This window comes from Pantoea sp. 18069, from assembly GCF_902706035.1.
Taxonomy (GTDB): domain Bacteria; phylum Pseudomonadota; class Gammaproteobacteria; order Burkholderiales; family Burkholderiaceae_C; genus Comamonas.
On sequence record NZ_CACSJA010000040.1, the window covers coordinates 1 to 44,656 of the forward strand.

The 44,656-nt window shown below is 67.7% G+C and carries 34 protein-coding genes; 13 read left to right on the forward strand and 21 right to left on the reverse strand.

Annotated features, from left to right (window positions below; genetic code table 11):
- Positions 1 to 1,048 precede the first annotated feature (1,048 nt).
- From plsX to GVL12_RS22155, 3 genes are all read right to left on the reverse strand, one after another.
- A complete protein-coding gene (gene plsX, locus GVL12_RS22145; protein ID WP_159917731.1) occupies positions 1,049 to 2,095 on the reverse strand; it encodes a phosphate acyltransferase PlsX in 1,047 nt (348 codons plus the stop codon).
- Positions 2,096 to 2,207: 112 nt separating this feature from the next.
- Positions 2,208 to 2,390 carry a 50S ribosomal protein L32 gene (gene rpmF / locus GVL12_RS22150; RefSeq protein ID WP_159917732.1) on the reverse strand — a complete coding sequence of 61 codons (183 nt, stop codon included), beginning with the start codon at positions 2,388 to 2,390 and terminating at the stop codon, positions 2,208 to 2,210.
- Between the two features lie 194 nt (positions 2,391 to 2,584).
- The gene (locus tag GVL12_RS22155) at positions 2,585 to 3,136 is read right to left on the reverse strand and encodes a DUF177 domain-containing protein (protein ID WP_159917733.1); all 552 of its coding nucleotides are present in this window, start codon (positions 3,134 to 3,136) and stop codon (positions 2,585 to 2,587) included.
- Between the two features lie 26 nt (positions 3,137 to 3,162).
- On the opposite strand from GVL12_RS22155, the gene GVL12_RS22160 reads away from it, so the two are divergent.
- The 6 genes from GVL12_RS22160 to GVL12_RS22185 all read left to right on the forward strand — a co-directional run bounded on the left by GVL12_RS22160 (position 3,163) and on the right by GVL12_RS22185 (position 9,256).
- The gene (locus GVL12_RS22160) at positions 3,163 to 3,777 is read left to right on the forward strand and encodes a Maf family nucleotide pyrophosphatase (protein WP_159917734.1); all 615 of its coding nucleotides are present in this window, start codon (positions 3,163 to 3,165) and stop codon (positions 3,775 to 3,777) included.
- On the forward strand, positions 3,774 to 4,562 hold the full coding sequence (locus GVL12_RS22165; RefSeq protein WP_159917735.1) for an SAM-dependent methyltransferase: 789 nt from the start codon (positions 3,774 to 3,776) through the stop codon (positions 4,560 to 4,562). The genes GVL12_RS22160 and GVL12_RS22165 overlap by 4 nt, the downstream gene beginning before the upstream one ends.
- A gap of 119 nt (positions 4,563 to 4,681) precedes the next feature.
- Positions 4,682 to 5,440, forward strand: coding sequence for a sterol desaturase family protein (locus GVL12_RS22170; protein WP_159917736.1), 759 nt, complete (start codon positions 4,682 to 4,684; stop codon positions 5,438 to 5,440).
- Positions 5,441 to 5,557: 117 nt separating this feature from the next.
- Entirely contained in the window at positions 5,558 to 6,373 is an 816-nt protein-coding gene (locus GVL12_RS22175) for a fatty acid desaturase (protein ID WP_200844000.1), read from the forward strand.
- A gap of 17 nt (positions 6,374 to 6,390) precedes the next feature.
- A complete protein-coding gene (locus GVL12_RS22180) occupies positions 6,391 to 8,322 on the forward strand; it encodes an iron-containing redox enzyme family protein (RefSeq protein ID WP_159917738.1) in 1,932 nt (643 codons plus the stop codon).
- Positions 8,323 to 8,332: 10 nt separating this feature from the next.
- Complete coding sequence (locus GVL12_RS22185) at positions 8,333 to 9,256, forward strand: hypothetical protein (protein ID WP_159917739.1); 924 nt, start codon at positions 8,333 to 8,335, stop codon at positions 9,254 to 9,256.
- 230 nt (positions 9,257 to 9,486) lie between these two features.
- Here the strand turns inward: GVL12_RS22185 and GVL12_RS22190 are convergent, their stop codons facing one another.
- From GVL12_RS22190 to GVL12_RS22205, 4 genes are read right to left on the reverse strand one after another with little or no spacing between them, the layout of a single operon-like run.
- Positions 9,487 to 10,539 (reverse strand): S49 family peptidase, encoded by a 1,053-nt coding sequence (locus tag GVL12_RS22190; RefSeq protein WP_159917740.1) that lies wholly within the window; start codon positions 10,537 to 10,539, stop codon positions 9,487 to 9,489.
- 1 nt (position 10,540) lies between these two features.
- Complete coding sequence (locus GVL12_RS22195; RefSeq protein WP_159917741.1) at positions 10,541 to 10,906, reverse strand: Rieske 2Fe-2S domain-containing protein; 366 nt, start codon at positions 10,904 to 10,906, stop codon at positions 10,541 to 10,543.
- Positions 10,907 to 10,913: 7 nt separating this feature from the next.
- Entirely contained in the window at positions 10,914 to 11,582 is a 669-nt protein-coding gene (locus GVL12_RS22200) for an HAD family hydrolase (RefSeq protein ID WP_159917742.1), read from the reverse strand.
- 51 nt (positions 11,583 to 11,633) lie between these two features.
- Positions 11,634 to 12,608: an RluA family pseudouridine synthase gene (locus tag GVL12_RS22205; protein ID WP_200844001.1), complete on the reverse strand. Its 975-nt coding sequence runs from the start codon at positions 12,606 to 12,608 to the stop codon at positions 11,634 to 11,636.
- A gap of 620 nt (positions 12,609 to 13,228) precedes the next feature.
- Here GVL12_RS22205 and GVL12_RS22210 point away from each other — a divergent pair.
- The 4 genes from GVL12_RS22210 to queF all read left to right on the forward strand — a co-directional run bounded on the left by GVL12_RS22210 (position 13,229) and on the right by queF (position 19,088).
- On the forward strand, positions 13,229 to 16,366 hold the full coding sequence (locus GVL12_RS22210) for an Rne/Rng family ribonuclease (protein WP_159917744.1): 3,138 nt from the start codon (positions 13,229 to 13,231) through the stop codon (positions 16,364 to 16,366).
- A gap of 76 nt (positions 16,367 to 16,442) precedes the next feature.
- On the forward strand, positions 16,443 to 17,219 hold the full coding sequence (gene yaaA / locus GVL12_RS22215; RefSeq protein ID WP_159917745.1) for a peroxide stress protein YaaA: 777 nt from the start codon (positions 16,443 to 16,445) through the stop codon (positions 17,217 to 17,219).
- A 91-nt stretch (positions 17,220 to 17,310) separates the two neighbouring features.
- Positions 17,311 to 18,153 carry a 2OG-Fe(II) oxygenase gene (locus tag GVL12_RS22220; RefSeq protein WP_200844002.1) on the forward strand — a complete coding sequence of 281 codons (843 nt, stop codon included), beginning with the start codon at positions 17,311 to 17,313 and terminating at the stop codon, positions 18,151 to 18,153.
- An 89-nt stretch (positions 18,154 to 18,242) separates the two neighbouring features.
- Positions 18,243 to 19,088, forward strand: coding sequence for an NADPH-dependent 7-cyano-7-deazaguanine reductase QueF (gene queF / locus GVL12_RS22225; protein WP_159917747.1), 846 nt, complete (start codon positions 18,243 to 18,245; stop codon positions 19,086 to 19,088).
- A 68-nt stretch (positions 19,089 to 19,156) separates the two neighbouring features.
- Here the strand turns inward: queF and GVL12_RS22230 are convergent, their stop codons facing one another.
- The 11 genes from GVL12_RS22230 to GVL12_RS22280 form a co-directional block, all read right to left on the reverse strand.
- Positions 19,157 to 20,716 carry a PAS domain-containing methyl-accepting chemotaxis protein gene (locus GVL12_RS22230; protein WP_159917748.1) on the reverse strand — a complete coding sequence of 520 codons (1,560 nt, stop codon included), beginning with the start codon at positions 20,714 to 20,716 and terminating at the stop codon, positions 19,157 to 19,159.
- Positions 20,717 to 20,839: 123 nt separating this feature from the next.
- The gene (locus GVL12_RS22235; RefSeq protein WP_200844003.1) at positions 20,840 to 22,087 is read right to left on the reverse strand and encodes a DNA polymerase IV; all 1,248 of its coding nucleotides are present in this window, start codon (positions 22,085 to 22,087) and stop codon (positions 20,840 to 20,842) included.
- 213 nt (positions 22,088 to 22,300) lie between these two features.
- Entirely contained in the window at positions 22,301 to 23,224 is a 924-nt protein-coding gene (locus tag GVL12_RS22240; protein ID WP_159917749.1) for a DMT family transporter, read from the reverse strand.
- Positions 23,225 to 23,347: 123 nt separating this feature from the next.
- Positions 23,348 to 24,529, reverse strand: a complete 1,182-nt coding sequence (locus GVL12_RS22245; protein ID WP_159917750.1) for an alpha-hydroxy acid oxidase — start codon at positions 24,527 to 24,529, stop codon at positions 23,348 to 23,350.
- A 322-nt stretch (positions 24,530 to 24,851) separates the two neighbouring features.
- The gene (gene pbpC, locus GVL12_RS22250; RefSeq protein ID WP_159917751.1) at positions 24,852 to 27,080 is read right to left on the reverse strand and encodes a penicillin-binding protein 1C; all 2,229 of its coding nucleotides are present in this window, start codon (positions 27,078 to 27,080) and stop codon (positions 24,852 to 24,854) included.
- A 4-nt stretch (positions 27,081 to 27,084) separates the two neighbouring features.
- Entirely contained in the window at positions 27,085 to 27,948 is an 864-nt protein-coding gene (locus GVL12_RS22255) for an endonuclease/exonuclease/phosphatase family protein (RefSeq protein WP_159917752.1), read from the reverse strand.
- Between the two features lie 70 nt (positions 27,949 to 28,018).
- Positions 28,019 to 28,846 (reverse strand): carbohydrate ABC transporter permease, encoded by an 828-nt coding sequence (locus tag GVL12_RS22260; RefSeq protein WP_159917761.1) that lies wholly within the window; start codon positions 28,844 to 28,846, stop codon positions 28,019 to 28,021.
- Between the two features lie 26 nt (positions 28,847 to 28,872).
- On the reverse strand, positions 28,873 to 29,793 hold the full coding sequence (locus GVL12_RS22265; protein WP_159917753.1) for a carbohydrate ABC transporter permease: 921 nt from the start codon (positions 29,791 to 29,793) through the stop codon (positions 28,873 to 28,875).
- Between the two features lie 4 nt (positions 29,794 to 29,797).
- Positions 29,798 to 31,084, reverse strand: a complete 1,287-nt coding sequence (locus tag GVL12_RS22270) for an ABC transporter substrate-binding protein (protein WP_159917754.1) — start codon at positions 31,082 to 31,084, stop codon at positions 29,798 to 29,800.
- A 71-nt stretch (positions 31,085 to 31,155) separates the two neighbouring features.
- Complete coding sequence (locus GVL12_RS22275) at positions 31,156 to 32,196, reverse strand: ABC transporter ATP-binding protein (protein WP_159917755.1); 1,041 nt, start codon at positions 32,194 to 32,196, stop codon at positions 31,156 to 31,158.
- A gap of 130 nt (positions 32,197 to 32,326) precedes the next feature.
- Positions 32,327 to 38,311, reverse strand: a complete 5,985-nt coding sequence (locus GVL12_RS22280; RefSeq protein WP_159917762.1) for an alpha-2-macroglobulin — start codon at positions 38,309 to 38,311, stop codon at positions 32,327 to 32,329.
- A gap of 172 nt (positions 38,312 to 38,483) precedes the next feature.
- On the opposite strand from GVL12_RS22280, the gene GVL12_RS22285 reads away from it, so the two are divergent.
- The gene (locus GVL12_RS22285; protein ID WP_159917756.1) at positions 38,484 to 39,980 is read left to right on the forward strand and encodes a hypothetical protein; all 1,497 of its coding nucleotides are present in this window, start codon (positions 38,484 to 38,486) and stop codon (positions 39,978 to 39,980) included.
- Between the two features lie 6 nt (positions 39,981 to 39,986).
- On the opposite strand, the gene GVL12_RS22290 is transcribed toward GVL12_RS22285, so the two are convergent.
- A complete protein-coding gene (locus GVL12_RS22290; RefSeq protein WP_159917757.1) occupies positions 39,987 to 40,976 on the reverse strand; it encodes a Bug family tripartite tricarboxylate transporter substrate binding protein in 990 nt (329 codons plus the stop codon).
- Positions 40,977 to 41,045: 69 nt separating this feature from the next.
- On the reverse strand, positions 41,046 to 42,503 hold the full coding sequence (argH, locus tag GVL12_RS22295; protein WP_159917758.1) for an argininosuccinate lyase: 1,458 nt from the start codon (positions 42,501 to 42,503) through the stop codon (positions 41,046 to 41,048).
- A gap of 52 nt (positions 42,504 to 42,555) precedes the next feature.
- Between argH and GVL12_RS22300 the strand changes: the two genes are divergently transcribed.
- Both GVL12_RS22300 and GVL12_RS22305 read left to right on the forward strand, forming a co-directional pair.
- Complete coding sequence (locus GVL12_RS22300) at positions 42,556 to 43,626, forward strand: sensor histidine kinase (RefSeq protein ID WP_159917759.1); 1,071 nt, start codon at positions 42,556 to 42,558, stop codon at positions 43,624 to 43,626.
- The gene (locus GVL12_RS22305; RefSeq protein WP_200844005.1) at positions 43,623 to 44,396 is read left to right on the forward strand and encodes a LytTR family DNA-binding domain-containing protein; all 774 of its coding nucleotides are present in this window, start codon (positions 43,623 to 43,625) and stop codon (positions 44,394 to 44,396) included. The genes GVL12_RS22300 and GVL12_RS22305 overlap by 4 nt, the downstream gene beginning before the upstream one ends.
- Here GVL12_RS22305 and GVL12_RS26740 read toward each other — a convergent pair.
- The coding region (locus tag GVL12_RS26740) for a hypothetical protein (RefSeq protein WP_235033950.1) at positions 44,383 to 44,656 on the reverse strand (274 nt) is incomplete at its 5' end. The genes GVL12_RS22305 and GVL12_RS26740 overlap by 14 nt on opposite strands.

The window sequence follows — 44,656 nt, forward strand, 5'->3', positions numbered from 1 at the left end:
TAGGTCATCTTTTTTTTTTCAAGCAGAAGACGGCATACGGGATAGGAGTCCGTCTCGGGGGCTCGGAGATGTGTATAAGAGACAGGGTAAAGCCCCCGCCCACCCCTTCGAGCAGCAGGTTCTGTCCGGGCAAGATCTGCCCCGAGCGCACGCCATGGTCGAGCGCCAGCGGAATCGACGCCGCCGACGTATTGCCATGCTGGTCGACGGTGACAATGACTTTGTCCATCGACAGCTTGAGCTTCTTGGCCGTGCTCTGCATGATGCGGATGTTCGCCTGGTGCGGAATCAGCCAGTCGATGTCGGCCTCGGTCATGCCGGCCTTGTCGAGCGTCGCGCGCGCAGCCTTGTCCAGCACGCCCACGGCCAGCTTGAACACGGCCTGGCCGTCCATCTTGAGCACCGGGTCACCCAGGATCTTGCCGCCCGAGACGTTGCCGGGCACGCACAGGATGCCGCTGTGCTTGCCGTCGGCATGCAGGTCGCTGGCCAGGATGCCGGGCTGCTCGGACGCCTCGAGCACCACCGCGCCCGCGCCGTCGCCAAACAGCACGCAGGTCGTGCGGTCGTTGAAATCGAGGATGCGGCTGAAGACTTCGGCGCCTATCACCAGCGCGCACTTGGCCGAGCCGGTCTGGATCAGCGCATCGGCCACCGTGAGCGCGTAGACGAAGCCGCTGCACACTGCCTGCACGTCGAAGGCCGGGCAGCCGTTGGCGCCGAGCTTGTGCTGCAGGATGGAGGCGGCCGAAGGAAAGACCATGTCGGGCGTGGAAGTTGCGACGATGATCAGGTCGACTTCCTCGGGCTTGCGGCCTGCGGCCTCGAGCGCCTTGCGGGCAGCCTCCAGGCCCAGGTCGCTGCTGGTGACGTCGGGCTCGGCGAAATGCCGCGCCCGGATGCCGGTGCGCTCGACAATCCACTCGTCCGAAGTTTCAATGCCACGCGTGGCCAGATCGGCCTGCATGTCCTGGTTGGTCACACGCCGCGGAGGCAGATAACTTCCGGTGCCGGTGATGCGGGAATAAATTCTCATCTGTTTTTAAGCTCAAGACGCCGACACTGCCGGAACCGGAGTGGCTGGCACTGCGTCCAGCAAGGGGGCCGCACGGGCAATCCGGGACTGAACGCGGTCGAGCAAGTTATTGCAGGCCGCATCATACGCCCGGGTCAATGCGTACTCGAAAGCAATCGCATCCGCCGATCCATGGCTCTTGAACACCAGGCCGCGCAGGCCCAGCAGCGCGGCGCCGTTGTAGCGGCGGTGGTCCATGCGCTTCATCAGCGCCGACAGCACCGGGTAGGCGACGACGGCCGCGAGCTTGGTCAGGATGTTGCGCTTGAACTCCTGCTTGAGTCCGTTGCTGATCATCGAGGCCACGCCTTCGCTGGTCTTGAGCGCGACGTTGCCCACGAAACCGTCGCAGACCACGATGTCCACCGTGCCCTTGAAGATGTCGTTGCCTTCGACGTTGCCGAAGAAATTGATTTCACCCGCCTGGCCGGCCTTGCGCAGCAGCTCGCCGCTGCGCTTGATGATATCGCTGCCCTTGATGGCTTCCTCGCCGATATTGAGCAGGCCGACCGAGGCCTTGGAGTTCTCTTCCAGCGCCGAGACCAGGGCCGTTCCCATGAAGGCGAATTGCAGCAGATGCTCTGCCGTGCAGTCGACGTTCGCGCCCAGGTCGAGCACCGTGGTCGCGCGGCCCTGGGCGTTGGGCAGTTGCGCGGCAATCGCCGGGCGGTCTATGCCTTCGAGGGTCTTGAGCACATAGCGCGCGATGGCCATCAGCGCACCGGTATTGCCGGCCGAGACGGCAGCCGCGGCGGCGCCGGACTTGACCTGCTCGATGGCTACACGCATGGAAGAGTCTTTTTTGCGCCGCAGCGCGACCTCGACGGGGTCATCCATGCCAACGACTTCGGACGCCGGCACCAGGGTGACACGCTCATGCCGGAAAGCTTCCAGGCTGTCGGGCTTGCCGACCAGCAGCAGATGCGCCGTCGGATGTTTGTCGAGAAACTGACGGCACGCCGCGAGCGTGACGCGGGGGCCGTGATCGCCCCCCATGCAGTCAACAGCCAGTGTGATCATGGGCGACTTGCGGACCTGCGATGAGGTCTCAAAGAAAAAATCATGCGTTCAAAAACACAAAGGCCCGCGCTACTTTTTTTGTAGCCGCGGGCCCTGTGGGAGCGGTCGAAGATCAGGCTTCAGACTTGTTCTTCAGCACCTGACGGCCGCGGTAGACACCGGTGGGGCTGATGTGGTGACGCAGGTGGGTTTCACCGGTCGTCGGCTCGACAGCGATGCCGGGCACGTTCAGAGCATTGTGCGAACGGTGCATGCCGCGCTTGGAGGGAGATTTTTTGTTTTGCTGAACAGCCATGATGGCTCCTGAGTCTTGAAGGGGTTGGTAAAAAACGCGATCAGCCCATTGAAGACACGAGGGGATTCGCGAGAAGCCTAAGAGTATAACGCAAACCACATGGAATGGGTAATACCCCTGAGCGGCTTCGCCGCGGGCCGGCCCTTGGCCTGCTGCCCCCCTGTGTCGTGCACGGGCTGGTACGTGTGTCTGGATTACGGTTTCGACTTGGAAATGCGCAGGCCCGAAAGCGCCGCAAAAGGATTGGGCTTTTCGCTGTTGGCCTGCTCGAAATCCTCATCGCTCGAAGCCAGCGGAACGGCTTCGGGACAGACATCATGCAACGGAACCACGGGCAGCTCCATCAGCAGCTCGTCCTCGAGCAGCTCGAGCAGCTGGAATTCCTTGCTCAATGCGAGCAGATCCTCTTCGCTTTCATCGTCGAGCGCTTCGGCCGTGGCTTCATCGGCGACGAAGCGGAAAGACCGCTCCACGTCGAGGGCGATAGGGGCCAGCGTGAGGCAGCGCTGGCAGATCATCGGCAGGTCCATCTCGCCTTGCAGATGCAGCCACACCTGGGGCTCGGCGCCGGTTTCGGCGCGCAGCTCGCCCTGGGCAGCCCAGCGTACATAAACACCATCGTGCGGGCCCTGGGCTTCGAGCGCCAGGCGGTTGAATTGCGAGAGCGGGTCCTGGCCTTCGATGTGCGCCTGCGCTTGCGCAAACGCCTTGACATCGAGTCGCTGCGGGGAAAATTCCTTGGTCATGGCGGCCAGTGTAAGAGAATCGGCCCATGCTTGAATCCCCTGCCACTCCGAACCCCTTGCGCCAGCGTCCCTTGATTCTGGGCTCGACCTCGCGCTACCGCCGCGAGCTGCTCTCCCGCCTGGGCCTGCCGTTCGAGACCGCCTCGCCCGAAGTCGACGAAACGCCGGCCCCGGGCGAAGCCCCGCGCGCGCTTGCGCTGCGACTGGCGCTGGCCAAGGCCCGCGCCGTGGCCGCGCTGCACCCCGAAGCCATCGTGATCGGCTCCGACCAGGTCGCCGACCTCGCGGGCCAGCCACTGGGCAAGCCGCTGACCCACGAGCGCGCCGTGCGCCAGCTCCAGGCCATGCGCGGCCAGACGGTGCTGTTCGAAACTGCCGTGAGCGTGGTCTGCGAGGCCAGCGGCTTCGCGCAGACCAAACTCGCCACCGTGGAAGTGCAGTTCCGCGACCTGAGCGACGACGAGATCGAGCGCTACCTGCGCGCCGAACAGCCCTACGACTGCGCGGGCAGCGCCAAAAGCGAAGGCCTGGGAATCAGCCTGCTCACGCACATTCTCAACGACGACCCGACGGCGCTGATCGGCCTGCCGCTGATACGCACCACCGAGCTGCTGCGCGCCGCAGGAGTGCAACTGCCATGAGCGCCTCCTCCCCCACCGCCCGCGGCACGCTGTACCTCGTTCCCGCCCCGCTGGACTTCGGCTGCGACAGCCAGGCCCCGCTGACCGACGTGCTGCCCGAAGCCACGCTGCGCCGCGCCGCCGGCCTCACGCACTGGATCTGCGAGAACGCTAAGAGCACGCGCGGCTATCTGAACCGCATCGCCCCGCTCTTCCCGCTCGCGGCGACGATACAGGCGCAGTCCATCGTCGAGCTGCCGCGCGAAGCGCACAAGAAAGGCGACCATGGCGACAAGGGCAGCGCGGTGTTCGACGCCAAGCAGCTGCTCGCGCCCGCGCTGCAGGGCCACGACATCGGCCTGGTCAGCGAGGCCGGCATGCCGGCCATCGCCGACCCGGGCAGCTCCATCGTGCGCGCCGCCCATGACCTGGGCCTGGCGGTGGCTCCGCTGGTCGGCCCGGTGTCGCTGCTGCTGACGCTGGCCGCGAGCGGCCTCAACGGACAGAACTTCGCTTTCGTCGGCTACCTGCCCCAGGACAGCGCCGCGCGCAGCCAGCGCATACGCGAACTCGAAGCACTGGCGCTGCGCCAGGGCCAGACCCAGCTGTTCATCGAAACGCCCTACCGCAACCCCGCACTGTGGCAGGCGCTGCTGCAGACGCTGCAGCCCAACAGCCGCCTGGCGCTGGCCGCGGGCCTGACGCTGGCCACGGCACGCATAGAAAGCCGGCTGGTGCGCGACTGGAAACAGCTGCCCGTGCCGGCCGACAACCGCACGCCCGTGGTGTTCGCGCTGGGGCGCTGAAGCGCGCGCCGCCAAGCCATACCGCTACCATTGCGCGCGGCCGCAAGGCGTTTACGCCAGGCCACCGGGCTTTTGCGCCGGCTCGCGCCCGGCCCACCCCCCCTGTTGATGGAGACTTCATGGACACCGGCACCTGGTTCATCCAACGCAATGCCTGGCAGGTCATGGCCCTGGGACTGGTGTTTTTCGGCGGCCTGTATTGCCTGGGCGGCTGGGGCATGTCGGCGCTGACACGCACGCTGGCCCGGCTTGGCATCGGCCGGCCGCTCGATACCCGCGCGCTCAAGCCGGACCAGTTGCGGCGCGAATGGCGCCAGTCGTTTCACTCGGTGCTGGTGTTCGGCCTGGGAATGATCGTGCCCTGGGGCTTTTTGCAGCTGGGCTGGGCGCATCTCACGCCCAGCGCCAGCGCCGGGCGCATTGCGCTCGAGATCGTTGCGCTGCTAATCTGGAACGACGTGCACTTCTGGATCAACCACCGCCTGCTGCATACCCGGGCGCTGGTGCGCTTTCATGGCGACCACCACCGCTCCGTGGTCACCACGCCCTGGTCGACCTACAGCTTTCACCCGGTCGAAGCCATGATGCTGGGCAACATCATCCTGCTGCCCATGCTGGTGCATGATTTCTCCTTCTGGTCGCTGGCCAGCGTGCCGGTGCTGAGCCTGCTGCTCAACGTGATCGGCCACGCCAACTACGATTTCTTTCCGCGCGTGGGCGACAGCCACCCGCTGGCCGCGAGCCGGCGCCACCACCTGCACCATGCGCGCCCGGCCGGCAACTACGGCTTTGCGCTGGCGTTCATGGACCGGATCATGCGCACCCAGGTCAAGACTGCGCCTGCCCCGGCATCTCAGGCCTCTCACCGCGCGCACTGAATGCGGTCACGCGCAAGCCACCCCCGGCTCCCCCGCCTGCGCCACTGGCGTGACTGGCAATCGGTCGCCTACCTGCTCGGGCTGCCCCTTGTCGTCTGCTGGCAATGGACACATGGTTTGCATTGGCTGCTTTACGGCATCACCTTGTTCCTGACGCTGGGCACGGGCGTGATTCACCACAACCACACGCACCAGCGCATGTGGCATGGCCGCTGGGCCAACCGCTGCACCGACTACGGGCTCACACTGCTGCAAGGCCACCCGACCTTCGTGTTCTGGCCCGCGCATGTGGCCAACCACCACCGCTTTCGCCACGGGCCGCGCGACATCGCGCGCACCTACCGGCCGGAATTTGGCGGCGACACCAACCACCTCTGGGGCTATGTGCTCCATCCGCTGCAGGCCGCCTGGGTGCTCTACCCGCTGTTCCTGCGCTGGCTGGGCCGGCTGCGCCTACACTCGCCCGGCGCGTTTCGCTACTGCCTGGGCCAGTACGCGCTGTGGCTGGGCAGCTGGGCGTTCTTTCTCGCGCTCGACTGGCAAAAAGCGCTGATCTTCATCATCGTGCCGCAACTGCACGGCCTGCACTGGCTGCTGGCCACCAACTACCTGCAGCATGCGCATGCCGATGGCCGGCCATTGACCCGCGCGCAGCGCATGATGCCCGGCACGCCGCTGAACTACGCGCGCAATTTCGAAGGCTGGGTCAACCCGCTGCTGTTCAATATCGGCCTGCACACGGCCCACCATGAGCATCCCCAGGCCCACTGGTCGCAGCTGACCCGGCTGCATGCCGACCACTACCGCGCGCGCGTCGATCCCGCCCTCAATGAAGCCGGCCTGCTGCGCTATATGGGGCGCGTGTTCGTGCTGGGCCTGGTCTGGCCCGCGGCCAGAACCCGCCCGCAGATGCCTGCCAACGCCATCCAATAATCAACAACCAAGAATCCATGCCTGTTGCCTATTCCAACGTCTATCTCCAATCCGCGGGAATGTTCCTGCCCGGCGCGCCCGTGGACAACGCCGGCATGGATGCGTTTGTCGCGCCGCTCAACCGCATCTCCGAGCGCCTCAAGCGCCGCATCCTGGCCGAGAACGGCATCCTGAGCCGCCATTACGCAATCGACGGCAAGGGCACGACCGTGTTCAGCAATGCACAGATGGCCGCGCGCGCGATCGAGGCGACGCTGTCCGAGGCCGGGCAATCGCTGGCCGATATCGGCTTTCTCTCGAGCGGCTCCTCGGGCGGCGATGCGCTGATGCCGGGCTTTGCCAGCATGATCCAGGGCGAGATGGCCGCGCCGCCGATGGAAACCCTGTCGGTGCACGGCGTGTGCGCGGCGAGCGTGGGCGCGCTGCAGGCCGCGGCGATGGCCGTCGAGAGCGGCGCGCACCGCCTCGCGCTGTCGGTGGCCAGCGAAATGCCTTCGCGCCTGTTCAAGCGCTCGCGCTTCGCGGCCCAGGGCTACGACACGGATTTCGACGCCCACTTTCTGCGCTGGATGCTGTCGGACGGCGCGGGCGCGGTGCTGCTCGGCGGCCCCAAGGCCCTGGCGCAGATCAACGGCCTGCGCCTGCAGCTCAAGTGGACCCATTTGCGCAGCTTCGCGGGCGACTACCCGGTGTGCATGCAGCTGGGCCTCACGGCCGACCGCGGCAGGAGCCACCTCGACTTTGCGGCCTGGGGCGATGCCGAAGCCGCCGGCGCGCTGTCGCTGCGCCAGGACATCCGCCTGCTGCCGCACCTGTTCGACGTCTGCATCCACGAATACGCCGACCTGGCGCACAAGGGCTGGGTGCCCGCGCGCGGCATAGACCACTTCCTGTGCCACTACTCGTCCGAGCGTTTCATTCCCGTCGTCGATGACCTGCTGGCCAAGGCCCGGCTGTCGATTCCCCGCGAGCGCTGGTGGAGCAACCTGGCCTGGCGCGGCAATACCGGCGCGGCGTCGATCTTCATCATGCTGTCGGAGTTCCTGCAAAAGCAGGGATCGCGCCTGAAGGCCGGCGACACCGTGCTGTGCTTCATCCCGGAATCCGGGCGCTTCACCGCAGGCTATATGCTGTGGGAAGCCGTGCCGGATACGCCCGCCCCCGCTGCTGCGGCCTATCCACGCCCGCCCGGGCAGGCCAGCGACCCCATCGCCAATGACGCCCTGCCCGATGTCAGCACCATTGCGCCGCCGCACGACCCGGCCGCCGCGCCCAGGACGCTCGCACCGCTGCTGACCGAGCTGGCCGGCATCTGGCAGGACTACCGATCCAGCGTCTGGCGCACGCCGCTGCTGCAGCGCATACGCACGCGCCAGCTGCAGACGGCCGACTACGTGCGCTGGATGAGCCAGTGGATTCCCCAGGTGCGCGAAGGCAGCCTGTGGATGCGCGCCGGCGCGGCATCGCTGAGCGGCGACTACGCGGCGCTCGCCTCGCTGATCGATCTGCACGCCGGTGAAGAGCAAAACGACTTCAAGATACTGCACAGCGACTATCTCAAGGCCGGCGGCACGCAGACCGACATCGCCCAGTTGCGCCGCAACCCCGGCGGCGAGGCGCTCAATGCCTATCTGCACAGCCTGGCGGCGACACCCAACCCGATAGGGCTGCTGGGCGCGATCTACATCATCGAAGGCACGGGCCAGCGCATCGTGCCCAGCCTGCTGCCGCTGCTGCGCGCGGCGCTCAATCTCCCGCCCGATGCGTTGCGCTTTCTCGAATACCACGGCGCCAATGACGAACACCACCTCGAGCGCTGGCTGATGGCCGTGCAGATGACCCTGGAGCTCGACACCACAGGCACGGCCCAGCAGGCCATATTGCAGTGCGCGCGCCATACGGCGGCAATGTATCTGATGCAGTTCCAGCACGTCCTGCCCGAACAATAAGGAAGCGCTGATGAAGAACGAATACACCGATCACCATTGGGACGAACGCGACCCCAGCCCCTGGCTGGCGCTCTACCTGGACCAGAGCACGCCCCTGCCCGACGACGTCAAGGCCGCCTGGCTGCGCGACTGCAGCAGCAGCTCGCGCCAGTTCTTCCTGCCGCTGGTGCGGCCGCTGGCGCGCCTGTCGATGATCCTGATCCAGCTGCTCAAGATCTTCCTGCCCAAGCGCTGGTCGCACTCCATGCTGCTGCACCGGCTGCTGGCCTTCAGCATGAACCGCTTTGTCTCGCCCGAAGCCAACTGGCTGATCATGCGGCACTTCCACCTGGGCTCGCAGGTGCTGGCCTTTGTCGCCGCGAACGCGCCCGTGCCGGTCAGCACCTCGCCGCTCACACCGAAGGTGATCGACGACGTCAGGGACGAGCTGTTCCTGCGCCATGACCTGAACCTGTTCAACTTCGTGATCCGCCTGAACAAGGCCTTGCGCGCGGAAAACAAGGAACTGCTGCCCGTGCCCGAGCCGGACTTCTCGATGCTGCACGCGCCCGATCTGCACCTTGCGGACATGCCGCGCGGCAAGCTCAATCTGCTGGACCTGCAAAGCGCGATTGAAATCTACACGCCGGTCTATCAGCTGCTGCTGACCGACAACGACTTCTGGCGCGCGAGCAACTCGCTGCAGCTCGACGAGACCGTGGCCATCTACTGCGCCAGGATCCTGGCCTCGCCCGAGCACCTGGTGCTGCTCAACAACAAGCACCCGCTGGTGCCCATGACCACGCTGTACGCGGCCTACCGGCTGGTGCTGCACGGGCTGTCGTCGGAAATGCTGCATTCGCTGCTGATGCGCATGGCGCGCGGCGAGATTCCCATCCCCGCGCGCGAGTTGGCCAAGATGCACGAGGCGGCGGAGGTGGTTATCGGGGAGTAACGCGTGAGACGTCCCATGCCTTGAGGGCCGGACGTTCATGCTTCGACGCGGCCGGCCAGGCAGGCTCAGCACGAACGGAATCTCGCGCTGTTCACTCCCCTATGAAACTGGCGTGCTCCAGCGCGGGGCACCGAGCAAGGGCCGCCCCGCAGCGAGGGTGCCGTCCCTAGCCGGGCGCCCCCCTCCACCGAAGGTTGAGAGGGGGAAGGCGCGAAGCGCCTCAGGGGGTGCTATCGGATTACCGGCAGCGCCGACCGCAGCGTCTGCACCGCCCCGCCCCCCACGGCCGCGCCGAACTTCTTGGCCAGGCGCTCGGCGACGTTGTCGCGGCGCGTGTAGTCGATCACTTCCTCGACCTTGACGATCTCGCGCGCCACATAGTCGAGGTTGCCGAGCTTGTCGGCCAGGCCCATCTCGACGGCCTGCTGGCCGGTCCAGAACAGGCCGCTGAACGTGTCGGCGCCGATCTTCAGGCGCTCGCCGCGACCGGTCTTCACGGCCGTGATGAACTGCTGGTGGATCTGGTCGAGCATCGACTGGGCGTGCACGCGCTGGGCTTCGGTCTGCGGGCTGAACGGGTCGAGAAAACCCTTGTTCTCGCCGGCCGTCAGCAGCCGGCGCTCGACGCCGAGCTTTTCCATGGTGCCGGTGAAGCCGAAACCGTCCATGAGCACGCCTATGCTGCCGACGATGCTGGCCTTGTCGACAAAGATATCGTCGGCCGCGGCCGCGATGTAATAGGCAGCGGAGGCGCAGGTTTCCTCGACCACGGCATAGACAGGCTTGCCGTGCTTGGCCTTGAGGCGCTGTATCTCGTCGTAGATGATGCCGGCCTGCACCGGGCTGCCGCCCGGGGAGTTGATCAGCAGCACCACGGCGCGCGAGCCCGCGTCCTCGAAAGCGCTGCGCATGGCCGCGACCACGAATTCGGCGCTGGCTTCGGCGCCGGTGGCGATTTCCCCCTTGATGTCGACCACGGCCGTGTGCGGGCCGCTGGTCGACGTGGTCACCGCATCGCGGCCCAGCACGAGCCACGCGAGCAGCAGCGCCACGCCGAGCCAGGCCAGGCGGCCGAACAGCCGCCAGCGGCGCGCGGCGCGCTGCTCGCGGATGGTGGCCATGACCAGGTTTTCAAGCACCTCGCGCTCCCAGCCCGGCGACTGCGCCGCGGAAGAGGCGGGTGCAGGCGCGGCGCTTTCGGGCCGCGCCTGCGCCCACAGGTCGGGTGCTGCGGGAGAGACGGGCTCGGAGCCAGGGGTTCCAGGAGGCAATGGGGTGGTCATGTCAGGACTCGACAGGGTACAGGTCATCGGAAGTATGCCAGTGCACCACACCCCGAGCTTCGCACAATGCTATTTTCACCAGACCGCCACGGCACGGGCCGCCCACGCAGGCACCGGTGTCGGGCGCATAGGCCGCGCCGTGGGTTGCACACAACAGCCATTGACCCGAATCGTCGAATACCTGGTTGGGCTGCCAGTCGAGTTCCATCGGGATATGCGTGCAGCGGTTCAGGTAGGCCTGGGCCCGCCCTTCGAAGCGCACCGCGAACGCGCGCCAGCGCGCTCCCGCATGGACCACGTCGAACGGCACGGCCAGGCCGCCTTCGCGCAAGTCCTCGCTGCGACACAGGAACACCGGCGCGGGCATGGCGGGCTCAGCCGTTGGTCAGCAGCCACTGCTGCAGCCCGGCCACCGATTCGGCCACGTATAGCGGCTCGAATTCGGCAAAGCCGCCGGTTGCATGCGCGCCATAGGACACTCCCACGCGCGCGCAGCCGGCGTTGCGCGCCATCAGCAGGTCGTGCGTGGTGTCGCCTATCATCAGCACGCGCTCGGGCGCGACGCCGAACTCGGCCATCAGCTCCTGCAGCATCAGCGGATGGGGCTTGCCCGCGGTTTCGTCCGCGGTGCGCGAGCCGTCGAACAGGCCCTTGAGCGCGACGCTGGCCAGCACCTCGTTGAGGCCGCGCCGGCTCTTGCCCGTGGCCACCGTGAGCAGATGGCCGCCTTCACGCAGCGCCTCGAGCAGCGGCACGACGCCTTCGAACAGGCTCAGATCGTTCTGGTGCTGCAGGTAGTGGTAGCGGTAGCGGTTGCCCAGCTCGGGGTATTTTTCGGGCGGCACGTCGGGCGCCGCATGGGCCAGCGCCTGCGTCAGCGCCATGCCGATCACATAGGAGGCAGCTTCCTGGGTCGGCACCCGGCCGCCGACGTCGCGCACCGCTTCCTGGATGCTTTTGGTGATCGCTGCCGTGGAGTCGTAGAGCGTGCCGTCCCAGTCGAAGGCAATCAGGTCAAAGCGGCGGGAAGAAACAAAAGACATGGCGGATCCGTCAGAAAACAATCAAGAAAGGCAGCAAGGGGCGGCGGGCGCTCAGGCGACGAAGTCGGCCAGCTCGGCGGGAAGCTCGGCATGCAGCTCCACGCGCTCACCCGAAGCCGGGTGGTTGAACTGCAAGCGCCAGGCATGCAGGAACATGCGCTTGAGGCCCAGCTTGTGCACCCGGCGGTTGAGGTCGAAATCGCCGTACTTGTCGTCACCGACAATGCCATGGCCCTGCGAGGAAAGGTGCACGCGGATCTGGTGCGTGCGCCCGGTCTTGATCGTGACTTCGAGCAGGCTCATCGCGGGCAGGCCCTGCAGGGGCCGCGCGGCAATCTGCGTGCGCACCTTGACCAGCGTCACCGAGCGCATGCCGTCGGGATCGTCGGGCGTGGTCACGCGCACGCGGCGCTCGCCGTCGGGCAGCAGGTATTTGTGCAGCGGCGTGTCTATGACCTTCCTGTTGACCGGCCAGCTGCCCTGCACCAGCGCCAGATAGGTCTTGCCGGTCTCGCGCTCGCGGAACTGGTCCTGCAGGCCGGTGAGCGCCGAGCGCTTCTTCGCGACCAGCAAGATACCCGAGGTTTCCCTATCGAGCCGGTGCACGAGTTCGAGAAACCTGGCCTGGGGACGCGCCTGGCGCAGCTGTTCGATCACGCCGAAGCTCACGCCGCTGCCGCCATGCACGGCGACGCCCGCGGGCTTGTCTATGGCCAGCAGATGGTCGTCCTCGAGCAGTTGCGGAAACTCGCGCGCCGGCGCCGGGTGGGCGGCCTTTTCAGCGACCTTCTCGGAGATGCGCACCGGGGGCAGGCGCACGCTGTCGCCTTCGGCGACGCGCGTATCGGCGCTCGCCCGGCCTTTGTTGATGCGCACTTCGCCACTGCGAATGATGCGGTAGACATGGGTTTTCGGCACGCCCTTGAGGTGCCGGATCAGGAAGTTGTCCAGGCGCTGGCCAGCGGAATCGGCGTCGACTGCGATGAGGCGGGCAGCGGGGGCTGGGATGCCTTGGGCTCGGTCCATCGCCGGTTTGCCCTCTATAATGTGTTTCACCTGCGCGATACTAGTGTAAGTGGTTGATTTGCATGGAGTTTAGTCCACCCAGCCATTTCCCGCTGCGCAGGCAGGTCGATGCCAGCCGGTTTCGCACACGCAGATTGCAGGCCAGATGCCTGTATTGGCCTGTGTCACACCGGGCATTCTGACGAATTGAAACAACGGAATCTCACAGTTGGCAGCTTTCGGCGAACCAAAGCGTTCGCACCTGCCAACGGATCAAAGCGAGCATGTGGATCTTTTATGCATGGATGGTCTTTCTGGGACGGAGGTCTTCACCTCCGCACTCGGCCGTCCGCGCTCTCAAGTCTCCCGCTTCCCCCGCACTGCCACTTTCACGCACCATGGTGAAACTGCGCGCGCATCTACTCGCTCCCATCCACGCGCCTTTGCCCCCTTTGCTGACATAACTCAATGATGGTCAGCAACCCGCGGCATTCCCGGCCATTCCTTTTCGTTTCAAGACGTCAGTCCGGCATCATCGGCTCCGACAGAGCCCGTCTTTGATTGAGAGTCACAGGCGTGCCGCTGCGACAGCGTATGGCTGCCGAACGGCCCGCCTTCATAACGAATAAAGGAAACGCATCATGAAACGGATGCTTATCAACGCTACGCAGGCCGAAGAACGCCGCCTGGCCATCGTCGACGGTCAGAAACTGCTCGACTACGAAATCGAAATCGAAGGTCGCGAACAGCGCAAGGGCAACATCTACAAGGCCGTGGTCACGCGCGTCGAGCCTTCGCTCGAAGCCTGCTTCGTCGACTACGGCGAAGACCGCCACGGCTTCCTGCCGTTCAAGGAAATCTCGCGCCAGTATTTCGCCGACGGCGTGCCCGCCAACCAGGCGCGCATCAATGACGTGATCCGCGAAGGCCAGGAAATGCTGGTCCAGGTCGAGAAGGAAGAACGCGGCAACAAGGGCGCGGCCCTGACGACCTTCGTCTCGCTCGCCGGCCGCTATGTGGTGCTGATGCCCAACAACCCGCGCGGCGGTGGCGTCTCGCGCCGCATCGAAGGCGAAGACCGGGCCGAGCTCAAGGAAGCGATGGACCAGCTCGAGTACCCCAAGGGCATGAGCATCATCGCGCGCACCGCCGGCATAGGCCGCAGCGCGCCCGAACTGCAGTGGGACCTGAACTACCTGCTCAAGCTCTGGAGCGCGATCGACGGCGCGGCCAAGGGCGGCAAGGGCGCTTTCCTGATCTATCAGGAATCGAGCCTGGTGATTCGCGCCATCCGCGACTACTTCAACAACGAGATCGGTGACATCCTCATCGATACCGACGACATCTACGAACAGGCCCAGCAGTTCATGGCGCACGTGATGCCCGAGCACACCGCCCGGGTCAAGCGCTACCGCGACGACGCACCGCTGTTCAGCCGCTTCCAGATCGAGCACCAGATCGAATCGGCCTACTCGCGCACCGTGACCCTGCCCTCGGGCGGCGCCGTGGTGATCGACCACACCGAAGCCCTGGTCTCGGTGGACGTGAACTCGGCGCGCGCCATCAAGGGCGGCGACATCGAGGAAACGGCCACGCGCACCAACCTCGAAGCCGCCGACGAAGTCGCGCGCCAGATGCGACTGCGCGATCTGGGCGGCCTGATCGTGATCGACTTCATCGACATGGAAGAGTCGAAGAACCGCCGCGAAGTCGAGAACCGCCTGCGCGACGCGCTGCGCCAGGACCGCGCCCGCGTGCAGTTCGGCAGCATCAGCAAGTTCGGCCTGATGGAAATGAGCCGCCAGCGGCTCAAGCCCGCGCTGTCAGAAGGCGCGCACATCAACTGCCCGCGCTGCGGCGGTTCGGGCCATATCCGCGACACCGAAAGCTCGGCGCTGCAGATCCTGCGCATCATCCAGGAAGAGTCCATGAAGGACAACACCGCCGCCGTGCACTGCCAGGTGCCGGTGGAAGTGGCGTCGTTCCTGCTCAACGAAAAGCGCACCGAGATCGCCAAGATCGAACTCAAGCAGCGCGTGTCAGTGCTGATGGTGCCCAACAAGTCGCTGGAAACGCCGCACTACAAACTCGAGCGCCTCAAGCACGACGACCCCCGCCTCGAAAACCTCGATGCCAGCTACAAGCTCGCCGACGAAGTCGAAGCCAACACCGCCGTGACGCGCCGCTCGCAGGAGCCGACCAACAAGCAGACGCCGGTGATCAAGGGCGTGCTGCGCGATACGCCCGCGCCCGTGGCCGAGCCCCGTGCGCAAGCCGCACCGCGTGCGGCTGCCGCTGCGCGCCCTGCGCCTGCGGCCCGTCCGACCGCTGCGCCCCGCGCCGCGGCACCGGGCGCCGGCGCGCCGCGCGAGCAAGGCTTCTTCGCCTGGCTCAAGAACCTGTTCGGCTTTGGCGCTGCGCCCGCAGCCCCCGCACCGGTCGCGACAGCGCCCGAAACGCCGGCCGCACGCGAAGCGCGTGAAGCACGCCGCGACGGCCGTCCTGGCGAAAACCGCGGTCGCCGCGGCGAGGGCCGCCCCGGCGAGGGCCGCCCCGGCGAGCGCAACGGCCCGCGTGAAGGTGGGCGCGAAGGCGGTCGTGATGGCAACCGTGAAGGCGGCCGCGACAACGCCGGCGAAGGCCGGGGTCGCCGTGGTGAGCGCGCAGAAGGTCGCGCCGATGGCCGCAACGGCCCAGGCCGTGATGGCGAACGCGCAGAAGGCCGCAACAGCCGCAACCGCGGTGAACGTGGCGGCCGTGACCAGGAAGCACGCCAGCCGCTGGAAGCTTCGGCACACCTGGCCCAGGTCGGCTCTGTTGACAACGAAGTCTCGCTCGAGGCCGATGGCCGCGGCGAGCGCGGCCCCCGCCGCGAACGTGGCGAGCGAGGCGAGCGCCCTGAAGGCAGTGGCCGCCGCGAACGCGGTGAACGTGGCGAGCGCCGTGAACGCGCGCCCCGCCCCGCAGAAGCCCCCGCCGCCGAAGGCCAGTCGCAAGAGCTGAACGCCGCTGCGCAGGAGCAGGCACCGGCCGACGCCGAAGGCGTGCAGGCACCCGCGACGAACGCTGAAGGCGAGCCCCGCCAGCGCCGTTCGCGTGACCGCTACGGCCGTGACCGCCGCGAGCGTGGCGAGCGCCCCGCGCGTGACCCCGCTGCCCAGCCCGCGTTCGACGCCGCCGAGCCCGCCGAAGGCGACGCCCAGGTCTTCGTGCCCGAACAGGCCGAAACCGAGCCCACGCGTCGCAGCTACTTCAGCGCCGCCGCTGCCGAGTCCGCAGCACCTGTGGCCGAAGCACCGGTAGCTCCCGCTCCCGTCGCCGCAGCGCCTGCAGCAGCACCGGTCGCTCCTGCGCCCGTGGCAGCAGCACCTGTCGCCCCGCCGGTCGAGGCACCCGTGGCCGCTGCGGTGGCAACCGCCCCCGTGCTCGCACCAGCGGCCATCGCACCGGTCGCAGCGCCGGTGGCCGCTCCCGTGTCAGCGCCCCAGGCAGCAGCGCCCGTCGCCGCAGCCGCTGGCCTGCCACAGATCGCGAGCTTCATCCTGCCTATCGATACGCTGCATGGCATTGCACGCGAATCGGGCCTGGAATGGGTGAACTCGGACGCCGAGAAGATTGCCGCCGTCCAGGCAGCGATCGCGGCCGAGCCCCAGCCGGTGCACGTGCCGCGCGAGCGCCCCGCGCCCGTGGTGATCGACGAAGGCCCGCTGGTGCTGGTCGAGACCCGTCGTGACCTGCGCGACATGACTTTGCCGTTCGAGCAGTCCAGCAACGCTTGAATGCGCTGAAACCAGGGGCCTTCAGGGCCCCTGGTTGTTTCTGGACCTGTTGTTTCCATTGATTCCGTCACCGTCCATGCTGCTGCTGCTGTCCCCCGCCAAATCCCTTGATTACGAATCCCCGCTGCCTGCGGGCCTGAAACACACGCTGCCGCCATTCATCGCGCAATCGAGCGAACTCATCGATGTGCTGCGGCTGCAGACGCCGCAGTCGCTGGCCGCGCTGATGGGCCTGAGCGACAAGCTCGCCGCATTGAATGTGGCGCGCTATGCGGCCTGGAGCCCCGAGTTCACCGCCGAGAACGCACGCCAGGCGCTGTTTGCGTTCAATGGCGATGTCTACGAAGGCTTGCAGGCGGGCACGCTGTCCAAGCCCGACATCGCCTGGGCCCAGGACCATCTGGCAATGCTCAGCGGCCTGTATGGCGTGCTGCGCCCGCTGGACCGCATGCAGCCCTACCGCCTCGAGATGGGCACGCGCCTGGCCACGCCCGCGGGCAGCAACCTGTATGCGTTCTGGGGCCGGCAGATCGCCGAGCACCTGAACCAGCGCCAGCAGGGCCAGGCCGATCCGGTCGTGGTCAACCTCGCGTCGCAGGAATACTTCAAGTCGGTGGACCGCAAGCACCTGCGCGCGCGCGTCGTCGAATGCGTGTTCGAGGACTTCAAGGCCGGCAAGTACAAGATCATCAGCTTCCACGCCAAGCGCGCGCGCGGCATGATGGCCCGCCACGCAGTGCAGCAGCGCCTCACACGGCCCGCACAGTTGCAAGGTTTTGCGGCCGAAGGCTATGCTTTTGCCGAGACGGCCTCGACCCCCGAACGCCTGGTGTTCCGTCGCAAGGCCGACTGATCGCGCTGCACGGCCCCCGTTTCTTTTTCGCGCAGTTCAAAATAAGCGGTCAGGCCCAGGCCGCTTTCCCCTGATTGCCATGCCCCATTCCATGACTTCCTCCTCGACAGCGCAAGGCCAGGCCGCTGCCAGCGCTTCCCCGCAACTGCGCCAATGGATCACCGAGCAGCGCCGCCTCGGCGTGCTCGACGCCACGCTGCTCACGGCAATGACCGCCGCGGGCTGGAACGAAAGCGTGGCGCGCGCAGCCCTGCAGGTGGCGCCGGTGCGCGCCGCGGCGGCCCTGCCCGAGCCCGACCTCGCGGACGAGCCGGGTACGATCGATGTGGGTGACCGCCAGGTGCGCGTACTGATGAGCATGACCGCGCCGCGCGTGGTGCTGTTCGGCCAGATCCTGTCCGATGCCGAGTGCGAGGCGCTGATCGCCGCCGCGCGGCCCCGGCTGTCGCGCTCGCTGACCGTGGAAACCGCGTCGGGCGGCGAGGAAATCAACGCCGACCGCACCAGCGACGGCATGTTCTTCCAGCGCGGCGAACTGCCGCTGGTGCAGCAGCTCGAAGAGCGCATCGCGCGGCTGCTCAACTGGCCCATCGAAAACGGCGAAGGCCTGCAGGTGCTGCGCTACGGCCGGGGGGCCGAGTACAAGCCGCACCACGACTATTTCGACCCCACCGAGCCGGGCACGGCAAGCATCGTGCGCCGCGGCGGCCAGCGCGTGGGCACGCTGATCATCTACCTCAACGAGCCCATGCAAGGCGGCGCGACCATCTTCCCCGAAGTGCCGCTGCAGGTCGTGCCCCAGCGCGGCCATGCGGTATTTTTCAGCTACGACCGCCCCGATGTCACGACCCGCACGCTGCATGGCGGCGCGCCCGTGATCCTGGGCGAAAAATGGATAGCGACCAAATGGCTGCGCCAGGGCCGGTTTGACTAACCCGGCGGTTCCCGCCGGAGTTTTCGTTTCCCGCCGGTTTCACGCCCCTCTTCAACGGCACAGTCGCCGCACATTACTAGATTTTCCGAATGAACACCCCTGAACACTCGCAGCTGGGCAAGCCCTCTGCGTACATCGACCAGTACGACGCCAGCCTGCTGTTTCCGCTGCCGCGCCAACCCAAGCGCGCCGAGCTGGGCCTGGGCGAGCAACCACCGTTCTTTGGCGCCGACCTCTGGACCGCATTCGAGCTGTCCTGGCTCAACCTGCGCGGCAAGCCCCAGGTCGCGCTCGCGCATGTGACCATTCCCTGCGAAACGCCCAACATCATCGAGAGCAAGTCGTTCAAGCTCTACCTCAACAGCTTCAACAATGCGCGTTTCGCCGATGCCGGCGAAGTCCAGGCGCGGCTGCGTGCAGACCTGAGCGAAGCCGCCTGGCGCGGCAGCGCGCAAGGCGCCACCGTGGGCGTGCAACTGCTGCTGCCCGAAATGTTCGACCGCCAGCAGGTGCATGAATTCGACGGCATCAGCCTGGACCGCCTCGATGTCGAGTGCACGCACTACCAGCCCGCGCCCGAACTGCTGCGCGCCGACGCCAGCCTGCCCGCGGTCACGGAAACACTGACCAGCAACCTGCTCAAGAGCAATTGCCTGGTCACGGGCCAGCCCGACTGGGGCAGCGTGCAGATCCGCTACACGGGCGCCAAGATCGACGAGGAAGGCCTGCTGCAATACATCGTGAGCTTTCGCAACCACAACGAATTCCACGAGCAGTGCGTGGAGCGCATCTTCATGGACATCTGGCGCCGCTGCGCGCCGCTCAAGCTCTCGGTCTATGCGCGCTATACCCGCCGCGGCGGCCTGGACATCAACCCGCTGCGCACCAGCCACCCGCAGGCGCTGCCGGGCAATATCCGCAACGCAAGACAATGAACAAGGCCCCCACGTTCGCCCACTGCGTGTGGCTCTCGCCGGGGGGCGCAGCCCCCCGGTGAAAAGCATCAATCCAGCTTGAACACCGCCACCGACCGCCGCAGCATCTGCGCGCGACTGCCCAGCGAAGCGGCCGATGCGGCCGACTGCTCGACCAGCGCGGCGTTCTGCTGCGTCACCGCATCGAGCTGGGCCACGGCCTCGTTGACCTGGCCTATGCCTATCGACTGCTCGCGCGTGGCGATGCTGATCTGGTGCACCAGGCTGCCCACGCGGTCCACGGCGGTGACCATGCCCTGGATGGTGTCGCCGGCCTGGGCCATGCGCGCATTGCCGTCGTTGATGCCGTCGACGGTGCTGTTGATCAGCATGCCGATTTCCTTGGCCGAGGCCGCGCTGCGCTGCGCGAGCGCGCGCACTTCACCGGCGACCACCGCAAAGCCCCGGCCCTGCTCGCCCGCGCGTGCGGCTTCGACAGCGGCGTTGAGGGCCAGCAGGTTGGTCTGAAACGCAATGCTTTCGATCACGCCTATGATTTCGCGCATGCGCGTGGAGGAGCCGCGGATGCGCTCCATGGCCGCACCGACTTCCTGGATAGCAGCGCCGCCGCGGCTCGCGACCAGCGTGCTCTGTTCGCTTTCACCGGCCATGCGCTGCGCGGTCTCGGCCGTCTGGCTGACGGTGCCCGACAGCTCCTCCATCGACGCCGCGGTCTGCTGCAGGTTGGTGGCCTGCGATTCGGTGCGGTTGGCGAGGTCGGCGCTGCCCTGGGCGATTTCCTGCGAAGTCCGGGCGAAGCTCTGGACATCGTGCAGCACATCGCCGAGCACGGCGCGCAGATTGATCTGGATCTGCTGCATGCGGCGCAGCATGGTGCCCATCGCGCCCGCATAGCGGTTGTCGGGCGCGGTCATGAGATTGCAGCCCGCGAGGTCGGAAGCGAACTGGCCCGCGGCTTCGAGGCCGGCCGCGCAGCGCGAGTGGAAACGCCACAGCACCCAGGCCGAGCCCAAGGCCAGCACCGCCAGCCGCGTGCCCCAGGCCAGCGGCCCCGACCAGCCCAGCAGGTCGGGCAGCAGGGTCAGCGCGGCCACCACGGCCAGCATCAGCGCCATGCGCGCCGTGAGCCCCAGGTCATGCCACAGGCTGGCCATGCTGCGCCAGCCCAGCTGGCGCACTTCACCGCCGCGCAGGCGCAAAGTGGCCTGGCCCGAGGCCTCTTCGGCGCGCATGCGCGCATACAGGGCTTCGGCTTCGCGCACTTCGGCGGCACCGGGTTTGCTGCGCACCGACATATAGCCACGCGGCTTGCCGTTCTCCATGACCGGCGTGACGTTCGCGCTGACCCAGTAGTGGTCGCCGTTCTTGCGGCGGTTCTTGACCAGGCCGGTCCAGGGATAGCCATGGGCGATCGTGCGCCACATGTCCTTGAACGCCGCGGCGGGCATGTCGGGGTGGCGCACCAGATTGTGCGGCTGCCCCATCAGTTCCTCGTAGGAATAACCGCTGACGCGCGCGAATGCCGCGTTGCAATGGGTGATTTCGCCCTTGGTATTGGTTGTCGAGACCAACAGCTCACCGTCTGAAAAATCATGGTTGTTTTGGGTGACGGGCAAATTGACGCGCATGCAGTGAACTCCTCGGTATCGCTTGTCTTTGGGTTTGTCATGCGGGCTGGGCGCGGCCCGCAGGCATGGCCATGGAATGGCCTGGATTGTCATCTTCGCACAGACGATGCAAATTGATACAAGTCAAAAAAGCGGCGCAGTATAGGGATCGGCTACTGGACGCTGACGCGTGCCGGGGCGCGGCCCTTGCGCCAGCAATGCCTGCGCGTCGCCGCTCCTGACCAGCGCGCCCACGCGCACGCCCAGCAGGCGCAGCCGCTGCGCCAGCGGCACGCGCTTGAGGCACTGGCCGGCCGCAAGCCGTATCGCCGCGGCATCGGCCACGGGCAGCTCCAGCGTGATGTCGCGCGTCGCGGTCTTGAAGTCGGCATAGCGCAGCTTGATGCCTATGGTCCGGCCCGAATAGCCTTTGCGCTGCAGGTCGGCCGCCACCTGCTCGCACAGCGCGGTGAAGACCGCGCCCAGTTCCTCGCGGTCTTCGCGCGCATGCAGGTCACGCTCGAACGTGGTTTCGCGGCTCATGCTCACCGGCTCGCTCTCGGTGACCACGGGACGGTCATCGCGCCCCCAGGCCGCTTCGTGCAGCCAGGCGCCATGGGACTTGCCGAAATGCTGCAGCAGCCAGGCGCGCGGGCGCGCCGCGAGGTCGGCAATGGTCTCGATTCCCAGTGCCTGCAGTTTGGCTTCGGACTTGGGGCCTATGCCGTTGATCTTGCGGCAGGCCAGCGGCCAGATCAGTGCCTGCAGGTCATCGGCCTGGACGATAGAAATGCCCTGCGGCTTGTTGAACTCGCTGGCCATCTTGGCGAGCAGCTTGTTGGGCGCAACCCCGATCGAGCAGCTCAGGCCCGTGGCATCGGCAATGGCGCCCTGCATCAGCCTGGCGAGCGAACGCCCGCCCTGGCGCTGGCCGCCGGGCACGTCGGTGAAGTCAATGTAGACCTCGTCCACGCCGCGGTCCTCCATCAGCGGCGCCATCGACAGCACGACTTCCTTGAACAGCCGCGAATAGCGCCGGTACTCGGCAAAATCGACGGGCAGCAGGATGGCCTGCGGGCACAGGCGCGCGGCCTTCATCAGGCCCATCGCCGAGCCTATGCCGAACTGGCGCGCCGCATAGGTCGCGGTGGTGATCACGCCGCGCCCGGTGTAGTCCTTGAGCAGCGGAAATTCCGCGACCGGAATCGCCGACAGCGGCTGGCCCGCATAGCGCTGCAAGAGCGCGTTGTCGGGCGCGCGCCGGCCGCCGCCTATCACCAGCGGCAGGCCCTTGAGCTGCGGGTAGCGCAGCAGTTCGACCGACGCATAGAACGCGTCCATGTCGAGGTGGGCAATGCGGCGCGGCAGCGGCGTTTCGGCGGAATCAGTCACGCCCGCAATTGTGCTTGCAGCGACCAGCCTTTGTCCGCTCCGGCACAGACAGCCCTGCGACAGACTCAGCGACCAATCTGCAAAACCGGCGCCTTCCAGCATGGAGGCAGCGAGGAAGGGCCGCCCCGCACCGAGGCTGCCGTCCCTAGCCGGGCGCCCCCCTCCACCGAAGGATGAGAGGGGGAAGAGGCGAAGCCTCTCAGGGGGTGCTTTCTAATACTCCAGTGTGACCAGCACCAATCCGCAAAGCATCAGCAGCATGCCGATTTTCTCGGGCCAGCTCAGCGGCTCGCGCAGCACGCGGCGCGAGACCAGATAGCTGAACACCACCTCGACCATGCCCAGCGTGCGCACCTGGGCCGCGCCCTGCATCGCATAGGCGCTGAACCAGGCCATGGATGCGGCCGCGCCCATGCTGCCCGCGACCAGCGACACGCGCCAGGCGCGCCACACCGGCGCCATGCCGCCCGGATGGCGCCATGCCACCCAGGCACCGAGCACCAGCGATTGCAGGGTCTGGGCCAGCACCACGCCCCAGGCGCCATTGATCCACGGGGAAGCCTCGTTGAGCGCCAGCGCCGCACCGCGAAAACCGACGGAGGCAATCGCAAAGCAGGCGCCGCAGGCCAGGCCGTAGAGCGCCGAGCGGCTGAACCAGGCCGACAGCGACCAGCGCCGGTCACGCGGCGGCAGCGACAGCGTCAGTACGCCCACCGTGGCGATCACCATCGCCACGACCGCCAGCGTCGTCGGCAGTTCATGCAGAAACACGGCAGCGAACAAGGCCACCTGCAGCACTTCGGTCTTGGACATGGTCACCGCGACCGCGAAGTTGCGCTCCTTCATTGCCAGCAGCAGCATGGCCGTCGCCCCCACCTGGAACAGCGCGCCCAGCGCAATCCAGCCCAGGTAGGCGGCGCTGAAATGCGGCAAGGCGCGCGGCGTCAGCACATAGAGCAGGCCCAGCCAGAGCAGCGCAAACGGCAGGCCGTAGAGAAAGCGCACCAGCGTCGCGGGCAGGGTGCCTATGGCCTGGGTCAGCGAGCGCTGGGCGGTGTTGCGCGCGGTCTGGGCCAGGGCCGCGAACAGCACAATGGGCACCCAGAGCCAGGTGGAATCAATCAGGGAAGAAGACATGCAGCAGGAAACGGGAATGGGAGCGGACGCCCCGTGCCCGCAGCATAGCGCCCCGGGGACGCGCGCGGCAGCGCTTTTGGCGAAGCGCGCCGCAGCGATCAGAGATTGCTGCGCCTGCCCCGTTCAAGCGGCGGGAAAGGGCAGTGGGTAGCTGCCCGGAACCAGGATGGAGCGGTCCACCTGATCGATCTGCGTGCGGCCGCAGAACGCCATGCTGATGTCGAGTTCGCGCTGGATGATTTCAAGCGCGCGCGTCACGCCGGGCTGGCCGTAGGCGCCCAGGCCATAGAGAAAGCTGCGTCCGATCAGCGTGCCCTGCGCGCCGAGCGCGCGCGCCTTGAGCACGTCCTGGCCGCTGCGTATGCCGCCGTCCATCCAGATTTCGATGTTCTTGCCCACGGCGCAGGCGATGGATGGCAGCGCCGCGATCGACGACGGCGCGCCGTCGAGCTGGCGCCCGCCGTGGTTGCTCACGACCAGCGCGTCAGCGCCGCTGTCCACGGCCAGGCGCGCGTCCTCGGCGTCCATGATGCCCTTGAGAATGATCTTGCCGCCCCAGCGCTTCTTGATCCATTCGACGTCGGCCCAGCTCAGCTGCGGGTCGAACTGCTCGGCCGTCCACGACGACAGCGACGACAGGTCGGACACGCCCTTGGCATGGCCGACGATGTTGCCGAAGCTGCGCCGCTTCGTGCCCAGCATGCCCAGGCACCAGCGCGGCTTGGTCGCAAGGTTGAGCAGATTGGTCAGCGTCGGGCGCGGCGGCGTCGACAGGCCGTTCTTGATGTCCTTGTGGCGCTGGCCCAGGATCTGCAGGTCGAGCGTGATCTGCAGCGCCGAGCAGTTCGCGGCCTGGGCGCGCTCGATCAGGTTCTCGACGAAGGAGCGGTCGCGCATCACGTACAGCTGGAACCAGAACGGGTGGCGGTCCGTGGCCTCGGCCACGTCCTCGAGCGAGCAGATGCCCATGGTCGACAACGTGAACGGAATGCCGAACGCCTTGGCCGCGCGCGCGCCGAGGATTTCGCCGTCGGCATGCTGCATGCCCGTGAGCCCCGTGGGCGCGATCGCCACGGGCATGGCGACTTCCTGGCCCAGCATGGTGCTGCGCGTGCTGCGGCCGCTGAGGTTCACGGCCACGCGCTGGCGCAGCTTGATGCGCTGGAAGTCGTCTTCGTTGGCGCGATAGGTGCCCTGGGTGTACGAGCCCGAGTCCGCATAGTCATAGAACATGCGCGGCACACGGCGCTGGGCCACGGCGCGCAGGTCTTCGATGCAGGTGATTTTGGAAAGATCGGATGCCACGGTTTGCCCTTTTTCTATTCAGGCTGCATCGTAATGCGCGGTGGCAGCGCTGTGGGGCTGGGGTGCTGAAAGGATTTGGCGGGGCGTGAAATTTTGTGCAGTGAATACCGCCGCCAACCCGTTTGTGGTGAGGCTCACTGGGCGGGCTCGTCGAGCCATGAACGGCCTGTGCTCGAGCAAGGGTGGCGGCTTTCGTGCTGCGCTTTCATTTATCGTGCAGACGTTCACCCCTCGACAAGTTCAGGGCGAACGGTTTTTCCGTTCGTGGTGAGCTTCGCTAGGCGCGCCCGTCGGACCATGAACGGCCTGTCCTCAAAAGTTCCTATTTCACCCCTGCCCCCCGCACCTCGAACGCCACGGTATCAAGCACCGCCCCCTTGGCATCGCGCAGCTCCATCCTGTGCCGCCCCGGCCAGGGCAGCCAGGCCCAGTGCGCACCGCGCGCGACTTCCTTGCCGTCCAGCCACCAGCGCAGCGCGCGCGCGTCACCGGCCGCAAGCCGCGCCGCGAACTGCAGGCGCTGGCGATCGGGTGGAATATCGGGGTCGAGCGCGACGATGGTGCCGGGCGCGGGGCGCAGGATACGCCCCTGCAGCGACGCCGCCGCGGGGGATGGACCGGCCTGCTCGAGCGCAAACAGCGGCTGCTGCGTGCCCGGCAGAAACCATTCGCTGCGCGCCGCGGCCAGCGGCTCACCCGTCGCCGGGTCGGGGCCGTAGCGCACGGCGGTGCGCAGCAGCGCGGGACGCGCGGCCGTGGCCGCGGGCGGCTGCGGCGCGCGGCTGGGGCGCTGCGCGTGCAACTGGGCCATCAGCTCGGCCCAGATCGGCGCGGCGCCGCTGCTGCCGCTGACGCCATGCATGGCTTCGCCGCCCGCATTGCCGACCCAGACGCCGACGGTGTAATGCTGCGACCAGCCCACGGCCCAGTTGTCGCGCATGTCCTTGCTGGTGCCGGTCTTGACGGCCGTCCAGAAGCGCGTGGCAAGCACGCTGTCGGTGCCGAACGTGGGGGCCCGCGCGTTGCCGTCGGCCAGGATGTCGCCGACGATGAACGCCGCGCGCGCATCGAGCGCGGGCGCGCACGTGGGCGCCGGCGCCGCTTGCTTGGTGTTCTGCAGCTGCGCCGCGGCCACGGGCCGCCAGCAGCCGCCATTGGCCAGCGCGCGGTAGGCGTTGGTCAACTGCAGCAGCGGCACTTCGGCGCTGCCCAGCGCGAGGCTGTAGCCGTAGTAGCTGCCGCTTTCGCGCAGCGGCATGCCCAGAGTGCCCAGCTGGGCGAAGAACGCATCGGGCGAGACCATGGCCAGCGTGCGCACCGCGGGCACGTTGAGCGACGCCGCCAGTGCAGTGCGCACCGACACCCAGCCCTTGAAGCGCCGGTCGTAGTTCTGCGGGATGTAGAGGCCTGCGGCCGTGGGAAGGTGGGCCGACGAATCGTCGATCAGCGACGCCGCCGTGAGCCGCCGTTCGGCCAGCGCCTGCGCATAGAGAAACGGCTTGAGCGTGGAGCCGGGCTGGCGCAGCGCGAGCACGCCGTCGACTTCGCTCGCCTGGCTCAGCGCGCCCGACGAGCCGACCCAGGCCAGCACTTCGCCCGTGGCGTTGTCGAGCACCAGCACCGCACCGTCCTCGACATTGCGGCCCTGGAGTTCACGCAGGTGCTGCTGCAGGCTGCGCATCGCCTGGCGCTGCAGCGGGGCGCTGAGCGTGCTGCGCACGCGCGCGGGCAGCTCCTGGCCCGCAGCAGGCTGCTCGGCCAGCACACGCCGCGCGAAATGCGGCGCCACGCCTTCGGCCGCGGGCCAGCGACGCTGCTGCAGGCTGCTCTCGGTGTAGAGCTGCAAGGCCTCGCAGTCGACGGCCTGCTTTTGCAGCTTTTCGAGCAGGGCGCAGGCGCGCTGCGCGACGCGCTGCGGCGCGGCATTGGGCGCGCGCACCAGCACCGCGGCAACCGCGGCTTCGCGCGCGTCCAGGCCATGGGCGGCCTTGCCGAACAGCGTGCGCGCCAGCGCGTCTATGCCCACCAGTTCGCCGCGAAACGGCACCAGGTTCAGATAGGCCTCGAGGATCTGGTCCTTGCGCCAGCGGCGGTCCAGCACCTGCGCGGCCACGGTCTGGCCGAGCTTTTGCACCAGCGTGCGCCCGCCCGGGCCGCGCCGCCAGTCGCCATCGACCAGGCCCGCGAGCTGCATGCTGATGGTGCTCGCGCCGCGCGTGCGCTGGTGCCACAGCCGCCCCCAGGCGGCGGCCGAGACCGCCGACCAGTCGACGCCGCTGTGTTCGTAGAAACGCTGGTCCTCGCCGAGCACCAGCGCGTTGCGCAATGCCGGCGAAATGTCCTGCAGCGCGACCCATTCGCCGCGGCGCACGCTGGCATCGGTGCGCAGCCGCTGCAGCACTTCGCCTTCGCGCGACAGCACCAGGGTTTCGGACGCGCGGTGCGCGCCGCGCACTTCATCGTAGCTGGGAACGGCCCAGGCAGCGGTGCTGGCTGCGCAGGCCAGGCACCACAGCGCAGCGGCGCGCCAATGGCTCGACACATGCGCCATGGCGTCAGCCCAGGGTCAGCACGACCGGCTGGTGGTCCGACGCCTGGGTCTGTGCATCGGTCTGCCAGTCGCGCACGCGCGACTGCAGGCTGTCGCTGACCAGCATGAAGTCGCAGGCCACGGGCTCGGGGCCATAGCGCCGGTCGAACAGCTTGAACGTCGCCGGCTGGGGCTGGTCAGGGTGCAGCAGGCGCCAGCTGTCATGCCACTGGCCGGGCTGCAGCGCGCCCTCCTCGCCCGTCGCCCAGCGCGCGGTCAGCGCCGCGTATTCGGGCTCGTGCGGCTCGAGGTTGAAGTCGCCGCAGAGCACCGCCTGGTGGGTGCGCACCTTGGTCTGGAACGGCGAGCCGTCGCGGCTTTCCTGCGGCGGCGCATCGGCGAGATTGCAGGCCGCGAGGTGCAGGCTGCGCAGCGCCAGCGCCTGGGCCATGCGCTGGCGCTTGGAGTAGTACTCGAGGTGCGTCGTCATCACGCGCACCGCGCCCAGGCGCGCGTCCATCACCGTGACCACGCTGCACATGCGGGGCATGCTGCGCACACCCGCGTCGGCCGGGTACGGCAGCGGGTAATGCTGGACCTGCAGCGCCGGCAGGCGGGTCGCGATCAGATTGCCGAAGCGCTGGCGGCCCGTGGTCGTGAACTCATCGACGGCCGCGCCGAAAAACAGCTGCCAGCCCGGCAGCAGCTTCTGCAACTGCGCGAGCTGGTCGCCGGGACAGCCTTGCAGGCCCGGGTAGTTGACGGCGATTTCCTGCAGGCACAGCACATCGGCATCGGCGAGAGAACGCGCGCGCTCGAGGATGCGTTGCGGGCTGACCAGGCCGTCGAGGCCACAGCACCATTGGGTGTTCCAGCTGAGGATCTTCATGCATCCATTACACCCCAAGGCGCGCACCGTCCAAGCCAGCGAATGCCGTCTGGGCTTCCCGGCACAGGCGCTATTTGATGCCCGCGCGCATGAAGCTCTGCACGAACTGGCGCTGGAACAGCAGGAAGGCGACCAGCAGCGGCGCCGACGTCATCAGCGTCGCGGCGGTGATCGTCGACCATTCGACGCCCTGCTCGACCGAGGAAAACACCTGCAGCCCCACCGTGAGCGGGCGCGATTCAACGCTGTTGGTGATGATCAGCGGCCAGAGAAAATTGTTCCAGTGAAAGCTCACAGAGACCAGAGCGAACGCGGTGTAGACCGGTTTGGCCAGCGGCACATAGACACGCCACAGCGTCTGCAGCGCGCTTGCGCCTTCGACGCGCGCGGCTTCGTCCAGCTCCCTGGGAATGCCCATGAAGGTCTGGCGCAGCAGGAAGATCGCGAACGCCGAGGCAAAGTACGGCAGGCCGATCGCCAGCAGGCTGTCGACCAGGCCCAGCCTGGCCATGGTCTGGTAGTTCTCCACCAGCAGGATGTCGGGCATGATCATCAGCTGCACCAGCACCAGCGCGAACGCCACGTTCTTGCCGCGGAACTCGTAGCGCGCGAACGCGTAGGCGGCCAGCGTGCTGAGCACCAGCTGCGCCGCCAGGATCATGGCCACGAGCAGCGTGGTGTTGAGGAAATAGCGCGCGAACGGCGCGGCCTGCCAGGCATGGCGGAAGTTCTCCAGCGTCCAGGGCGCGGCCAGATCGAAGCGCGTCGAGAACTCGGCCGGGTGGAAGGCCGTCCAGACCGCGTAGACCAGCGGCAGTATCCACAGCAGCGCCAGCAGCCAGGCCGCGACCGTGTCCAGCCACGACACCGTGTACAGCGCCGGGCCCTGGCGCGGCATATCCCTGGCGCCCATGTTCTTTGCGCTCATTTGTAGTGCACCCGCTTGTCCAACACGAAAAACTGCAGCAGCGCGACGCTCGCCAGCACCACCACCAGCACCACGGTGATCGCGGCCGCATAGCCCGCATCCCAGAACTTGAAGCCGACTTCGTAGAGGTGGTAGAGCAGCAGGCTGGTCGCGTTGTCGGGGCCGCCGCGCGTCAGGATGAACACATGGTCGACCAGCCGGAACGCATTCACCACGGCGTTGACCAGCACGAACAGCGTGGTCGGCATCAACAGCGGCCACTGCACGCGCCGAAAGTAATACCAGCGCGACGCGCCCTCGATCGCCGCCGCTTCCTTGAGACTCGGGTTGAGCGTCTGCAGTGCCGCAAGATAGAAGATCATGAAGAAGCCGGCCTCTTTCCAGATCGCGACCAGCGTGATGCAGGCCAGCGCCGTGGACGGGTCGCCCAGCCAGTTGTGCGACGGCAGGCCGAAAGCGCCGGTGATCTGCTCGAGCAGGCCGTACTGCGGCGTGTAGAAGAACAGCCAGATATTGGCCACGGCAATCATCGGCAGCACCGTGGGCGTGAAATACGCCATGCGCAGGAACGCGCGGCCGTGCATGCGCTCGTTGACCCACAGCGCCATCGCCAGCGCCAGGCCTATCGACAGCGGAATGGTCGCGCCCGCGAACCACAGGTTGTTGCGCACCGCCTGCCAGAACACCGGGTCATCGACCATCACCTGGTAGTTTTCCAGCCCCACCCACTGGCCGGGCCGGCTGGCGCGCGGCGTCGAGAAGAAGCTGTCGACCAGCGTGGCCAGCGCCGGCCAGTGCGTGAACGACACCAGCAGCGCCAGGGCCGGCAGCAGCAACAGCCAGGCATGCAGCGCATGCTGGCTGACTGCGGCGCGCGGCGCGGCGGCGCCCCGCGCTATGTTCGTGCCCGCAGCCATGGTCTTACTGGTAGCTGCGCAGCAGGCGATCGGCTTCGCGCTGGGCGTCCTTCAAGGACTGGGCCGAAGTCTTGCTGCCGTTGAGCGCGGCCTGCACGGCGTCGTTGAGCAGCTTGGTCACGCGCTGGTTGTCGTGCGTGGAGAACTCGGCGACCGAGACCGGCAGCTGGTCACGCGCGACCAGGGCCGGCGGGAAATCCTGGCCGTATTTCTTGAGCACCGGCGTCTCGTAGGCCGCGGGCGACACGGCGACATAGCCGGTGTCCATGCTCCACTGCGCCGCGCGCTCGGGCTGGGTCACCCATTTGATGAACTCGAACGCGGCCTGCTGCTGCGCCGGCGTCGACTTCTTGAAGATGTAGAAATTGCCGCCGCCCGTGGGCGAGCCCTTGCGCACATTGCCCGCGATCTGGCCCACGCCGAAGTCGAACTTGGCATTGGCCTTGAGGTTGGTCAGGTTGCCGGTGGTGGTGACGATGATCGCCGCCTTCTGCTCTATGAAATCCTTGGGCGTCGTGCCCCATTCGACCACGCCGCTGGGGTGCACGCCCGTGCGGGCCAGGTTGACCCAGTAGTCGAGCGCCTCGACCACCTTGGGGTCGTCGAACGTGACCTTGGTGCCGGCCTCGTTGGCCAGCAGCACGCCATTGGGCGTGGTCAGCGTCTGCAGCATCCAGTAGGCAAAACCCGTCGACGGAATCTGTATGCCGTACTGCGTGACCTTGCCGCTGGCGTCCTTGCGCGTGAGCTTTTGCGCGGCCTCGCTCAGCTCCTTCCAGCTCTGGGGCGCGCGGTTGGGGTCCAGCCCGGCCTGCTTGAACAAATCCTTGTTGTAGTACATCACCACGGTGGAGCGCTGGAACGGCACGCCCCAGGTCTTGCCGCCGGTCTGGCTGTTGGCCATGAAGGCGGGGTAGAAGCCCTTGAGCCAGGCCTGGTCGGCATCAGTCTTCACGAACTGGTCGATAGGCGCAATCGCGTCTTCGTCGATCAGCGTGAACATGTCGGTCGACAGCAGCACCGACGTTGCGGGCGGCTTGCCCGACTTGTGGGCCGTGAGCGCCTTGACGATGGTTTCCTGGTAGGTGCCCGCATAGATAGGCGTGACCTTGATATTGGGGTTCTGCTTCATGAAATCGGCCGCAAAACCATCGATGGTCTTGGCAATGGCTCCGCCCACGGCCACGGGGTAGTAGAACGGCACTTCCACCGGCGCCTGGGCATGGGCCAGGCCCAGCGAGCCCGCGGCAGCGGCCAGGGCCAGGGTCTGGATGAAGGTCTTGCGATGCATGGTGACTCCTGAAAAAAAGCGATGAACGACGGGGCGCTGCCGCGGCAAGGCCCGCAATCCGAAGAAAGAACTCAAGCGCCGCGTGTGGCCAGGCGCAGGCCCTCGCTGCCGAAGAAATGGGTGTCGGTGTCCTGCCAGGCCAGGCGCACGCGCGCGCCCGTGGGCACCTGCTGTGGGCCCGGCGCGCGCACCGTGAGCACTTCGCTGCCGATCTGGCAGCGCAGCACCAGATCGGCGCCCAGGTATTCCTGGCCGACAACCTGGGCGTCAAAACCGGGCTGCGTATCGGGGACGACCGTAATGGCTTCGGGGCGCAGGCCCATGCAGCGCGCGCTGCCGCCGCCCACGCCCACATCGCTGCCCGCGATCCGGCCATGCTCGAGCACGACCAGGTTCATCGCCGGCGTGCCGATGAAGCGCGCGGCAAAGCGGCTCGCGGGACGCGCATACATTTCGCGCGGTGTCGCGCACTGCTCGACACTGCCCTGGTGCAGCAGCACCACCTGGTCGGCCATGCTCATCGCTTCGGCCTGGTCATGGGTCACATAGACCACCGTCAGGCCCAGGCGCTGCTGCAGCTCGCGCAGTTCGCTGCGCATTTCCTGGCGCAGCTGGGCGTCGAGATTGGAAAGGGGTTCGTCCATCAGGCAGACCTTGGCCTGGGCCACGAGCGCGCGCCCCAGCGCCACGCGCTGCTGCTGGCCGCCCGAGAGTTGCGCGGGCCGTCGGTCAAGCAAGCCGGTCAGGCCCAGCAGCTCGGCGGCTTCGGCCAGGCGGCGCGCGGCTTCGGCCACAGGCACCTTGCGCACCGACAGGCCAAAGCCTATGTTCTGCGCCACCGTGAGATGGGGAAACAAGGCGTAGTTCTGGAACACCATGGCAATGCCGCGCTCGGCGGGTGGCAGGTGGCCGACTTCGCGGCCATCGATGCGCACGCTGCCCGCTGTCGCGGTTTCCAGCCCCGCGATGATGCGCAGCGTGGTCGACTTGCCACAGCCCGAGGGCCCGAGCAGTACGCAGAAAGTTGCCGGTTCGATGCGCAATTGCAGCGCGCGCAGCGCCGTTGTTGCACCCCAGGACTTTGCGACACCATCGAGTTCGATCAAGGACATGAGTGCCAAGTCTAGGCAAGTCATGTGACGGATGGATGTCAATTTTCTAGGTGCTTGCCCTGAAGTCATGCATACCCCTCCCTGCACGCCACGGGGTATGTGACATGCAAGGAGAGCGTTCTGTGACGCCTCAGGGCGCGGGCACGACCTTCACCGGCGCGTTCGGCGCCTCGCCGAACATCTCGGGCGCATACAGCGCCTCGACGCGCGTGGGCGGCAGCGCGAACTCGCCGACATTGCTCAGGCGCACGCGGTAGCGCACCTTGATGCTGCCGCGCGGCAACCACTCGTAGTAGCCGCGCCACGACGAGAAGCTGCGCTCCTCGAACGCAGGCGCGCTGCCTTCGTCACCGCTGTCGGCCCCGCCCTGCCGGGCGATTTCCGAGTCGCGGCCCAGGCCGCTGCCCAGAATCGTCGCGCCCGCGGGAATCGGGTCGGTGATCGCAACCCAGCCCATGTCGGCCGTGGAGGTGACGTCGAGCGTCACGTCGAGCACATCGCCGCGCCGGTAGCTGCCTGCGGGCAGCTGCGAGGGCGTGACGCGCGTGACGGTCTTGCGCACGGTATAGCCGGCGCTGAAGGGCTGGCGCAGCGGCACGGCAGCAACCGATTGCAGGCTCAGCCAGGGCTTGCCCGCGCCTTCGTGGGTGACGGTGAGCGCGCCCGGTGCCCAGGGCAGGAACAGGGAGTTGGCGCCGGCTGCGGACGGTGTGGGCGCGCCCACGGGAGTCGCGCCCAGCGGAACGCCCGCCGCAGGAACGCCCGGCGTACCGCCGGGCGACCCCGCCATGCTGCGCCATTCCTTGACAACGCTCTGCGTGCCCAACTGGGCCAGCGTGCGCCCCGCGACCGGCGTGCTTTCGCGTTCGCGCGAGAAAGCCTGCAGCGCGAGCACGCCCCAGAGGTTGGCGGTGGTCGTGGTCCAGGCGCCGCCGCGCTGGCGCGCGATCAGGCCCTGGGCCAGGCGCGGCACGTCGTCCTGCCACTCGGGCAGCGCCAGCGCCGTGAGCAGCAGGCGCGCGGCATTGCTGTCGCCGCCCTGCATCTGCCACCACCAGTGGTCGTCCTTCTCGGTGCTGAACACCACCTGGCTGCCCTGGAAGGACAGCCGGCTTTGCAGCAGTTGCTTCGCTTCCTGCAGCCGCTGCTCGCGCTGCGCGGCCTCGGGCAGGCGCTGCAGGATCTGCACCCAGTCGATCAGCGCGTGCGTAGGCCACTGCGCGGGCGCGACGCGTATGCTCTCGAGCATGCGCGCCGCGGCGCGGCCATGGCGCGACAGCGCTTCGATGGCCGCGAGCTTGCGCATATCAAGCGCCAGCGCCTGGTCGCTGCGCGGATGGCTCAGCGGGCGTTCGAGCCGGCCTTCGACAAACGCGATCAGCGCGCTTTCCATCTGCATGCGCAGCGCTTCGGGCAGGGCCAGGCGCGGGTCCTGGCGCGCGGCCTCGTGGCTCGCGGCCAGCAGGTAGGCGGTCAGCGTATCGCTGCCGCGGTGCTCGGCACCGGCGCGCGGCGGGAAATATGAGGCCAGCCCGTTTTCATCGAGATAGCTGGGCATCTTGGCGATGACCTGCTGCCACTGCGCGGCATCATTCAGGCCCAGCGCGCGGCTGCTGATCTGCTCCAGGCAGGTGTAGGCATAGCGCAGCCACCAGTCGCGCACGCCGGGCAGGCCGTCGGCCAGCTTGGGCGCGAGCGCCAGGCGCAAGCCGCCGCGCCCGGGCAAGGCATCCGCCGGCGGCGAGACCGGCAGTTGCCATTGGCCGTCGATCTGCACCAGCGTGCCCTGCTGCACCGTCAGCGGCACGGCCGCCTCTATGCGCTGGCGCGTTCGAATCGCGTCGCGCGCGGGCGGCGCGCCCGGCGTCACATCCTCGGCGTCGACTTCCCAGTCCAGGCCCGCAGCCAGGTTCTCCAGCGCGCTGCCGCCCGCGGCATTGACCGGCACCGTGACTTCCCAGGCAACTTCCTGCGATGCACCCGCAGCCAGCGTGATGCGCTGCGCGGCCAAGGTCAGCGGCGCGGCACGCGGCTGCACCTGCACCTGCATGGCGCGCCCGGTGGTGTTGCGCAGCGTGATCTGCGCGCGAAAGCGGTCGCCCTCGCGCACCAGCGGCGGCAGGCCGCTGATGATCTGCAGGTCCTGGGTGCTGCGTATCCTGGTGCGCCCGGTACCGAACAGCTGCGTCCCCGCATCGGCGACGGAGACGATCTCGAACGTGGTCAGCGAATCATTGAGCGGCACCTCGACGCGCGCCTGGCCCTTGGCGTCCAGCACCACGGTGGGTTGCCACAGCAGCACGCTGTCGAACAGTTCGCGCCGCGGGCTGCGCCCGCCGCCACCGCCCGCGGGCACGGCCTTGCGCCCGTAGTGGCGCCGGCCTATGACTTCCATCTGCGCGGTCGCGGTCTGCACGCCCCAGGCGCGGCGCGGCAGCATGGCGTCAAGCAGCTCCCAGCTGCCGTTGGGCATGAGTTCGAGCAGCGCCTGGTCCACGGCCGCGAGCGCGACTTCGGCGCCGGCCGCGGGCTGGCCATTGGGCAGCCTGGCCGTGATGGTGACCTGGGCCTTGCCGCGCACCGGATAGGTTTCGCGGTCGGCGCTGACCTGCACCGCGATGCGGTGCGCGGCGGCGTCGACCTTGAGTTCGGCCATGCCCAGGCGGAACGCGGGCCGGCTCAGGTCGACCAGCGCCGTCGGCGCCGCATATTCGCGGCCCTCGTGCCGGAACGCATTCCACCAGGCACGCGGCGCCTGGTAGCCCCAGGTGAAGAAGCTGTACCAGGGCACTTCGCGCAGGCGCCCGCGCAGCGCCAGCACGCTCACATAGACGTTGGGCCCCCAGCCCTCCTCGATCTTCAGCTCCACCGTCGGATTCTCGCCTTCGAGCTGCACCACGCGCGTGCTCAGAATGCCTTCGCGCTCCACGGCCACCAGCGCGGTCGCATGGCGAAACGGCATGCGCACCTGCAGGCGCGCGGTCTCGCCGGGCGCGTAGCTGCGCTGCTCGGGCAGCAGCTCCATGCGGTCATGGTCCTCGCCGCCAAACCACAGCTCGCCCTGGCCCGTGACCCAGACCGAGGTCGCGGCCTGGACTTCATGGCCCGCGCTGTCGCTGGCCGTGACCACCAGTTCGATCTCGCCCGCCTGGGCGATCTTCGCCGTGCAGCGCAGCCGCCCCTGGGCATCGCTCTTGCCCGAGCACACCGTGCCCAGGTCCTTGAGCGTGGTCTGGTTGTCGTAGCTGTAGAAGCCCCCGACCAGGCGCTTGCGGCTGCTGGTCGTGATGCGCGCCAGCGCCTGCACCTTGAGCGGCACGCCGGCCTGGGGCTTGCCGCCCAGCCCCAGCGCCAGCGCCTGGAACTGCATGTCACGTGCCGTGGAGACCCAGTTCTCGGCCTGTATGCCCGCGACCACGGCCGCGGGCCACAGGGTCTGCGTGCTGCGCAGCGTCTGCACTTCGCCGCTCGGGTCGGCATAGGTGGCTTCGATCAGCAGCTCGCGCGCCTGGCTGCCACGCGGCAGCGAGGGGAGTTCGACCTGGCCCGCGCCCTGGCGGTCCAGCACCAGCGCCAGCGCATCGGCGATCACGCGCGTGTCCTGGGCCGCCGTGGCTTCCTCGTCGTCGCTTTGCGCGCCGTCAGCCGCCGTGCGCGGCGGGTTGAAACGGAAATCGTCATAGCCGGGGAACGACGGCGAATGCGCGCGCACCAGCGCCGAGACGCGCACCGGCAGGCCATCGGCCGGACCGCCCGCAAGGTAGTTGAGCTGCACCTGCACGGGCAGCTTCTCGGCGCGCACCAGCGGCTTGGCATCGGAGGGTCCGACCCGGCCTTCGAACACCGGCAGGCGGAACTCCTCGACGCGGAACGCGCCGCTGGTCAGCGCACGAAACGACGAGGAATCCTGCGGCTCGCGCAGCTCGACTTCGTACTCGCCGAGCTTGGCGCCCGCGGGCACGGGAAACCGGCTTTCGGCACTGAGCCCGCCGCTGCCGGTATCGCGCCAGTGGAGCGGCTGGCGAAAGCTCTGGCCGCTGCCCAGATGGGTGATGCGCAGCTCGCCGGGGCGCTGCGCGGGCAGCACCAGGCCGGCGCCGTTCTGCTGGCGCAGGAAATGCTTCATGGCCAGCGTTTCGCCGGCGCGCAGCAGCGTGCGGTCGAACACCGTGTGCGCCAGCATGTCGGCGCGCGCGCTGTTGCTGGTCGGCACATTGAAGCGCCAGGGCTCGATGCCGCGCTGCCAGTCGCTCCAGGCGAAGGCCAGTTCGGGGCCGGCCGAAGTCTGGGCGCGCGCGCTGACGAAATAGGCGGCATTGCGGTAGCCGTCGCCGCGGCACTGGGGCGGCTGGGGCGACAGGTCGGTGAACTGCGCCAGGCCCTGGGCATTGGTCACGGCCGAGGCCAGCACGTCGCCATTGCAGCTCGACACCTGTACCCTGGCGCCGGCCACGACCTGGCCCTTGTCGAGCGTGGTCACCCAGGCCGCGGAGTTCTCGCGGCCGAGCTTGAAATGCACGGCCAGATTGGTCACCAGCGCCGAGCTGCGCACATACATGCTGCGCTGCGCGCCATAGCGCGCGTCGAGCAGCGCCGTGCCCAGCAGCGGCGAGGCGATCTCGACCACATGAAAGCCCGGGCTCAAGGGAATGCCCACGACTTCGAACGGCCGCGGGTCGCCCGCAACGGCTGCGGGCAGCGCCATGGACGAGACACGCGACTGGCCCGCGAGCAGCGACAGCATGCGCGTCTGCACGCTCTGGCGGTCGTCGCGGTCTATCACCGGCGGCAGCGGCCCATGCACGTCGCGGCTGGCCTGGGCGCGCGTGACCTGGCCGCGGTCATAGTTCTGCAGCTTGCGCAGCCAGGCAATGATGTCGGCATCGGTGCGCGGCTCGAGCAGGCTGACCTGGCCCGCGGGTTGCAGTTGCTGGCCCTGCAGCGCGGCCTCGACCTTGCGCACCGTCACGGGCAGCAGCGCCGGGCCCTCGGGGCCTTCGGCAAAGCGCTCGACGATGCCGAACGGCGACGCCGCGAACTTGACCAGCGGCGGCATGTCGCCCGTGGCCACCGTGAGCGGAAAGGCCGCGGCATTGCGCAGCGTGCGCCCGGCCGCATCCTTGAAATCCTGGGGCAGCTGCAGCTGGTAGCTGGTCTGCGCGGACAGGCCTTCGAAGCGCAGGCCGTCGACCAGCCCCTGCGGGTCGGGACGCACGGCCGGGTCGTCGCCGTCGCCCAGCACCGGCTTGAGCGTCGCGCCGCCGCCCTGCAGCCGCACGGCTTCGGCCAGCGCGCGCGGCACGGGCGCATTGAACGACAGCCGCATGGGCCGTATCGGCAGGCAGGCGGCCTGCGCATTCTCGCGCTCGCAGCGCAGCTCGGCGGAAAAAGGCTCGCGCACGTTGTACGCGAACTCCTGCGCGCTGCGCGTGGCAACGCCGCTGGGCGTGGCAACGCCGCTGCCCAGCACCAGCCGCAGCTTGGCGCCAGGCGTGAGCGTGCGATTGCAGGCCAGCGTCGCGATCTGCTGCGGCGCGCCCGCGCCCGCCTGGCTCCAGTCACGCATCTTGAGCAACGCTGCACGTTCATCGCCGTCTATCCAGCGCAGGGGAATGCGCTCGCCCAGGCCTTCGAGCGCGCAATAGCCGTGGGCCAGCAGCGTCTCGCGCGCCACCGGGCCATTGAAACGCAGCACGAAGAACTGCGCTTCATCGGCCGCTTCATAGGTCGGCGGCAGGATGGACACCACCTGCGGTCCGCCAGTGCTGAACTGGTAGCGCATGGCTCCCGTCAGCACCTGGCCCGCGGGCGACTTCCACCCGGCCTGCAGCTGGGCCGTGCAGCGCACGCCCGGCGGCAGCGGCCGCGTGAAATCAAACACCCATTCGCGCTCGCTGGTCCAGCGGCCCGTGCCGGCCGCGGCCTGGGGCTCGCTGCACGACAGCTGCAGCGGCGCCGCAGCCTTGGGGTCGCCAAAGCGCACGGCCGCGCTGTCGAACTGCACGCGCACCTGCTGCACCTTACCGACTTCCCCCTGGGGACTGAATTGCCCCACCGTCAGCGCCAGCGCATTGCCGGCCCACAGCGCCAGCAAGGCGCCCGTCCATTGATTCATTCCCACGAGTATTCCCTCTCAAGCCGGCTGGGCCGATGGAGCATAGGCATGCGCGGTGGCGCCCGGACAAAACATGACGATCCCCGTCCATCGTCGCTGGACGACACATATTCACACGCCGGAGCTTAGCGCTTTGTCGGCTTTTCTCCCACGCGTCCGACGGAACCCGGGAATGCCGGAAGTTACCCAACAAGACCCGCCGTGCCCTGCCTGGCGGCAGATGTTGCCCCGCCCTACCCAAGCAATCGACATGCACATAGATTTATCGCATATCAGCCCGCGCCGGCTTGAACGCATTGCCCAGGCCGAATCTGTCGACGCCGCAGCAAGCATGGGCCTTCTCGACAGCCTGATCGACAAGGTCTTCCGTGGCGGCGCCAAGGAAGCGGCCATCCGCGCGCTGTATGCCGCCATCAACCGTCCGCCAGACGATGACGGACCGGGTGGAACCGCGCAACAAATGCAGGATTTCCAGAACCTGCGCAGCCTCATGTTGCCCGAGCACCGGGAAAGGCTCACGCTGGAGGTGGTCGAGAACGCCGATGAGACCTGGGACTACGCCATGCGCCTCGACGGCCATCTGCTGCAGGAGCGCAAGGGCATGCAGGAAGAAGCCGAAATCGCCGAGCTGAAGCACACGCGCAACGCCATCGCGGTCGATGACTATCTCTGCAAGCTGCAGAACCATTCCCCGACGGCGGCCAGTCTGGTCCACCGCAGCGACCGCTTTCTCATCGAGCAGGGCAAGACGGGGGACTGCTACGCGCTGGCCACGATGATGGGCATCATGAGCAACCCGGCCATGCAGAAAAGGATAGAGGGCATGGCCGAGATCACGCCAGACCATCAGCTGCGGCTGAAATTCGAGGTGCGGCCGACCGCCTTCAACATCCGCGACATCCACCTGCAGGACCTGAACGGAGACCTCGAGCTCGATCAGGAAACCTTGGCCACCATCTGCGCGGATGACGCCGAATTGGCCTTCATGCGCGACAAAGGCTATGACCTGTCCCTGGAAAACGGCGTTCTGCAGGTGGATATCCGTGAAGACAAGCTCCAGCAAATCATTGGCGAAACCCGCTCGGCCCATACCAACTCGCTGATTGTCAATATCCTCGAGCATTTCTCCGGAAACCTGCTGCTGCGCCTGGACAAGGTCGCCGAGGAAAAAGCGTTTGTACAGCTGGAGAAGGGCGGCGCGGCGGGCTCCGAATTCACGCTGATCGGCCACGCCAGGGAACGCCACAGCGGCCTGCGCTCCGACCGGGACTCCCTCATCGCCCACAAGGACAGAGCGGGCAACTATGACCCGCTGATCGCCAACCTGCTGGGATATGCGGGAGGGGCCTTCTCGATCCGCCCCGACAATGTTCACGAGCTTGCGCTGCAGTTGAAGGCATTCGACCGCAGCGAGCGCTGCCTCGCCTCAGGCGGTGCCAATGGTTTCGTCTATGTGGGCATGAAATACGGCAGGCCTGATGCGCACGGCCAGATCCACAGCCAGCATGCACTGCTGCTGCAGCAGATCGAATACAACGTGGAGAAACAGCCCGTCGGCGTGTATCTGCAAAACCCTTGGGGCAATCGCCGGGAGCCCGAATACTTCAGCCTTGACGACCTGATTGGACGCAACGTCAGTTTCGCCCAATACCATCCGGTGGATTCCTAGCGGCGCCTACTGCGGCTGGTAGCCGCTCTTGCGGATGATGGTCGTCCAGGCGCGCGTATAGGCCTGCTCGCGCTGCGCGAGCTGCTGCGGCGCCATGTGGCCTACGGTCAATCCCAGCGCCACCAGCTGCTCGCGCACCTCCGGCAGCTGCAGCACCTTGGCGGTGGCCGCCGAGAAGCGCTCGATGAAGGCCGCGGGCGTACCCCTGGGCGCGTAGATGCCGTAGTACGGCAGGTCTTCGTAGCCCTTGACGCCCTGCTCGCCCAGCGTGGGAACGTCGGGCATGGACGCCTGGCGCCGGTCGCCCAGCACCGCGATCACGCGCATCTTGCCCGCGCGCTGGTGCTCGATGAAGTCCTGCACGGCGGCGATGCCCGCTGGGATCTGGTTGCCCAGCATGTCGGCCAGCATGGGCGCGCTGCCGCGATACGGCGCGGCCACCAGGTCCAGCTCGAAGCGCTCCGACAGCTGCTTGACGAGAAACTCCGGCGTCGATGCGGGCGCGGGAATGCCCACGGCGCTCTTGCCGCCATTCTGGCGCACCCATTGCACATACTCGGCGAGGTTCTTCACCGGCGTCTGGCTGGACACCGCCAGCGCATTCACGAAAGTGCCCACCCCCACCACGGGCACGAAATCCTGGGCCGGATCGAAACCCGGCTTCTTCACGACCTGCGGCAGGATGGAGATTGTGTGGTCATGCGTCAGGAACAGCGTGTGGCCGTCGGCCGCGGCCGCCTTGAGCAACTGCGCGGCAATCTGCCCGCCCGCACCCGGGCGGTTGTCGACCAGCACCGTGGTGCCCAGCGCGTCGCGCAGCTTTTCAGCCAGCAGGCGCGCGATCGCGTCCGTGCCCCCGCCCGGCGGAAAGCCCACGAGGATGCGTATGGGCTGCGGATCCGCCGCATGGGCGGCGCCCGTATGCACGGCGCCCCATGCCGCGACGGACGACACCACGGCGGCATGGGACAGAAGACGGCGACGCGAGAGGTGCATGAACGATCACTCCAGTGGAATCAAAAGGACGGCAGCGCAGCCCCGGTGCCGCGCTGCCCGGGGCGGCGCTTACGCCAGGCGTGCCTTGTGGCGCGCGAGCTGGGCGCGCACCTGCGCGGGCGCCGTGCCGCCCAGCGTATTGCGTGCGTTGAGCGAGCCGCGCAGGCTCAGGCACTCGAACACGTCCTGCTCGATCTGCGGGTGAAAGCCCTGCAGCGTGGCCAGCGGCAGCTCCGACAGGTCCACGCCTTCGGCGATCGCGGCCTTGACGGCGTGCGCGACGGTTTCGTGCGCATCGCGAAACGGCAGGCCCTTCTTGACCAGGTAGTCGGCCAGGTCGGTCGCCGTCGCATAGCCCTTGAGCGCCGCGCGTTCCATGGCTTCGGCGTTGACGCCTATGCCGCCTTCCTTGACGCCCGTGGCCGGGTTGAGCTGGCCGCCGACCATTTCACTGAAGATGCGCAGCGTGTCCTTGAGCGTGTCGACGGTGTCGAACAGCGGCTCCTTGTCTTCCTGGTTGTCCTTGTTGTAGGCCAGGGGCTGGCCTTTCATCAGCGTGATCAGGCCCATCAGGTGGCCGACCACGCGGCCGGTCTTGCCGCGCGCGAGTTCGGGCACGTCGGGGTTCTTCTTCTGCGGCATGATCGACGAGCCCGTGGTGAAGCGGTCGGCGATCTTGATGAAGCCGAAGTTCTGGCTCATCCAGAGGATCAGTTCTTCCGAGAAGCGGCTGATGTGCACCATGCACAGCGCGGCCGCGGCGCTGAACTCGATCGCGAAGTCACGGTCGCTCACGGCGTCCAGGCTGTTCTGGCACACGCCTTCCATGCCCAGCGTGCGCGCCACGCGTTCGCGGTCCAGCGGGTAGGTGGTGCCGGCCAGCGCGGCCGAGCCCAGCGGCAGCACGTTGACGCGGCGGCGCACGTCGGCCATGCGCTCGGCGTCGCGCTGGAACATCTCGACATAGGCCAGCAGGTGGTGGCCGAAGCTCACGGGCTGGGCCACCTGCAGGTGGGTGAAGCCCGGCAGGATCACGTCGACATGGCGCTCGGCGGTCTCGACCAGCGACTGCTGCAGCTCGCCCAGCAGGCCGCTGATCACGTCGATCTCGCCGCGCAGCCACAGGCGCACGTCGGTCGCGACCTGGTCGTTGCGGCTGCGGCCGGTGTGCAGGCGCTTGCCCGCGTCGCCCACCAGTTGCGTCAGGCGCGCTTCGATGTTCAGGTGCACGTCCTCGAGATCGAGCTTCCAGTCAAAGCCGCCGGCCTCGATTTCGGCCGTGATCTGGGCCATGCCCTTTTCGATGGACGCATGGTCTTCGGCAGAAATGATGCCCTGGGCGGACAGCATTTCGGCATGCGCCAGGCTGCCCATGATGTCGGCCTGCCACAGGCGCTTGTCGAAGAACACGCTCGAGGTATAGCGCTTGACGAGGTCGCTCATGGGCTCGGAGAACAGCGCCGACCATGCCTGGGCCTTGGTATCGAGCTGGTTGTGGGAAGGTTGCGTGGTGGAGCTGTTGGACATGGAGGGGCAATAATCAGAGGGTTCATGACACCCGGAAGAACCGGATGCCGCAATGCAAGATATGCAAATTTTATCGACCCCGCCCGGTTCCGACGAATCCGGTCCTCTACTAGCCCCCACGGCCGGTGCGGCGCAGCGCATTCTGGTGTTCGATGCCTGCCATGTCGGCGTGGTGCTGCGGGCCGTGCTGTTCGTGCAGGGCGTGGTCGCCACGGCCGCGCTTTTCGGCGCGGCCAGCGCGCTCGAATGGCTGGCACGCATGGCGCTGATCACCAGCGGCACGCTGCCCGCAACGCTGCTGTGGCTGGTCCTGGCCTGCGGCCTCAAGCGCCTGCTGCAGCGCCTGCCGGTGCCGGCCCAGTACGCGGCCGGCATGGGGCTGGGCGCACTGTGCGGCGTCTATGCCTGCGCGATGCTGTGGCTTGTCGCCGATGCGCCGACCTCGCCCTGGCTGGCCAGCGCCGCGAGCGGCGCGCTGCTGTCGGCCTTGCTCGTCACGGCGCTTCAGCTGCGCGCCCGCGCGCGCGCGCCGGCCGCGACCACGGCGCGGCTGGCCGAACTGCAGTCGCGCATACGCCCGCATTTCCTGTTCAACACACTCAACAGCGCGATCGCGCTGGTACGCGCCGAGCCCGCCCAGGCCGAAGCCCTGCTCGAAGACTTGAGCGACCTGTTCCGCTGCGCGCTGGCCGAACCCCATGGCAGCACCACGCTGGACGAGGAAATCGCATTGGCCCGGCGTTATCTCGCCATCGAGCAGGTGCGCTTCGGCGCGCGGCTGCGCGCGCACTGGCAGCTCGACCCCGCTGCGGGCAGCGCGCGGCTGCCGCCGCTGCTGCTGCAGCCGCTGGTGGAGAACGCGATACGCCACGGCATAGAGCCCGGCGCCGACGGCGGCAGCCTGACGCTCACCACCCGGCTGCGCCACGGCCGCGTCGAAATCACCATCGTCAACAGCTTGCCACCGGCCTCGGCCGCGTCTACCCACGGCCATGGCATGGCACTGCGCAACGTGCGCGAGCGCCTGTCGCTGCTGCACGACCTGCAGGCCGACTTCAGCGCCGGCAGCCACCAGGGCGGCTACCGCGTGCGCATCACGCTGCCGCTGGAGGGCACTGCATGAGCCGCCCCTTGCACATCCTGCTGGTCGACGACGAAGCGCTGGCGCGCAGCCGGCTGCAGACGCTGCTGGCCGATGCCACGCACAGCGACCCCACCCTGCCGCCGCTGGTCGTGCACCAAGCCACGGGCAGCGCCCAGGCCTGGGCGCTGCTGCAGGCCGCGCCGATCGAACTGATCTTGCTCGACATCCATATGCCGGGCCAGGACGGGCTGTCGCTGGCCGCAGGCCTGCGCAGCCTTGCGCAGCCGCCGGCGCTGGTGTTCGTCACGGCCCACAGCCTGCATGCGGTCAACGCTTTCGAGCTCGATGCGCTCGACTACCTGACCAAGCCCGTGCGGCTCGCGCGGCTGCAGCAGACACTGGCCAAGCTGCTGCGCCAGCGCGCGCCCGCCCCGCCGCAGAGCACCGGCGCGCTGCTGATCCAGGACCGCGGCCGCACCGAGCGCGTGCCGCTGGACGAAGTGATCTACTTCAAGGCCGAACTCAAATACGTGACGGTGCGCACGGCCGAACACAGCTACATCCTCGACAGCGCGCTCAATGAGCTCGAAGCGCGCCATGCCGTGCAGTTTCTGCGCATACACCGCAACGCCCTGGTCGCGCGCCGCGCGCTGCGCACGCTGGAGAAACACCACGACCCCGAGGAAGGCGAAGGCTGGGCCGTGCGCCTGCAAGGCATCGCCGAGCCGCTCGCGGTCTCGCGCCGCCAGCTGCCCGCGGTGCGCGCGGCGCTGCGCAGTCACGAAGACCCGTCAATTACCCCGCCCTAAAAGACGGGGCTTGGAACTGAAAGGCATCAAGCCAGATTGACCAGGGAAAGCGGTACCCAACCCGCTGCGTCGATAACAGGTCGTTCAGACGCACCAGCGAATGCTTCCTCAGTTCGCTGCTCTGCAAGGTCCGGATCATGCAGGACAAAGGTAAAGGTCCGAAGGTCTGGATCGCAGCCCGCAAGGGCTGGAGCCGGTTGTCGACATTCCCGAGGGGAGCTGGTTCGTGAGAAATCACGCGCCCCGTCACCAGGCCCGTA

Coding starts and splice junctions, on each gene's coding strand:
- plsX (WP_159917731.1), bottom strand. CDS start 2,095: ATGATCACACTGGCTGTTGACTGCATGGGGGGCGATCACGGCCCCCGC.
- rpmF (WP_159917732.1), bottom strand. CDS start 2,390: ATGGCTGTTCAGCAAAACAAAAAATCTCCCTCCAAGCGCGGCATGCAC.
- GVL12_RS22155 (WP_159917733.1), bottom strand. CDS start 3,136: ATGACCAAGGAATTTTCCCCGCAGCGACTCGATGTCAAGGCGTTTGCG.
- GVL12_RS22160 (WP_159917734.1), top strand. CDS start 3,163: ATGCTTGAATCCCCTGCCACTCCGAACCCCTTGCGCCAGCGTCCCTTG.
- GVL12_RS22165 (WP_159917735.1), top strand. CDS start 3,774: ATGAGCGCCTCCTCCCCCACCGCCCGCGGCACGCTGTACCTCGTTCCC.
- GVL12_RS22170 (WP_159917736.1), top strand. CDS start 4,682: ATGGACACCGGCACCTGGTTCATCCAACGCAATGCCTGGCAGGTCATG.
- GVL12_RS22180 (WP_159917738.1), top strand. CDS start 6,391: ATGCCTGTTGCCTATTCCAACGTCTATCTCCAATCCGCGGGAATGTTC.
- GVL12_RS22185 (WP_159917739.1), top strand. CDS start 8,333: ATGAAGAACGAATACACCGATCACCATTGGGACGAACGCGACCCCAGC.
- GVL12_RS22190 (WP_159917740.1), bottom strand. CDS start 10,539: ATGACCACCCCATTGCCTCCTGGAACCCCTGGCTCCGAGCCCGTCTCT.
- GVL12_RS22195 (WP_159917741.1), bottom strand. CDS start 10,906: ATGCCCGCGCCGGTGTTCCTGTGTCGCAGCGAGGACTTGCGCGAAGGC.
- GVL12_RS22200 (WP_159917742.1), bottom strand. CDS start 11,582: ATGTCTTTTGTTTCTTCCCGCCGCTTTGACCTGATTGCCTTCGACTGG.
- GVL12_RS22205 (WP_200844001.1), bottom strand. CDS start 12,608: ATGGACCGAGCCCAAGGCATCCCAGCCCCCGCTGCCCGCCTCATCGCA.
- GVL12_RS22210 (WP_159917744.1), top strand. CDS start 13,229: ATGAAACGGATGCTTATCAACGCTACGCAGGCCGAAGAACGCCGCCTG.
- yaaA (WP_159917745.1), top strand. CDS start 16,443: ATGCTGCTGCTGCTGTCCCCCGCCAAATCCCTTGATTACGAATCCCCG.
- GVL12_RS22220 (WP_200844002.1), top strand. CDS start 17,311: ATGACTTCCTCCTCGACAGCGCAAGGCCAGGCCGCTGCCAGCGCTTCC.
- queF (WP_159917747.1), top strand. CDS start 18,243: ATGAACACCCCTGAACACTCGCAGCTGGGCAAGCCCTCTGCGTACATC.
- GVL12_RS22230 (WP_159917748.1), bottom strand. CDS start 20,716: ATGCGCGTCAATTTGCCCGTCACCCAAAACAACCATGATTTTTCAGAC.
- GVL12_RS22240 (WP_159917749.1), bottom strand. CDS start 23,224: ATGTCTTCTTCCCTGATTGATTCCACCTGGCTCTGGGTGCCCATTGTG.
- pbpC (WP_159917751.1), bottom strand. CDS start 27,080: ATGGCGCATGTGTCGAGCCATTGGCGCGCCGCTGCGCTGTGGTGCCTG.
- GVL12_RS22255 (WP_159917752.1), bottom strand. CDS start 27,948: ATGAAGATCCTCAGCTGGAACACCCAATGGTGCTGTGGCCTCGACGGC.
- GVL12_RS22260 (WP_159917761.1), bottom strand. CDS start 28,846: ATGCCGCGCCAGGGCCCGGCGCTGTACACGGTGTCGTGGCTGGACACG.
- GVL12_RS22265 (WP_159917753.1), bottom strand. CDS start 29,793: ATGGCTGCGGGCACGAACATAGCGCGGGGCGCCGCCGCGCCGCGCGCC.
- GVL12_RS22270 (WP_159917754.1), bottom strand. CDS start 31,084: ATGCATCGCAAGACCTTCATCCAGACCCTGGCCCTGGCCGCTGCCGCG.
- GVL12_RS22275 (WP_159917755.1), bottom strand. CDS start 32,196: ATGTCCTTGATCGAACTCGATGGTGTCGCAAAGTCCTGGGGTGCAACA.
- GVL12_RS22280 (WP_159917762.1), bottom strand. CDS start 38,311: ATGAATCAATGGACGGGCGCCTTGCTGGCGCTGTGGGCCGGCAATGCG.
- GVL12_RS22285 (WP_159917756.1), top strand. CDS start 38,484: ATGCCGGAAGTTACCCAACAAGACCCGCCGTGCCCTGCCTGGCGGCAG.
- GVL12_RS22290 (WP_159917757.1), bottom strand. CDS start 40,976: ATGCACCTCTCGCGTCGCCGTCTTCTGTCCCATGCCGCCGTGGTGTCG.
- argH (WP_159917758.1), bottom strand. CDS start 42,503: ATGTCCAACAGCTCCACCACGCAACCTTCCCACAACCAGCTCGATACC.
- GVL12_RS22300 (WP_159917759.1), top strand. CDS start 42,556: ATGCAAGATATGCAAATTTTATCGACCCCGCCCGGTTCCGACGAATCC.
- GVL12_RS22305 (WP_200844005.1), top strand. CDS start 43,623: ATGAGCCGCCCCTTGCACATCCTGCTGGTCGACGACGAAGCGCTGGCG.